Annotated in this window: 57 protein-coding genes, 2 tRNA genes and 1 pseudogene (1 of these 60 cut by a window edge); 32 read left to right on the top strand and 28 right to left on the bottom strand. The window is 54.7% G+C overall.

The genetic code is table 11. The features are described 5' to 3' along the window. The 3 genes from HHI26_RS23775 to HHI26_RS23765 form a co-directional block, all read right to left on the bottom strand. Window positions 1–499, bottom strand: the 5' portion of a protein-coding gene (locus tag HHI26_RS23775) for an RNA polymerase sigma factor FliA (RefSeq protein ID WP_062742546.1). The gene continues 224 nt to the left of window position 1, outside the view; 499 of the gene's 723 nt are visible here — the first part of the coding sequence; it begins with the start codon at window positions 497–499; its stop codon lies off the left edge, out of view. 167 nt (window positions 500–666) lie between these two features. Further along, window positions 667–1,635 (bottom strand): HNH endonuclease signature motif containing protein, encoded by a 969-nt coding sequence (locus HHI26_RS23770; RefSeq protein WP_159336459.1) that lies wholly within the window; start codon window positions 1,633–1,635, stop codon window positions 667–669. 72 nt (window positions 1,636–1,707) lie between these two features. Then, complete coding sequence (locus tag HHI26_RS23765) at window positions 1,708–3,006, bottom strand: FliC/FljB family flagellin (RefSeq protein ID WP_133841720.1); 1,299 nt, start codon at window positions 3,004–3,006, stop codon at window positions 1,708–1,710. A 279-nt stretch (window positions 3,007–3,285) separates the two neighbouring features. Between HHI26_RS23765 and fliD the strand changes: the two genes are divergently transcribed. The 4 genes from fliD to amyA all read left to right on the top strand — a co-directional run bounded on the left by fliD (window position 3,286) and on the right by amyA (window position 7,097). Then, window positions 3,286–4,692: a flagellar filament capping protein FliD gene (gene fliD / locus HHI26_RS23760; RefSeq protein ID WP_171149811.1), complete on the top strand. Its 1,407-nt coding sequence runs from the start codon at window positions 3,286–3,288 to the stop codon at window positions 4,690–4,692. A gap of 9 nt (window positions 4,693–4,701) precedes the next feature. Then, window positions 4,702–5,100 carry a flagellar export chaperone FliS gene (gene fliS, locus HHI26_RS23755; RefSeq protein WP_133841718.1) on the top strand — a complete coding sequence of 133 codons (399 nt, stop codon included), beginning with the start codon at window positions 4,702–4,704 and terminating at the stop codon, window positions 5,098–5,100. A gap of 13 nt (window positions 5,101–5,113) precedes the next feature. Further along, on the top strand, window positions 5,114–5,479 hold the full coding sequence (gene fliT, locus HHI26_RS23750) for a flagella biosynthesis regulatory protein FliT (protein WP_133841717.1): 366 nt from the start codon (window positions 5,114–5,116) through the stop codon (window positions 5,477–5,479). Between the two features lie 139 nt (window positions 5,480–5,618). Beyond that, a complete protein-coding gene (gene amyA / locus HHI26_RS23745; protein WP_133841715.1) occupies window positions 5,619–7,097 on the top strand; it encodes an alpha-amylase in 1,479 nt (492 codons plus the stop codon). A 35-nt stretch (window positions 7,098–7,132) separates the two neighbouring features. On the opposite strand, the gene yedD is transcribed toward amyA, so the two are convergent. After that, the gene (gene yedD, locus HHI26_RS23740; protein WP_133841714.1) at window positions 7,133–7,618 is read right to left on the bottom strand and encodes a lipoprotein YedD; all 486 of its coding nucleotides are present in this window, start codon (window positions 7,616–7,618) and stop codon (window positions 7,133–7,135) included. 254 nt (window positions 7,619–7,872) lie between these two features. On the opposite strand from yedD, the gene HHI26_RS23735 reads away from it, so the two are divergent. The 3 genes from HHI26_RS23735 to HHI26_RS23725 all read left to right on the top strand — a co-directional run bounded on the left by HHI26_RS23735 (window position 7,873) and on the right by HHI26_RS23725 (window position 11,178). Then, complete coding sequence (locus HHI26_RS23735; RefSeq protein WP_171149810.1) at window positions 7,873–9,438, top strand: methyl-accepting chemotaxis protein; 1,566 nt, start codon at window positions 7,873–7,875, stop codon at window positions 9,436–9,438. A gap of 14 nt (window positions 9,439–9,452) precedes the next feature. Next, complete coding sequence (locus tag HHI26_RS23730; protein WP_241008342.1) at window positions 9,453–10,754, top strand: sugar ABC transporter substrate-binding protein; 1,302 nt, start codon at window positions 9,453–9,455, stop codon at window positions 10,752–10,754. A gap of 100 nt (window positions 10,755–10,854) precedes the next feature. Next, the gene (locus tag HHI26_RS23725) at window positions 10,855–11,178 is read left to right on the top strand and encodes a DUF6388 family protein (protein WP_133841712.1); all 324 of its coding nucleotides are present in this window, start codon (window positions 10,855–10,857) and stop codon (window positions 11,176–11,178) included. A 92-nt stretch (window positions 11,179–11,270) separates the two neighbouring features. Here the strand turns inward: HHI26_RS23725 and HHI26_RS23720 are convergent, their stop codons facing one another. The 4 genes from HHI26_RS23720 to HHI26_RS23710 all read right to left on the bottom strand — a co-directional run bounded on the left by HHI26_RS23720 (window position 11,271) and on the right by HHI26_RS23710 (window position 13,010). Then, on the bottom strand, window positions 11,271–11,450 hold the full coding sequence (locus HHI26_RS23720) for a DUF2158 domain-containing protein (RefSeq protein ID WP_133841711.1): 180 nt from the start codon (window positions 11,448–11,450) through the stop codon (window positions 11,271–11,273). A gap of 192 nt (window positions 11,451–11,642) precedes the next feature. Then, on the bottom strand, window positions 11,643–11,777 hold the full coding sequence (locus tag HHI26_RS25645; protein WP_259151748.1) for a hypothetical protein: 135 nt from the start codon (window positions 11,775–11,777) through the stop codon (window positions 11,643–11,645). A gap of 34 nt (window positions 11,778–11,811) precedes the next feature. Next, entirely contained in the window at window positions 11,812–12,723 is a 912-nt protein-coding gene (locus tag HHI26_RS23715; protein ID WP_133841710.1) for a DUF808 family protein, read from the bottom strand. 11 nt (window positions 12,724–12,734) lie between these two features. Further along, window positions 12,735–13,010 (bottom strand): hypothetical protein, encoded by a 276-nt coding sequence (locus HHI26_RS23710; RefSeq protein WP_133841709.1) that lies wholly within the window; start codon window positions 13,008–13,010, stop codon window positions 12,735–12,737. Between the two features lie 166 nt (window positions 13,011–13,176). Here HHI26_RS23710 and yedA point away from each other — a divergent pair, with 166 nt between their 5' ends. Then, complete coding sequence (gene yedA / locus HHI26_RS23705) at window positions 13,177–14,097, top strand: drug/metabolite exporter YedA (RefSeq protein WP_133841708.1); 921 nt, start codon at window positions 13,177–13,179, stop codon at window positions 14,095–14,097. 204 nt (window positions 14,098–14,301) lie between these two features. On the opposite strand, the gene vsr is transcribed toward yedA, so the two are convergent. Both vsr and HHI26_RS23695 read right to left on the bottom strand, forming a co-directional pair. Next, a complete protein-coding gene (gene vsr / locus HHI26_RS23700; protein WP_159336456.1) occupies window positions 14,302–14,772 on the bottom strand; it encodes a DNA mismatch endonuclease Vsr in 471 nt (156 codons plus the stop codon). Between the two features lie 72 nt (window positions 14,773–14,844). Next, window positions 14,845–16,254, bottom strand: coding sequence for a DNA cytosine methyltransferase (locus HHI26_RS23695; RefSeq protein ID WP_171149809.1), 1,410 nt, complete (start codon window positions 16,252–16,254; stop codon window positions 14,845–14,847). A gap of 156 nt (window positions 16,255–16,410) precedes the next feature. Here HHI26_RS23695 and HHI26_RS23690 point away from each other — a divergent pair, with 156 nt between their 5' ends. Next, entirely contained in the window at window positions 16,411–17,067 is a 657-nt protein-coding gene (locus HHI26_RS23690; protein ID WP_133841705.1) for an epoxyqueuosine reductase QueH, read from the top strand. A 126-nt stretch (window positions 17,068–17,193) separates the two neighbouring features. Beyond that, window positions 17,194–18,795 (top strand): methyl-accepting chemotaxis protein, encoded by a 1,602-nt coding sequence (locus tag HHI26_RS23685; protein WP_171149808.1) that lies wholly within the window; start codon window positions 17,194–17,196, stop codon window positions 18,793–18,795. A gap of 49 nt (window positions 18,796–18,844) precedes the next feature. On the opposite strand, the gene HHI26_RS23680 is transcribed toward HHI26_RS23685, so the two are convergent. Together HHI26_RS23680 and HHI26_RS23675 are read right to left on the bottom strand one after the other, a co-directional pair. After that, window positions 18,845–19,093 carry a hypothetical protein gene (locus tag HHI26_RS23680; RefSeq protein ID WP_133841703.1) on the bottom strand — a complete coding sequence of 83 codons (249 nt, stop codon included), beginning with the start codon at window positions 19,091–19,093 and terminating at the stop codon, window positions 18,845–18,847. Window positions 19,094–19,156: 63 nt separating this feature from the next. After that, the gene (locus HHI26_RS23675) at window positions 19,157–19,870 is read right to left on the bottom strand and encodes a phosphohydrolase (protein WP_133841702.1); all 714 of its coding nucleotides are present in this window, start codon (window positions 19,868–19,870) and stop codon (window positions 19,157–19,159) included. Between the two features lie 593 nt (window positions 19,871–20,463). On the opposite strand from HHI26_RS23675, the gene HHI26_RS23670 reads away from it, so the two are divergent. The 3 genes from HHI26_RS23670 (at window position 20,464) to HHI26_RS23660 (ending at window position 22,226) form a co-directional block, all read left to right on the top strand. Then, window positions 20,464–21,120, top strand: a complete 657-nt coding sequence (locus tag HHI26_RS23670) for a hypothetical protein (protein WP_133841701.1) — start codon at window positions 20,464–20,466, stop codon at window positions 21,118–21,120. A gap of 136 nt (window positions 21,121–21,256) precedes the next feature. Beyond that, on the top strand, window positions 21,257–22,051 hold the full coding sequence (gene mtfA, locus HHI26_RS23665; protein ID WP_133841700.1) for a DgsA anti-repressor MtfA: 795 nt from the start codon (window positions 21,257–21,259) through the stop codon (window positions 22,049–22,051). 99 nt (window positions 22,052–22,150) lie between these two features. After that, window positions 22,151–22,226 (top strand) — tRNA-Asn (locus tag HHI26_RS23660). Between the two features lie 425 nt (window positions 22,227–22,651). On the opposite strand, the gene HHI26_RS23655 is transcribed toward HHI26_RS23660, so the two are convergent. Further along, window positions 22,652–23,677 carry an alpha/beta hydrolase gene (locus HHI26_RS23655; RefSeq protein WP_241008344.1) on the bottom strand — a complete coding sequence of 342 codons (1,026 nt, stop codon included), beginning with the start codon at window positions 23,675–23,677 and terminating at the stop codon, window positions 22,652–22,654. A 272-nt stretch (window positions 23,678–23,949) separates the two neighbouring features. Here HHI26_RS23655 and HHI26_RS23650 point away from each other — a divergent pair, with 272 nt between their 5' ends. The 9 genes from HHI26_RS23650 to HHI26_RS23610 all read left to right on the top strand — a co-directional run bounded on the left by HHI26_RS23650 (window position 23,950) and on the right by HHI26_RS23610 (window position 32,439). Beyond that, window positions 23,950–25,116: an aldo/keto reductase gene (locus tag HHI26_RS23650; RefSeq protein WP_171149806.1), complete on the top strand. Its 1,167-nt coding sequence runs from the start codon at window positions 23,950–23,952 to the stop codon at window positions 25,114–25,116. Window positions 25,117–25,131: 15 nt separating this feature from the next. Continuing rightward, on the top strand, window positions 25,132–25,812 hold the full coding sequence (locus HHI26_RS23645; protein WP_133841698.1) for a heavy metal response regulator transcription factor: 681 nt from the start codon (window positions 25,132–25,134) through the stop codon (window positions 25,810–25,812). A 13-nt stretch (window positions 25,813–25,825) separates the two neighbouring features. Next, window positions 25,826–27,283: a heavy metal sensor histidine kinase gene (locus HHI26_RS23640; RefSeq protein ID WP_171149805.1), complete on the top strand. Its 1,458-nt coding sequence runs from the start codon at window positions 25,826–25,828 to the stop codon at window positions 27,281–27,283. 64 nt (window positions 27,284–27,347) lie between these two features. Beyond that, window positions 27,348–27,827, top strand: a complete 480-nt coding sequence (locus HHI26_RS23635) for a cupin domain-containing protein (protein WP_133841696.1) — start codon at window positions 27,348–27,350, stop codon at window positions 27,825–27,827. Further along, window positions 27,805–28,566: a carboxymuconolactone decarboxylase family protein gene (locus tag HHI26_RS23630; RefSeq protein WP_171149804.1), complete on the top strand. Its 762-nt coding sequence runs from the start codon at window positions 27,805–27,807 to the stop codon at window positions 28,564–28,566. The genes HHI26_RS23635 and HHI26_RS23630 overlap by 23 nt, the downstream gene beginning before the upstream one ends. A gap of 9 nt (window positions 28,567–28,575) precedes the next feature. After that, the gene (locus HHI26_RS23625; protein WP_133841694.1) at window positions 28,576–29,160 is read left to right on the top strand and encodes a flavodoxin; all 585 of its coding nucleotides are present in this window, start codon (window positions 28,576–28,578) and stop codon (window positions 29,158–29,160) included. 108 nt (window positions 29,161–29,268) lie between these two features. Beyond that, window positions 29,269–30,333 (top strand): alpha/beta fold hydrolase, encoded by a 1,065-nt coding sequence (locus HHI26_RS23620; RefSeq protein WP_171149803.1) that lies wholly within the window; start codon window positions 29,269–29,271, stop codon window positions 30,331–30,333. A gap of 238 nt (window positions 30,334–30,571) precedes the next feature. Next, on the top strand, window positions 30,572–31,423 hold the full coding sequence (locus tag HHI26_RS23615) for an aldo/keto reductase (protein ID WP_133841692.1): 852 nt from the start codon (window positions 30,572–30,574) through the stop codon (window positions 31,421–31,423). Window positions 31,424–31,449: 26 nt separating this feature from the next. Next, window positions 31,450–32,439 carry an aldo/keto reductase gene (locus tag HHI26_RS23610; RefSeq protein ID WP_171149802.1) on the top strand — a complete coding sequence of 330 codons (990 nt, stop codon included), beginning with the start codon at window positions 31,450–31,452 and terminating at the stop codon, window positions 32,437–32,439. A 34-nt stretch (window positions 32,440–32,473) separates the two neighbouring features. Here HHI26_RS23610 and HHI26_RS23605 read toward each other — a convergent pair whose 3' ends face one another. Beyond that, window positions 32,474–33,367 (bottom strand): LysR family transcriptional regulator, encoded by an 894-nt coding sequence (locus HHI26_RS23605; protein WP_133841690.1) that lies wholly within the window; start codon window positions 33,365–33,367, stop codon window positions 32,474–32,476. Window positions 33,368–33,515: 148 nt separating this feature from the next. Between HHI26_RS23605 and HHI26_RS25565 the strand changes: the two are divergent. Further along, a pseudogene (locus tag HHI26_RS25565) lies at window positions 33,516–33,623 on the top strand (SDR family NAD(P)-dependent oxidoreductase); the annotation flags it as partial. A 72-nt stretch (window positions 33,624–33,695) separates the two neighbouring features. Here the strand turns inward: HHI26_RS25565 and HHI26_RS23600 are convergent. The 4 genes from HHI26_RS23600 to HHI26_RS23585 all read right to left on the bottom strand — a co-directional run bounded on the left by HHI26_RS23600 (window position 33,696) and on the right by HHI26_RS23585 (window position 37,490). Beyond that, window positions 33,696–33,941, bottom strand: coding sequence for a YmjA family protein (locus HHI26_RS23600; RefSeq protein WP_171149801.1), 246 nt, complete (start codon window positions 33,939–33,941; stop codon window positions 33,696–33,698). 147 nt (window positions 33,942–34,088) lie between these two features. Beyond that, entirely contained in the window at window positions 34,089–34,685 is a 597-nt protein-coding gene (locus HHI26_RS23595; RefSeq protein WP_171149800.1) for a hypothetical protein, read from the bottom strand. A 125-nt stretch (window positions 34,686–34,810) separates the two neighbouring features. Continuing rightward, on the bottom strand, window positions 34,811–35,581 hold the full coding sequence (locus tag HHI26_RS23590) for a VOC family protein (protein ID WP_133841687.1): 771 nt from the start codon (window positions 35,579–35,581) through the stop codon (window positions 34,811–34,813). Window positions 35,582–35,867: 286 nt separating this feature from the next. Next, a complete protein-coding gene (locus HHI26_RS23585) occupies window positions 35,868–37,490 on the bottom strand; it encodes a hypothetical protein (RefSeq protein ID WP_171149799.1) in 1,623 nt (540 codons plus the stop codon). A 272-nt stretch (window positions 37,491–37,762) separates the two neighbouring features. Here HHI26_RS23585 and HHI26_RS23580 point away from each other — a divergent pair, with 272 nt between their 5' ends. Together HHI26_RS23580 and HHI26_RS23575 are read left to right on the top strand one after the other, a co-directional pair. After that, entirely contained in the window at window positions 37,763–38,164 is a 402-nt protein-coding gene (locus HHI26_RS23580) for a hypothetical protein (protein WP_171149798.1), read from the top strand. Window positions 38,165–38,187: 23 nt separating this feature from the next. Then, window positions 38,188–38,454, top strand: a complete 267-nt coding sequence (locus HHI26_RS23575; RefSeq protein WP_171149797.1) for a hypothetical protein — start codon at window positions 38,188–38,190, stop codon at window positions 38,452–38,454. Window positions 38,455–38,581: 127 nt separating this feature from the next. Here HHI26_RS23575 and HHI26_RS23570 read toward each other — a convergent pair whose 3' ends face one another. The 7 genes from HHI26_RS23570 to HHI26_RS23540 form a co-directional block, all read right to left on the bottom strand. Beyond that, entirely contained in the window at window positions 38,582–40,042 is a 1,461-nt protein-coding gene (locus tag HHI26_RS23570; protein ID WP_171149796.1) for a methyl-accepting chemotaxis protein, read from the bottom strand. A gap of 559 nt (window positions 40,043–40,601) precedes the next feature. Continuing rightward, entirely contained in the window at window positions 40,602–41,405 is an 804-nt protein-coding gene (locus HHI26_RS23565) for an ABC transporter permease (protein WP_133841685.1), read from the bottom strand. Next, window positions 41,395–42,264 carry an ABC transporter permease gene (locus HHI26_RS23560; protein ID WP_133841684.1) on the bottom strand — a complete coding sequence of 290 codons (870 nt, stop codon included), beginning with the start codon at window positions 42,262–42,264 and terminating at the stop codon, window positions 41,395–41,397. The genes HHI26_RS23565 and HHI26_RS23560 overlap by 11 nt, the downstream gene beginning before the upstream one ends. Continuing rightward, complete coding sequence (locus HHI26_RS23555) at window positions 42,261–43,352, bottom strand: ABC transporter ATP-binding protein (protein ID WP_171149795.1); 1,092 nt, start codon at window positions 43,350–43,352, stop codon at window positions 42,261–42,263. Before HHI26_RS23555 ends, HHI26_RS23560 begins: the two co-directional genes overlap by 4 nt. Next, entirely contained in the window at window positions 43,349–44,434 is a 1,086-nt protein-coding gene (locus HHI26_RS23550) for an ABC transporter substrate-binding protein (protein WP_133841682.1), read from the bottom strand. The genes HHI26_RS23555 and HHI26_RS23550 overlap by 4 nt, the downstream gene beginning before the upstream one ends. Then, window positions 44,421–46,448, bottom strand: a complete 2,028-nt coding sequence (locus tag HHI26_RS23545; protein ID WP_171149794.1) for a hydantoinase B/oxoprolinase family protein — start codon at window positions 46,446–46,448, stop codon at window positions 44,421–44,423. Before HHI26_RS23545 ends, HHI26_RS23550 begins: the two co-directional genes overlap by 14 nt. Continuing rightward, a complete protein-coding gene (locus HHI26_RS23540) occupies window positions 46,445–48,526 on the bottom strand; it encodes a hydantoinase/oxoprolinase family protein (protein ID WP_346775711.1) in 2,082 nt (693 codons plus the stop codon). The genes HHI26_RS23545 and HHI26_RS23540 overlap by 4 nt, the downstream gene beginning before the upstream one ends. Window positions 48,527–49,450: 924 nt before the next feature. On the opposite strand from HHI26_RS23540, the gene HHI26_RS23535 reads away from it, so the two are divergent. The 4 genes from HHI26_RS23535 to HHI26_RS23520 are packed head-to-tail and all read left to right on the top strand — an operon-like array spanning window position 49,451 to window position 52,843. Further along, complete coding sequence (locus tag HHI26_RS23535; RefSeq protein WP_171149793.1) at window positions 49,451–50,362, top strand: metal ABC transporter substrate-binding protein; 912 nt, start codon at window positions 49,451–49,453, stop codon at window positions 50,360–50,362. Next, window positions 50,359–51,153 carry a manganese/iron ABC transporter ATP-binding protein gene (locus HHI26_RS23530; protein WP_171149792.1) on the top strand — a complete coding sequence of 265 codons (795 nt, stop codon included), beginning with the start codon at window positions 50,359–50,361 and terminating at the stop codon, window positions 51,151–51,153. The genes HHI26_RS23535 and HHI26_RS23530 overlap by 4 nt, the downstream gene beginning before the upstream one ends. Further along, window positions 51,153–52,007 carry an iron/manganese ABC transporter permease subunit SitC gene (gene sitC, locus HHI26_RS23525; RefSeq protein WP_133841677.1) on the top strand — a complete coding sequence of 285 codons (855 nt, stop codon included), beginning with the start codon at window positions 51,153–51,155 and terminating at the stop codon, window positions 52,005–52,007. The genes HHI26_RS23530 and sitC overlap by 1 nt, the downstream gene beginning before the upstream one ends. Then, window positions 52,007–52,843 (top strand): metal ABC transporter permease, encoded by an 837-nt coding sequence (locus HHI26_RS23520; RefSeq protein WP_167863850.1) that lies wholly within the window; start codon window positions 52,007–52,009, stop codon window positions 52,841–52,843. The genes sitC and HHI26_RS23520 overlap by 1 nt, the downstream gene beginning before the upstream one ends. A 45-nt stretch (window positions 52,844–52,888) precedes the next feature. Here the strand turns inward: HHI26_RS23520 and HHI26_RS23515 are convergent, their stop codons facing one another. Continuing rightward, complete coding sequence (locus tag HHI26_RS23515; RefSeq protein WP_171149791.1) at window positions 52,889–54,325, bottom strand: glycoside hydrolase family 1 protein; 1,437 nt, start codon at window positions 54,323–54,325, stop codon at window positions 52,889–52,891. Window positions 54,326–54,687: 362 nt separating this feature from the next. Between HHI26_RS23515 and HHI26_RS23510 the strand changes: the two genes are divergently transcribed. After that, window positions 54,688–54,763 (top strand) — tRNA-Asn (locus tag HHI26_RS23510). A gap of 348 nt (window positions 54,764–55,111) precedes the next feature. Here the strand turns inward: HHI26_RS23510 and HHI26_RS23505 are convergent. Then, window positions 55,112–55,363 (bottom strand): hypothetical protein, encoded by a 252-nt coding sequence (locus HHI26_RS23505; RefSeq protein WP_159336428.1) that lies wholly within the window; start codon window positions 55,361–55,363, stop codon window positions 55,112–55,114. 137 nt (window positions 55,364–55,500) lie between these two features. Here HHI26_RS23505 and ccdA point away from each other — a divergent pair, with 137 nt between their 5' ends. Next, window positions 55,501–55,719 (top strand): type II toxin-antitoxin system antitoxin CcdA, encoded by a 219-nt coding sequence (gene ccdA, locus HHI26_RS23500; protein WP_133841674.1) that lies wholly within the window; start codon window positions 55,501–55,503, stop codon window positions 55,717–55,719. 2 nt (window positions 55,720–55,721) lie between these two features. Then, window positions 55,722–56,027 carry a type II toxin-antitoxin system toxin CcdB gene (ccdB, locus tag HHI26_RS23495; RefSeq protein WP_133841673.1) on the top strand — a complete coding sequence of 102 codons (306 nt, stop codon included), beginning with the start codon at window positions 55,722–55,724 and terminating at the stop codon, window positions 56,025–56,027. A gap of 197 nt (window positions 56,028–56,224) precedes the next feature. Here ccdB and HHI26_RS23490 read toward each other — a convergent pair. Further along, the coding region (locus HHI26_RS23490; protein WP_171149790.1) for an integrase core domain-containing protein at window positions 56,225–56,515 on the bottom strand (291 nt) is incomplete at its 5' end.

Genomic DNA, 56,515 nt, shown 5'->3' with positions numbered 1-56,515 from the left:
CTTCTTCATGGCCGTCCGTCACCAGCTCTGCGCTGTCACCGTGCTCTTCACGATACTCATCGTAGGAGAACAACTGGCTATTATTGGTATCCAGCAGGATCTGCCGGTACTCCTCCAGCGAGACATCCAACTGCGAAGCCACTTCCTGCTCGGTGGCTGAGCGCCCCAACGCCTGCTCCACCTGATGCATGGCCCCCGCTACTTCGCGCGCATTGCGGCGCACGCTGCGTGGTGCCCAGTCGCGGCTGCGAAGTTCATCGAGCATCGCCCCACGGATACGCTGTACGGCGTATGTCGTGAACGCAGTGCCTTGTAGCGCGTCGTAACGCTCTACGGCATTCAGTAGCCCGATGCCTCCCGCTTGTAACAGGTCATCCAGTTCAACGCTGGCGGGCAGACGTACCTGCAAGCGCAACGCTTCATGGCGAACCAGCGGTATGTATCGCTGCCACAGAGAATGTTTGTCCATCACGCCATCGGCGGTATATAGATCGTTCACTCTGACCTACCCTGCTGTAATTAAGTTATCGGCACGATTATCTGTTTCTGTAGGGCAGATTGATTGGGGGAATAGCGGTTAAAAAGGCGGGTTATTTCATTTTTGTGGACCTGAACGATCCCCGTGACGCGATTTTTCGACGCGGGGATCCCTCAGCATAGAACGGGTCAAACTTTGCGCAGCAAACGCTGCCGCGTGTTCTCCGGCACCTGCTGCCACAGCGCACACACTTTTCCCTCCAGCTCCTGATAAAACGGCAACAGGGTCTGATCTTCCTGTAACGTGCGGCGAAAATGCACCGTGCCGTTTAACGGGTCGATAGTCATTCTGCGGCTGGTAAACAGACGTTGCAGATCGCTACGCAGGAACAGGCCGTTATCTGCGCTGTTATCCAGCAGGAAGCCCTGTTCGTTCTCACGTATATCGATGTGGCAGGCCTCCACCCACGGCCAGGCATGTTCGTCGGTGAGCAGCGTACCGGTGATGACACAGGCACCATAGCGCTCGCGTACCGCATGGCTGAACTCATGATGGCTGGCCCGATGCCACAGCCGGGCTTTCACGCGTCGCCCGACCTGCGTACCCTGGATGACACCGGCTGGCGGCGGCAACAGCGGTGAGGTCAGCACCACGATAAACTGCAGCTGACGCGAATACTCAAAGCATGGCTGCGACTGGCGGTCATACAGCTGCCAGTATTCGTCATCTTCATCGCTGCGTAACAGCGTCAGGGTGTAACCCCGCTGCTGTAACAGGCTTTGCGCCATGATCGATGCCGGATCCAGCATCGCCAGCACTTTGCTCTCCCCCATCACCTTCCAGGTATTCCACGGTGTGGGTTCCAGCGGGCGACGGAAATAGAGAAAACTCTCCTGGCGCTGCAAATAATGCTCGAAGCGCTGCAGGTAGTTTTTACGTTCGTTATCGTTGGTAATAAACAGCAGATCTTCCAGCGGAATATGGCTGTCTTTGCTGGCAAAGATGGCGCGAATAGTCCAGTTTTTGCTGGAGGTTGACGGGCTCAGCAACCCTCTGGTCGTCAACGATTTATCGTCGGGGTACTTTCTGCTGTAGCGGTCGTTTATCTCCTCAAACGGCAGCAGTTCCCCAGGTAACAAGTCATAATTGAAGCGCATAGCACACTCCAGAGAAAAAAAACCCCGCAAAAGCGGGGTTTTAAAGGGTTCAACGTGGCGTTAAGTCGCCGATTAGCCCTGCAGCAGAGACAGAACCTGCTGTGGAACCTGGTTAGCTTTAGCCAACACTGAGTTACCTGCCTGCTGAACGATCTGAGCTTTAGACAGGTTAGACACTTCAACCGCGTAGTCAGCATCCTGGATACGGGACTGTGCTGAAGACAGGTTGGTGGTGGTGTTGTTCAGGTTAGTTACCGCTGAATCCAGACGGTTCTGTACCGCACCCAGGCTTGAACGGAAGGTATCAACCTGTGCAATCGCTTTGTCCAGCAGCGCCAGTGGGTCAGCAGAAGCTGCGCCAGCGAAGGTAGCTGTTGCAGCAGCGCCGCTCAGTTCTACAGTTGCAGTCACTGAAGTTGCAGTTGCAGTACCGCTGTTTGCCAGGCCGCCAGTGGCTTCGTAGTTTTTACCGTCAACAACAGTGTAAGCCGTGTTCACGCCAGCTGCAGTGGTACCCACTTTGATCAGTGAACCCGTCTGAGTTGCAGCAGCAACACCTTTGTCGTCATCATCGTAAGTTACGTCTACGGTGTTCAGTGTCACGTCACCCGTGGTCGCATCTACAGAAGCGGCATAGTAGTCGCTACCAGATTTAACAACGTAGTTAGCGGTTGCTGCACCAGTGCTGTCCTGCAGGTTGTGCAAAGTCAGGCTGTCAGCGCTGATGGTTTTGCCAGTCGCGGTGCTCAGTGAAGTTGCAGCAGCAGTCAGGTCAACAGTCTGTGGAGCTGCAGTGCCGTCGCCGATTTCAGTCAGTGAAGCACCGGTTTTCACTGCGTTGCCGCCTACTGAGTAGCCGCCCAGGCCCAGAGTAGAAGAGTCAATTTTCTGCAGGTCGATGGAGATAGTCTGGCCATCGTTAGCGCCAACCTGAATTTTCAGGGAGTTGTTGCTGGACAGCACGTTCACGCCGTTGAACTGAGTCTGACCCGATACACGGTCAATTTCAGACAGACGGGAAGTGATTTCGTCCTGGATTGAAGTCAGGTCTGAATCAGAGTTAGTTCCGTTCTGTGCCTGTACAGTCAGTTCACGAACACGCTGTAAGTTGTTGTTGATTTCTGACAGTGCGCCTTCAGTGGTCTGCGCCAGTGAGATGCCGTCGTTGGCGTTACGAGCAGCCTGAGTCAGACCTTTAATGTTAGAGGTGAAGCGGTTGGCAATTGCCTGACCAGCAGCATCGTCTTTCGCGCTGTTGATACGCAGGCCAGAAGACAGGCGCTCAATAGAAGTAGACAGAGCAGACTGGTTCTTGTTGATGTTGTTCTGAGTGATCAGCGAGAGGCTGTTGGTATTGATTACTTGTGCCATGATAAAGTTTCCTGTTAAATCATTTCGGGTTAAGTGGTTGGGCTTGTTTGCCCCCCGGCTTCATCGCCGTCAAAGTTGTTATCGTCTGTCCCCCAATAACCTTTAGAATTTTTTTACCCTCTCCCCCATTTTTTTTCGTTTTGCCCTACTGGCCGAAATACCCCTCTTTATTACCGCTATTCGTTTTATTGCTGTTGCGCAAATAATCGTAAACTTTATGCATCAATCGCCGATAACCTCGGTATTCATACTCCGTCCTGATTAAATAAAGGAAACATCATGGCTAGTATCTCTACCTTAGGTATCGGCTCCGGCCTCGATTTAAGTACTATTCTTGACAGTATGCAGACGGCAGAGAAGGCAGCCTTAACACCTATCTCTACGCAGCAGACGGCTTACACTGCCAAACTTAGTGCCTACAGCACCATGAAGAGCGCACTGGAAACCTTCCAGACAGCGAATACCAAATTGAACAGCGCTGACTTGTTTAGCGCGACGAAAACCGTCAGCAGCTCAACGGCATTCAGTGCGACCACCAGCACCGGCGCCGTGGCGGGTAAATACACCATCGCGGTTTCCCAGCTGGCAACAGCGCAGACCCTGACCACCGCCGTGCAGACCAGTAACAGCACCGCACTGGCCACCGCCGACAGTAAGATTTCGATTAAACTGGCCGGCAGTGACAAAGCGGTAGAAGTGAGCGTCAGCGCAGCGGACTCCTCACTGACCGGTATTCGTGATGCGATCAATAAAGCCGATACCGGTATGACCGCCAGCATTATTAAAACCGGTGACGGCAGCTATCGTCTGTCCCTCTCATCAAATGAGACCGGTGAAGATAATGCGGCCACTATCAGCGTGACTGGCGACAGCGCGATGCAGAGTCTGCTGACCTATGACGGCAGCGGTAGCGGTAATGTCACTCAAAGTGTGACCGCACAGAATGCCCTGCTGAAAGTGAACAACGTTGATATTGAAAACAGCAGCAACACCATCAGTGATGCACTGGAAGGGATCACGCTGAATCTGACCGCCGAAACCACCGGCACCCAGACGCTGACCATTACCAAAGATACCAGCAGCGCATCTAAGACTATTGCCGACTGGGCCACCGCCTATAACACCCTGCAAGATTCGTTAAATGCGATGACCAAATACACGGCTGTGGAGAGCAATACTGATTCCCAGGACAGCAGCAACGGCGCGCTGCTCGGTGACAGCACCCTGCGTTCCATTCAGTCACAGATGAAAAATATGCTGACCAACACCGCCAGCACCTCAACCTTTAAGAGTCTGTCGCAGATTGGCATCACCACTGACCCAACCACCGGTCAGTTGAAAACCGATCAGACTGCACTGGATGCCGCACTGGCGAAAGATCCTGACGGCATTAAAGCGATGTTTATGGGTGACGGTAAAACCACCGGGATCACCACTAAGCTGGCCACTAACCTGACCAGCTGGTTATCCTCCACCGGCGTTATTCAGGCCGCAAAAGACGGTGTCAGTAAGACCCTGAACAGCCTGACCGACCAGTACAACAAGGTGAGCGACCGCATCGATTCCACTATCGCTCGCCTGAAAACCCAGTTTACCGCGCTGGACGTGATGATCAGTAAGCTGAATAACACCAGCAGCTATCTGACGACGCAGTTTGAAACATCAACCAGTAGTACTACCAAGTAAGGAGCCATAATGTATAGCGCAAGCGGTACTCAAGCCTATGCAAAAGTCGGCGTGGAAAGTGCAGTGATGAGTGCCAGCAATGATCAGCTGATCACTTTACTGTTTGATGGGGCACTCAGTGCCCTGGTTCGCGCACGCCTGTTTTTGCAGGATGGCAATACGGTCAAGAAAGGAGAGTCGCTCTCCAAGGCTATTAACATTATCGAAAACGGTCTGAAATTGGGTCTGGATGAGACCAGTGAAGACGAGTTAACGCGCAATCTGGCCTCGCTGTATCGTTATATGGTGCATCGTCTGCTGCGCGCTAACATTGATAACGACCCTGATGGGATCGAAGAAGTCGAAGCGCTGTTGCGCAATATCGCCGATGCCTGGAAAGAGGTTTCTGGCACAACCGCTCTGGTTTAGGACTCTGTAGACAATGAACATTGCCCCACATCTGCTCGCGATTTATCAGGAAATTTTGACTCACAGTCAGTCCATGCTGCGTCTGGCTTGCGAAGGACAGTGGGACGAACTGATTGATATGGAAGTTAATTACCTCAGCGCCGTGGAAAAACTGGCGAAAGTGACCCAGAACGAGCCGGTTCCCACACATACTCAGGAACAGTTGCGTCCGATACTGCGCCACATCCTTGATAATGAGGCGGAACTGAAAAAATTGCTGAAAGCTCGGCAGGATGAAATTTCTGGCCTGATCCAGCAGGCGGGGCGTCAAAAATCAGTCAACAGTGCCTATACCAAAGTATCCGGCGTGGTGTTGTTTCCCTCGGGAGCCAACGGATAAACCAGACAGTTAATTCGCATGACCCCTCACACATTCTCCTGTGGGCCAGAGTGGAATAAATAATTCCCTTCTGGCCCGCACTTTTTCTGCCGCCTCGCTCATACTTCATTTTCCCGTCTGGCGAAAATGGACCCACTACATGCGCAATCCCACACTGTTGCAGTTTTTTCACTGGTATTACCCCACAGGCGGCAAACTCTGGCCAGAAGCGGCAGAACGTGCGCAGTGGCTGGCAGAGGCGGGCATTACTGACGTCTGGCTGCCCCCGGTTTATAAAGGAGAATCCGGCGGCTATTCGGTTGGCTACGACAGCTACGATCTGTTTGACCTCGGTGAATTTGACCAGAAAGGCTCGCGTGCCACTAAATACGGTGACAAAGAGCAGCTGCTGGCCGCCGTTGAAGCGTTAAAATCGCACGGCGTGGGGGTGATCCTCGACGTGGTGCTCAACCATAAAATGGGCGCCGACGAAAAAGAACAGGTGCAGGTCAACCGCGTTAATCCGGACAACCGCGATGAGATCGACCCGGAAGTGCTCACCGCAGAAGCCTGGACGCGCTTTACCTTCCCGGTGCGTGCCGGGCAGTACTCGCAGTTCGTCTGGGACTACAAATGCTTCAGCGGCGTCGACCATATCGAAAATCCCGATGAAAACGGCGTATTCAAAATCGTTAACGACTACACCGGGGAGGGCTGGAACGACCAGGTGGATGACGAGCTGGGCAATTTTGACTATCTGATGGGTGCCAATATCGATTTCCGTAACCACGCGGTGACCGAAGAGCTGAAATACTGGGCGCGCTGGGTCATGGATGAAGTGCATTGCCGCGGTTTTCGTCTGGATGCGGTGAAGCATATTCCCGCCTGGTTCTATAAAGAGTGGATTGAACACGTACAGGAAGTGGCACCCGAACCCCTGTTTATTGTGGCGGAATACTGGTCGCACGAAGTGGATAAGCTGCAACAGTACATCCACCAGGTCGATGGCAAAAGCCTGCTGTTTGACGCCCCGCTGCAAATGAACTTCCACAATGCGTCCAAACAGGGTGCGGGGTACGACCTCAGCCAGATCTTCACCGGTACCCTGGTGGCTGCCGATCCCTGGCATGCGGTCACCCTTGTGGCTAACCATGACACACAGCCGCTACAAGCGCTGGAAGCCCCGGTGGAACCCTGGTTCAAACCGCTGGCCTACGCGCTGATCCTGCTGCGTGAAAACGGCGTGCCGGTGCTGTTCTACCCGGACCTGTTCGGCGCGCGCTATCAAGATGAAGGCGGTGACGGCGAACAGTATGACATTGAGATCCCGGTCATCGCCGAGCTGGAAACCCTGGTACGTGCCCGCCAGCAGTACGCCCACGGAGAACAACGTGAGTGGTTTGATCACCCTAACTGCATTGCCTTTGCACGCAGTGGGACGGAAGAGATGCCAGGCTGCGTGGTGATCATGTCAAACGGTGAAGCCGGTGAGAAAACGCTGGATTTAGGGGAGAACTACGCCGGGAAGCGCTGGCACGATCTGCTGGGGCACATCAGTGAAGAGGTCGGGAGCGACGAACAGGGCAACGCGGTGTTTCGTTGTCCGGCGGGCAGCGTCAGCGTCTGGGTGCTGAACTAAGGAAGATCGTGGCCACGACGGCCACGACAACCTGATTACTTCTCGGTGTAGATCATCTTATTGTGTTTTTTGGGCTGCTCTGTGGCGGCGCTGGCAGGCTGTTCACCCTTCGTTTCCTGGGGTTTCGCCTGATCGGCCAGCGCCTTCTGGCACTCCACGGTGGGTTGCGACACTTTCTGCAGCGTCAGTTTATCGTAGTGCAGCTCGGTGCCTTCCAGCTCCAGCGGCATCACGCGCACCTCGTTGTTTACATTCACCCACTCGCCGTCAAAATGCGTCACTTTACCCGGCTTGGCAATCACGCGCTGCCACTGACGGCAGTCCAGCGTATCGCCTTCGGCGGTGATTATCAGGCTGGCTTTAGCCTCCTTACTAATCAGGCCTTTCTGCGGGCCGAAGGTTTGCCAGTTTCCTACCAGCGCGGCCGGTGGCGGCGTTTTCACCGCACTGGCGTAATCGGTTAACTGCGCACAACCACTTAAGGTCACCACCGCTGCGGCGGCAACAATCCACTTTTTCATTTTTCTCATCCTGATTTTCTCAATTAGGCGATACGTTATAATTTTTCCCTGCCCCGCCGCAAGCCCGGCGCGCCCTGCCGCTGTGCTTTCTGATTTTTCATGTCTTTTCTGATAGTTACTTTGCAGCATAATTAAGCAAATCGTTAAAGTTTGCCTTATGTGCTGCCGATAGCAGTTTAATGAGGGAACCCGCCGCACAGAGAACAACCACCCTCCCGGACTATTGAATTGTCAATTCAGGGGAAACAACTGCTATGCGATTAACCATTCGCGCCCGCTTAATCGGGATCGTGGGCCTGCTGTGCATACTGCTGATTATCGCCGCAGTATGGGGAATTATCGGGCTTCGTGCTGCTGACCAGCGCGCCGCCGCCACCTACCAAACCGAATTGCTCCCGTTACAAAGTTCTTCCCGCCTTTATCGCCTGGCCCAGCTGCAATCCGCCACGCTGTTTGAAGCGCTGCGTTACTGGACCGACGCCGGAGAAGTGGATAAACGTCTTGCCATTATCCAACAGTATGCCAGCCAGATTGAACAGGTTCGCGGACAGTACCAGAGCCTGGCACAGATCCCCGGAACCGAAAACCTCAGTAAACAATTTGTCGCAGACCTCACTCAGTGGCAGCAAGCGTTGAAAGACGCGGGTGCGCTGCTGAAAACCGGCAATCCTTCTGCGGCGTTGGTGATCATCGAAACCCGCCTGCGCACCGGCAGCCTCGCACTGCAACAGGGCATTGACCAGCTTGATCGCCTGATGCGCGAACATGCAGAACATAACTACCAGCAGAGTGCGCAATCTTACCAGCTGGCACGTAACAGCCTGATCGGCATTCTGACGGTTGGCCTGCTGCTGGCACTGGTGGCGGGGATAATGCTGGTGCGCTCCATCAGCCATTCGGTGGGTAAAGCCCGTCGGCTGGCTGAAGCGATCGCCAACGGCAAGCTCGATCACCATATCGAACGTTTCGCCCCTGATGAACTGGGCGAACTGATGCGTGCGCTGGCCAGTATGGACCATCGCCTCTCCGGCATCGTGCGTGAAGTGGGCGACAGCGCCGTGGCATTGAATGATGCCGCCCACCAGATGGCAGAAGGCAATCAGGATCTCTCCGGTCGCACCCATGCCCAGGCCAGCTCGCTGGAGCAAACGGCCGCCAGCATGGAACAGATGACCGCCACCGTAAAACACAACGCGGATAACGCCGCACAGGCGAACGAACTGGCGATGACGGTGCGTGAACAGGCGCTGCGCGGCAGCAAGGTGCTGGAGGATGCCGTCGGTGCGATGCGGGAAATCGAAAGTTCCAGCAAGCAGATTGGCGATATTAACCGGGTGATCGATGAGATTGCTTTCCAGACCAACCTGCTGGCCCTGAATGCGGCAGTGGAAGCCGCGCGTGCGGGCGAAATGGGCCGTGGCTTTGCGGTGGTGGCGTCAGAAGTTCGTCAGCTGGCCCAGCGTTCGGCGCAGGCAGCCCAGCAGATTAAAACCCTGATCCAGGCCAGCGTCAGTAAAGTCGATACCGGCAGCTCGCTGGTGATGCGCTCTGGCGAGATGCTGCAGGAGATCAACGGTGGCGTGGCGCGAGTGGTGGCTATCGTCGGTGAAATCGCCGTGGCCAGCCGTCAGCAATCCAGCGGCATTGAGCAGGTCAACCTGGCGGTGATCCAGATGGACAGCGCCACCCAACAAAATGCCGCACTGGTCCAGCAGGCGAGTAGTGCCAGCCAGACGGTAAATCAGCATGCCGGGTTGCTGGTTGAAAAAATGGCCTTCTTCCGTTTTCGCGGTGACCGCCCCCGTTCCCCTTCGCTGTAATATCAGGAGCGACTATGCGTAGCAAACTGACCGCCGCCCTGCTGCTGATGCTGGCTGCGGGCGCTGCCCGGGCTGACACCACACTCACCATTGCCACCATCGCCAACGGTGACATGACCATTATGCAGCAGCTTTCCGGCACCTTTGAGCAGGCGCACCCCGGCATTCACCTGCGCTGGCAGGTGATGGATGATGCAGAACTGCGTAAACAGGTGCTGGCGGCGATGAACAGCGGCCAGCCGACCTTTGATGTGATTACCGTGGGCACCTATGAAGCACCGCTGTGGGGCAAGCGCGGCTGGTTAACCCCGCTGGATACCCTGCCCGCTGACTATCAGGTAGACGACCTGCTGAAGCCCGTACGTAAAGCCCTCTCCTGGCAGGATAAGCTCTATGCCCTGCCGTTTTACGGCGAAAGCAGCATGACCTATTACCGTAAGGATCTGTTTGCTGCCCGTGGCCTGACGATGCCTGAAGAGGTCAACTGGAGTGATATTAAACGCCTGGCGGCGAAGCTAACGGACAAAGCGAACGGCGTTTATGGCCTGTGCCTGCGCGGCCGTCCGGGCTGGGGGGATAACGTGGCGTTTGTCACCACCATGGCCAACGGCTACGGTGCACAGTGGTTCGATCTCGACTGGAAACCCACGCTGGACAGCCCGGAGTGGCGGGAAGTGCTCAGCGACTATGTGCAGATGGTGCACGACTACGGCCCGCCGGACAGCGCTGAGAACAGTTTTGGTCAAATCCTTAAGCTGTTTGCCGAAGGCAAGTGCGCTATGTGGGTCGACAGCACCGTGGCTGCCGGTCTGCTGATTAACCCGCAGATCTCCCGTGTGGCCGACAAAATTGATTTTGCCCCGGCCCCCGGTGAACTGACGCGCAATGGCTCGAACTGGCTGTGGTCCTGGGCACTGGCCGTCCCCGCCAGTGCGGCGAACAAAGCGGCCGCACAGGAATTTATCAGCTGGGCAACCTCACCCGCCTACATTCAGCAGGTGGCGCAAACGGTCGGCTGGGGGGCCGTGCCGCCAGGCAGCCGCTACTCAACCTACCAGCAGGCCAGCTATCAGCGCCTGGCACCCTATGCAAAACGGGTACAGGCCGCCATGGAAAGCGCCACGGTGGAACAGCCGACCCTCGGCCCGGTGCCGTATCAGGGCGTGCAGTACGTCAGCATTCCCGGCTTCGACCAGATGGGCAATGCCGTGGGTGAGAATATCGCCGCGCTGTTACAGGGCAAACTGACGCTGGACGAAACCCTGACGCGAAACCAGCAGGCCGTGACCGAGATTTACGCCACAACCCCTCCATAAACGGGTGGCGGGCAGCGCTGCTGCCCGGCTTTCCCCGACCAATCCAGCCGTGTACACTAGCGCCAGTGAATTTTCCTGCATCAACCCGGGCATTATCGTTATGAAAACCGTTGAAGAATATTACGCCATCGCCAAAGATCTGTTTCTTGAGGCCCACCCGACGCTGAAAGCCGGTATTGAAAATCTGACGGCAGACCAGGCCGCCACGCTCGGAATGACGGTGGAGCAGCTGCAATCCATGCAGAAAGATCGCGCCTATGCCGCGTATGTACGTGAAAAGAAACTGGACGGCATGCTGTTTGCCATTCAACTGGCTGAGCCGGATAAAGCGGTGATGGTGAATGCGATTGAAGCGTATCTGCACACCCATGCCGAAGCGCTGGGGATGAGCTGGGAAGAGTTTTGTATTAAAAACGAGTTGTAATCGTATTCACGGGCCGATCGGGAAAAATGATCGGCCCATGGGCACAGGGCAAACCTCTTTATCGGCCCACCCCGTCACATAAAACAGTGGAACTACCCCGCTAATCGCGCTGCGGACGATAATGATGACAGCTCTTCTTCGCGGAACGCCTCGCGCTTCACACTGAAACCATCGTACCAACGACACTCGACCATACCGCTGGCCACTCCCGTCACAATCATTGCGGGGCCACCATCCTTATGTTGCACTTCATCACTGACAATAAAGCTCATACAAAGTACCTCCCTATCTGGTTATCACTGGTTATGAAACGTCAAATAGTTATAGCATCTGAATATAAACCGTGCTGTTAACGCCAGGTAAAGTATTTGTTAAATTCAAATAAGCAGTTAAAAACACTAAATATAAAAAAAGCGTGTAGTTTTACTACACGCTTTTTATGTGAAACTCGTCGCATTTTGCGATTAGATTTTGCAGCCTTCGCAGTCGGCTTCATCGCCTAAGTCAGCCGGTACTTCGGCTGCTTTCTTCTGGGCATTGGCTTCTGCCTGCTCAAGTTGAGCATCAATATCAAATTCAAACATATCGTCGTTCATCATTAACCCCTGGATATTTACTGATTTCAGCCCGTCTTTATACTGATGACGGGCGCATTTTGGCAATCAAATTTACCGCGCACAGCACAATCGACCCCACAATAAAGCCGATGATGAGGTTAGCAACATTGCTCAACAGCATCGCCAGCAGACCATGCAGGCCTGCGCTAACGCCTTCAATAAGATGGTGCAGTAATGGCACGCCGTGCACGATAATCCCACCGCCGACCAGGAACATCGCCAGGGTGCCCACCACCGTCAGGATTTTCATCAGCCACGGTGCGGCCACCAGCAGCACGCCGCCCACCGCTTTCGCTGCCGCCGAAGATTTCTGCTGCAGCCACAGGCCGAGATCGTCAATCTTCACGATACCCGCAACAATCCCGTACACACCAACGGTGACCGCAATCGCCACGCCAGCCAGAACGATCACCTGATTCAGCAGCGGTGCTTCAGACACGATACCCAGGGTAATCGCCACAATCTCCGCCGAGAGAATAAAGTCCGTGCGTACCGCCCCTTTTACTTTTTTCTGCTCAAACTCCGCCGGGTTCTGCTCGGCCGCTTTCAGCAAACGCGCTTCACGAGCCTGCGGCGTTTCCTGGCTTTTATCTTTATGCAGACTGTGCAGTACTTTCTCCACGCCCTCAAAGCACAGGTATGCGCCACCCACCATCAGCAGCGGGGTGATCGCCCAGGGGGCAAACGCGCTGATCAGCAGCGCCAGCGGCACCAGAATCAGTTTGTTAAGGAACGACCCTTTCGCCACGCTCCACACCACCGGCAGTTCACGGTTGGCTTTTACCCCGCTGACCTGCTGCGCATTCAGCGACAAATCGTCGCCCAATACACCGGCGGTTTTCTTTGCCGCCACTTTGCCCATCACGGCGACGTCATCCAGCAGTGTGGCAATATCGTCCAGTAAGGTCAGTAAACTACTTCCGGCCAAAATCAGATTCCTTATTCATGTCCATCATGTTGACAACAGGGGCACAGCTCCATTTCGGTCACCGCCATATCGGCAATGCCATCACAGTCCCACTCAACGCGCACTGGCTGCCCCTGCGTTTCCGCATGGTGCAGATACTTACTCACCGGGCTTTCGGTCATCCCGCTGATCTCTTCCGTGGCAATCAGGCGATCGCCCACGAAAATACGCGCCGTCGCCTGAGTATTGACCATGCGCTCGCCGCTGAGTTTATACAGACGTCTTACCGTCAGTTTGACACTGGCCATGGCTCACCCCTGGCTGGCTGTATTAAAGAGGGAACAGATCTAAGCAATTATGGGCATGGAGTGCAAATTTTGTAAAAAAATAACGCCCGCCGGGGATAATTAGTGGCAGAATCGGGTCCTTATAACATTTTCACAACCTGATATAACTTTAGGAAGAGTCTCTGACATGACGTTACGCCGTGCCCCCGCCCTGCTGCCCCTGCTGGCCGCGCTCTTTTCTCTCTACTTTATCTGGGGTTCCACCTACCTGGTGATCCGTATTGGTGTGGAAAGCTGGCCGCCGATGATGCTGGCCGGGTTGCGCTTCTTACTCGCGGGCGTGGTGCTGCTGGCATTCCTCCTGATGCGAGGGGAAAAATTGCCTTCCTGGCGTGAAGCCGGTAACGCGGCGATCATCGGTGTCCTGCTGCTGGCAATGGGTAATGGCGCAGTCACCGTTGCAGAACATCAGCATGTGCCTTCCGGGCTGGCTGCCGTGATGGTGGCGACCGTTCCCCTGTTTGCCATGTGTTTCAGCCGTATGTTCGGCATTACCACGCGCTGGATTGAGTGGCTGGGCATTGGCGTCGGCCTGGTGGGGATTATTTTACTTAACAGCGGCGGCCATCTGGCAGGGAATCCGTGGGGTGCCCTGATGATTTTGGGCGGATCGCTGACCTGGGCCTTTGGCTCGGTGTGGGGGTCACGTATTGCGCTACCGCACGGCATGATGGCCGGAGCTGTCGAGATGCTGGCCGCCGGGGTGGTGTTGCTGACCGCCAGCCAGTTGACGGGTGAACATCTGGTTCAGAAACCCTCACTGGCGGGCTTCTTCTCGCTGGGTTATCTCAGCCTGTTTGGTTCGGTGATTGCCATCAATGCCTATATGTTCCTGATCCGCAACGTCACACCCGCTATCGCCACCAGCTACGCCTATGTCAATCCGGTGGTTGCCGTGCTGCTGGGCATCGCTTTTGCCGGTGAAAGCCTGTCAGGACGTGAATGGCTGGCGCTGGGCATTATTGTGCTGGCAGTGGTGCTGGTCACGCTGGGTAAATACCTCTTCCCGGCAAAACCGGTGGTGAAACCCTGCTCGCCGACTGATTAAATCCTCAGCGTGTGCAGCATGACCTCTAAGGTATACCCACAAAAATGAATGGCTTCCCGTCTGGCGTCAGGTCCGGGGCCAGTTTGAGCACGCCGGAGCGGCAAAAGACGCATCCCTGCGTGCCTCGGCACGCGCAGCGGGAAAGCGAAACGCCCTTGACGTTGACCTGGACCATCGTGCAGGCCAGCGTCGCTGACAGAGGGTTTACGGTAGTACACGAATCCCTTGTTCATCGATCTCGCCGTTGTTTTCCGCGGCGCAAATCCACTCCTCCAGCCGCGTGCGCAATGCCTCTTCCTCCAGTCGCGTTTTCCCGCGTAGCGCACATTCCCATACCAGCAACACACGCCAGCCGCTGGCCGTCAGCTCCTCAACATAACGTTTATCACGCGCCACATTACTGTCTATTTTTCCCTGCCAGAACGCCGTGCGTGTCGCCGGCATCTTGAATAGATGACAGTGATGACGATGCCAGAAACAACCGTGAACAAAGATAATGGCCTGATAGTCTGCCAGAACAAAGTCGGGACGACCGGGCAACGATTTATCCTGCACCCGGTAACTCAGGCCCAGTTCAACCAGCAGTTCTGCCAGCCGCTTTTCGATTGCCGTATCGCGGGTACGAATAGCGCGCATATTCTTACTGCGCACGTCGGAAGAGTGAACGTCGGCCATCTTGATATTCCTTTAACGAAGACCTTAAGTGTAGCTAAAAGCGGCCCTGCCGTGATGGCACCGGGCCACATTTCACTGGCGCTGTTGTACCGCCTGTAGGATCCAGGGGCGCAGGAGTTTGGCAACCGCCGCGAAGGCAGGCACCACCACCGAGTTACCAAACTGGCGATAGGCCTGGGTATCCGATACCGGAATATGGAACGCCTCCTGGCCGGGCTGTTCAAAGCCCATCAGTCGGGCGCACTCGCGTGGCGTCAGACGACGCGGTCGGTTCTGCTGATTGTCCGCGTTATCGAAGTCCTCCTCACCCAGCGCTTTGTCCCAGCCGCGATCGATCAGGATCTCCGAACCATCTTTGTAATAGCGTGCCGACAACGTCCGAACTACTCCCTGCTCAAGCGCCGGATCAACCAGCCCGTAGCCAAAGCCGTTACCGCGAGCCTGGTGCTTCTTCGCATAGAGGTAGAGATACTTCCATAGCGTTGGCGTCAAAATATATTTCGCATCAACGACCGGGTCGAGTAAGGCTTTGAGTGGCGTGCGCTGCGGCGGGTAGAGCGCAGATAACGCGCTCAGGCTGAAAGCGGGCAGCGCCAGATCGCGACGGAACCCTACCAGCACAATGCGTTCACGGTGCTGCGGCAGGAAATGCTTGCCGTCGATAATTTTCGGGTCCGGCGAACCGGTGACCGCCGCATCCGCCACGTCATAGCCCAGCTCGTCCAGTGTCGACATAATAATGCGGAAAGTATTGCCCTTATCGTGGCTTTTCAGGTTTTTGACGTTTTCGAGGACAAAGATCGCCGGTTTTTTGGCCGTGATGATGCGTGCCACATCAAAGAACAGCGTCCCCTGCGCTTCATCTTCAAAACCATGTTTACGGCCCAGGGCATTTTTCTTCGACACACCCGCCAGTGAGAAAGGCTGACAAGGGAATCCCGCCAGCAGCACATCATGGTCCGGCACCTGCTGGCGAATATGCTGATACGCCTGCTCTTCGTCCACCAGGGGATCGCCACTCAGCGTGACATCGCGGATATCCTGATTAAAGCGGTGCTGCTGCTCATCACAGTACCAGTTGGCTTTATAGGTGCGCACCGCATGTTTGTTCCACTCACTGGTAAACACGCACTGTCCACCAATCGCTTCGAAGCCGCTACGTATGCCACCAATACCCGCAAAAAGGTCAATAAAACGAAAAGCATAATCGGGATGATGTGCCGGAGGCGCAGGCAGCATACTGTGCAGCAAACTGACTTCGGCTTCATTCAGCGTTTTGCGGCTGTTGCCCTTCACCCAGCGATTAACAGACTCCCGCGTCCACTCCTGCTGACTGACCTTTCGCAGGGTCGCCGCGACCGTTTTCTGGTCATAAATCTCCAGCACCCGCAGCAGCAGCTCACGATCCTGCTGTTCTTTATGCCGGGCATCTTCTCGTGCCTGTTCAGCCAGTTCTGCGGCCACGCGGTCAAAATCGCTCATATTTACTCAGTTAACAGGGGATAAACGGGTGTCAGTCTATCACTTAGTTGACCCAGCGCCAGGCGGAAATTGGCCGCAGCGAGGGCAATTAATGACAGCGCGTCATGCTGCCTCTACACTGATGCGGTTTTACTGTTAACAATGGAGCTATTACCGATGAACGCCCCCCAACGCGAGCTGCTTAGCCTTCCCGATGGCGCTAAAAAACTGCTGCTGCACTCCTGCTGCGCCCCCTGCTCCGGCGAAGTGATGGAAGCCTTGCAGGCATCAGGCATTGATTACACCATTTTCTTCTACAATCCAAATATTCACCCGCAGAAAGAGTATCTGCTGCGTAAAGAAGAGAATATCCGCTTTGCGGAACAGCACGGCATCCCGTTTGTCGATGCTGACTACGATACCGATAACTGGTTTGCTCGCGCGAAGGGCATGGAGTGGGAGCCAGAGCGTGGCGTGCGCTGCACCATGTGCTTTGATATGCGCTTTGAACGCACCGCACTGTATGCCTATGAAAATGACTTTCCGGTGATTTCCAGCTCTTTGGGTATTTCGCGCTGGAAGAATATGCAGCAGATTAACGACTGTGGCGATCGGGCGGCCGCGCCCTACCCCGGCATCCAGTACTGGGATTATAACTGGCGCAAAAAAGGCGGGTCGGCGCGCATGATTGAGATCAGCAAACGTGAGCGTTTCTATCAGCAGGAATATTGCGGCTGCGTGTATTCGTTGCGCGACAGCAATTTGCATCGCAAAAGTCAGGGCCGACCATTAATCAAGCTCGGCGTACTCTATTACGGTGATGAAGAACAATAACGCTGAAAGATAGCGGGGTAATTTGCCTTATCAGCGGATAATCCCCTGTTTCTTTTTTCTATTTTATCGCGGTAACACAAGTGACATAAAAGCGGCGAATACTCCCTTTTATTTTAAGGGAAGCTTATGTCACTGATCACGATTTTACCCTTACGCGCCCTGCTGCGCCGTCCACGTTTTGCCTTGTTGATGACCGGTTGGGGCTGGCTACGCAGCCTGCGGGGTGGCTTCATCCTGTTTCTGCTGGTCTTCTCGCTGCTGCAGTGTGCCAGCGTGCTGCTACTGACCCGCCTCGTTTCCAGCACGGGTGACAATATTTCCGAGATCCATACCCTGTCTGGCCGCCAGGCGCTGCTGGATAAAGCCCGTATGGAACTGCTCACCGCCAGCGACAACAGCCACCGCGCCGGGATCTACCTGATGCAAGATAACCAGACCGGCTCCGTCGACAGCTGGAAAAGCCTGGCCGAAACGGCTCAGACCTCACTGGATAATGCACGAAAGCTGTTTGATCAATATCCGGTGGCGCAGGACAGTCCGCTGAAACAGAACTTCGATATGCTGGCCGACGGATTGCAGGAGCAGTTAAAAGGGCTGAATGCGAAAGATATTGATGCCTTTTTTATGGTGCCAATGCAGGCCTTTCAGCAGCAGTTTAATGACACCTACTATCAGGTGCTGACGCAGGCCAATCACCAGGCCGACGATCTCAACCTCTCTACGCTCTCATCGCTGACCACCAGCCGCAATCTTTCCCTGGGTATCTCTGCCCTGCTGGGCGGACTGCTGTTACTGAGCGGCGGGTTACTGCTGATGGGGGTGATCCAGCCGATGGAACGCGTGTCGCGCTGGCTGGCACAGATCGCAACGGGCGATATCTCGCAGCAGGCGTATCAGAGCCGTTACCAGTCAACGGAGATCAGCCAGCTGATACAGAATGTGGACGGGATGCAGCAAGGTTTACGGCATATCGTCGGCGAGATTAACGCCATCTCCGGTGCGGTGCGTGGCAGCGCAGACCGCATGGCACAACAAAATGATGAGTTTAGTGCCCACAATCAGCAGCAAAGCAGCGCGTTTGAGCACATCAGCCAGCGTCTGAACCGGGTGGCAGAGGAAGTGGGCCACAGCGTGACGTTTACCCATCATGCGACGCAGCAGGTACAGGCCGCCGATGAACTGACCCGCCGCTGCGGCACCGTGGTGACCGCTGTTGATGCGCAGATGCGCCAGATTGTTGACGCTTCCGGTGAGATCGCCGGGATTGTTACCCTTCTGGAGGGCATTTCGCTGCAAACACGGCTGGTGGCACTGAATGCCGCTATCGAATCAGCCCATGCCGGCGTTTATGGGCGCAGCTTCTCCATTGTGGCAAAAGAGATCGGCCTGCTGTCGGAGAAGAGCAGTGCCTCGACGCGGTTGATTGACGGGCTGATCGGCTCAACTCATCAACATATTGATAGCGGCTTTAGTCAGGTACAGACGCTGGAGAGATTGTATCGGGAAATTACGCATGCCGTATCCGGCGTGGTTACCCTACTGAGCGAGTTGCAACACAATGCGGATGCGCAGAGTAAAAGGGTCAATGCGATAGCGCTGGAGATTACTCGCCTGAATCAGCAGGTCAAAGAGAGCGAGCAACTGACACGTCGCAGCGCAGGGACATCGGAAGCGTTGGTGGATCATGCGCAACGGCTCTCGCACAGCGTGAGTCAGTTTGTTATGTAAGAGGGGTTGAAAGCGTCTCTCAGAACGAGAGACGCTGGATAAGACGGGCTTACTTTTTCTTCTTCGACTTTTTCAGCAGTGCGCGAACTTGTTTCAGTTCTGCCTGGCTCAATTGTTCGGCCGTCTCTTCTTCTGTATGGGTACTATCTACCGCATCAGGTGCCTGAGCAGAAAAACTCTTTACCAGATGCTGGGTAACCAATTCGCTAAGGGAAATCTCACTATCCAGAGCGAGTGTTTTAATCGTTTCTTTTAAGGCGGGATCGATCTTTATTGTTAAGCTAACTTTGTCGGTCATTGCCTGATTCTCCTGAGAATTGTCCCAACAACGTAACCTGTAACGTGCGATTTAACCATACTGTCATAAAAATTTAATATTTGACGATCCCGGGCTGAATTCTTCCAGTACGGTTTGATCCAACGCGCAAAAATCCCCCTTCAATTCAGCGCACAGCTTCGCCATATAGGTCACGAGAAAGCGGGCATTAAATTCAGCCAGGCGTCGCCCTTCTGCCGTTTGCATCGTTTCAGGCAATTTCAGTAACTTTTTCTGGAAATGGTCCAGCGCCCATTCAGCATCATCCAGAGGGCGTTCGCGCCCCAGCGGATCGCGACTGTCAAACAGAGAACGCCCTAATGCGCCAGAGACATAAAACACCCGCGCCAGACCAATAGCGCCCAGTGATTCCAGACGGTCGGCGTCCTGCACGATCTTAGCTTCAAGGGTTTCTGCCGTTACGCCAGCACTGAAGCTGTGCGCGTGAACCGCGTGGGCCACGGCTTCAATTTTATCGCTGGGGAAATCCGTAAAGACCTGTTGTAACGCGCGCCGGGTCTCGTCAGCTGCCTGCGCGGAAGCCAGATGGCGCTCAGGGTGATTTTTAGGCAGGTTGACAATGTCATGGAAGTAGCACCCGGCCAGCACCACCAGCTCATCGGCCCCGGTGCCCACCATAATGCGCTGTGCAGACTGCCAGACGCGCGTCAGGTGCGCCACATCATGGGCTTTATCATCATGTTGCCAGGTGTCGTGCAGCCACTTTTCAAAACGTAATTGCCAGTCAGTCAGAGTCATAGACTTCTCCTTAATTGTTTGAACTTTTTGAGATGTCAGTGGTGGTCACCCACTGCAACGGGTTAACCATTTCTGCTTAAAAATGAGATCCACATCAAACTTATAGCGGCTGTTACGCGCTGGTGACAGCATTTTTCCCATTTTCAGTTTTTTCCGGCTCACTTTTAACTGGCTGTTTTTTGATCTAAATGATAAACAATAGTTATGATCAGATGCAGGTAATGGCCCCTCAAACAACAACACAGGTGCTGTACATGCCCGGTCTGTCAGTGATCATGAGGAACAGGCGATCGCCACGGTTAGAGGGCATCGTCGGTAAGCATTCGTCACACTAACACATTGTAATATGGTAAAATGTCAATTTGGTTACGGCATGACGACCCCGTGATGACGACGCGGGACGCACCAGACGATTGCGTCCGGCAGATGTGCAAATTTGCCCCAAGTCATTTTTTTATTGGTTTTTCTGAAGTTTAGTAAAATAAACGTGCTGAAACGTTTTTTTGAGCTAAGGTTAGGAATTATCTGTATTGTGTTTCTACTTTGCTTATGAACCAGGAACTGGTCAAGAAAGTCATACTAGAGGTTAAACCATGAAAGAACGCCCGATTCTATTTAGCGATCAACGGGTGCGCGCCCTGCTCTCAGGCCAACAAAAACAGACACGGCGCATCATGAAATCCCAACTGTTTGGGCCAGGCCAGGACAATCATGAAGGTTGTTACGGCATTGATGTCCTGAGCAACAATTTGCAAGGTAACCGTGTTCTGGGCATGGAAAACCTGAGTTATCACTGCCCTTACGGCCAGCCGGGCGATCGCTTGTGGGTGCGCGAAACCTGGCGCGGCCCTGTGGTGCCCGCAGAAGAGATGACGAAATATCAGACCTCTCCTGCACAGTTTAAAAATATTGACTACTGTCAGTACCGTGCCGACTCCAGCATCTATACCTCTGACGAAGAAGAGACCAACTTTGGCTGGCAGGCCGGTATTCATATGCCGCGCTGGGCCAGCCGTATCGACCTGACCATCACGGCTATCCGGGTCGAGCGCATCCAGGATATCAGTGACGATGACGTGCTGGCTGAAGGCGTGCAGGTAGACTCTCATTTTCTCAATAACTTTTTCACCCTGCATAGCGAAGCCGTTTCCGCTAAAGATGCTTATCGCAAGCAGTGGGCCATTCAATACGGTGGCACCAGCTGGGAAGTGAACCCCTGGGTCTGGGTGATTGAATTCGCGCGTATCTGACCCTCGCAAATCGACGCGGCGCTGACTTTTTTCAGCGCCGTTTGCGTTTCGTCACAGACAATCTGCATTATAACTGATTGAATCTTCCCCTTATTCAGCGGCATTAACGCCATCATCAGGCAGGAGTGACAACAGCATGATCAAATGGCCGTGGAAAGGCGGTGATGACGCAGTGGAAAGTGGGCTGCCATGGCAACAGGCGCTGGAGATCCCGCTGCTGGCAAGCTTAACGGCTGCTGAACAACAGACGATCTGTCAGCTTGCGACCCGTTTTCTGCGCCAGAAACGTCTGGTGCCTTTACAAGGCTTCGAACTGGACGATGTGAAAAGCTGCCGACTGGCTCTGCTGTTTTGCCTGCCGGTTCTCAGCCTCGGCTACGACTGGCTGGACGGTTTTCATGAAGTGCTGATCTATCCTTCCCCGTTTATGGTCGATGATGAATGGCAGGATGAGTTCGGCCTGGTGCATCGTGAACAAATGGTGCACGCCGGGCAAAGCTGGCAGCAGGGTCCGATTGTCCTGAACTGGCTGGATGTGCAGGACTCATTCGATCTCTCCGGTTATAACCTGGTGATCCATGAGGTCGCGCACAAACTTGATGCGCGCGGCAGCGGTGAAGCTAACGGTGTACCGGCCATTCCCCTGCGCGAAGTGGTGGGCTGGGAGCGCGATCTGCGTGCGGCAATGAGTGCAATACAGGATGAAATTGACCAGGTGGGTGAAAACGCCACCAGCATTGATGCCTACGCCGCCAGCGAACCCGCGGAATGCTTCGCGGTATTGTCAGAGTATTTTTTCAGTGCGCCTGAGCTGCTGATCGCCCGTTTTCCGGCGCTTTATCAACGGTTCCGCCAGTTTTATCGCCAGGATCCCCATCAGCGCCTGGAGCAGCAGCAGTTACACCATAATGCGGGTGGAATTGTTCACTAATCGGGCGGGTTGATTCAAACGCAGCCAGTTGAAAGCTAAAATGTTTTTTGCTGTTGACAGTCTGAGGGCGTATCGCTACTATTCGCCTCGTTCCACAATTCCTCTGTAGTTCAGTCGGTAGAACGGCGGACTGTTAATCCGTATGTCACTGGTTCGAGTCCAGTCAGAGGAGCCAAATTGAGAAAAGCCCGCTTAAGGAAACTTAAGCGGGCTTTTTGCTTTTCTTGCATCGTTGCGATTATTTATATGATTTAGGTTCAACGAATTAGCGTGAAAAACCTTCCCAGAGTCCGACACTACACCGCCCTTCCCCTTGAATGAATACCCCAACGGTTGAATCGCCTTGATGGCTATCATCAAGGAAAGGAATTAACCCGGCTCTCTGTTTCTCTCACGTCAGGCTTATCATTATCATTCCCTGTCCCAGATCAGGTCTATGAATTCCATTCATAGCGCCTATTTAAGTAGCGTAATTATCTTTCACCACAACTTCGATAATCTGGGTTTATAACAGGAGTAAGCGCTGTGAAATGTTGCGGAAAGTGGCTACAGCTCATGGACGTGCCCCAGCCTGCCCGGCCGGGGCATCACCGGGGATGACTAAATATTCTTATCGAAGAAGACGTCTAACTTTTGCAAAGCCTTGTCAACGTATTTGGGCACCCAATACGTCTCGATATGGGTGGCACCCTCGATCAGGAAGAGTTCTTTGTCCTTCGTACCGGTGGCTTTCGCGAACGCATCTTCAGTCATATAGCGCGTATCCGCTTTTGTACCGGCAATCATCAGCAGCGGTTTATTGATGAGATTGATATGGTCCGTCACGTCAAAGTTCATCAAGTCTAACAGACTGCTAGTGGTGTATTTAAACGTTGAGTTCGGGTGTGCGTGGGTTTTCCAGTAGTACTCGTAGCCCTGCCGGTATAAGGCAAAAGGTAGCTTAGCGATCTGTTCATCAGTCAGATTGGCATCACCGGAGTAAAGCACTTCGCCTCCAGATGCTTCCTGAGCGCGGGAGTCAGAAGCCTGCTGAAGACGCTGCTGGATAGTATTCAGCTGTGAATCCTGCATACCATTGCGACGTACAAGCCCGGAGTTAAACATACTGATGGTTGCAATCGATTTGAACCGTTTGTCTGTTTCGGCGGCAACCAGTGAATACCCGCCGCCTCCGCAAATACCCAGCAGACCAAGGCGGGCGGTATCTACACCAGGATACTGGCTGATGTAGTCAGCCATGCCGTGGATATCCTCAATACGATTAGCGGGTTTATCCACGCTGCGAGGCATCCCACCGCTAGCGCCCTGATAAGCCGCATCGGCGGTAATCGTGATGTAGCCCTGTTCGGCGAGACGCTGGGCATACAACCCAGCGACCTGCTCTTTTACGCCACCATTAGGATGTGCAACCACCACCGCAGGATATTTTTTGGCGGGATCGTAGTTAGCAGGGGTATAAACATTCGCCGCAATCTGGATGCCATGCAGATCGTATTTCACCGGATGAATATTGACCTTGCCTTTGACGTTCTCAGTAATGGCACCGTCATAGACGAGTGTGAACGGATTTTTTTTGTAATCAGCCGCATTGACTGAGGTCACTCCAGCCATTGCCGTGATTAGCATTGCACTGATAAGCGTAAATTTCATGGTCTCTCCCGATGAGTGTCGGCCTGGTTATCCAGGCTCGCGGAATCAAATTTGCAGGCTCAGATTAGGGGAAGAAGGCTGTCAGCAGCTTGACAGAGAAATAACATTTTTGTCAGGAAAGGGACTGAGATGGGAAGCGTTTCTGACAACGCTGTCAGGTAACCGTCAGCTTTATGTTGGCAATCAGGAGGCAGAATGATCTCGATTTATGAGATTTATATTCAATTTTTTGAGAAAAGGAGCGATCAATGACAAGCCAAAACAACCCAACAATGCCAGAGCGACGTAAGCTATTAGTCGCCGGAGCAGGCATTGCAGCCGCCTCGCTGATTCCCCACGTATCGGCGGCAAGCCAGTCCTCTCTGGTCGACTCATCCAGAAAAACCAGCCAGCGCACTGCTGCACCGGGTAAACGTAAACTTGGGAAGCTTGAAGTCTCTGCCGTTGGTCTGGGCGTGCAGAACATGAGTCGCAAATACGACACCTCTGTTCCCTGGCGTCCCGAGATGGTCAATGTTATCCGCCAGGCATTTGAAGAAGGGGTGACATTTTTCGATGCAGCTGAAGCCTACGGCCCCCTTGAAGTCGAAAAAATTCTCGGTGAAGGCGTCGCCCCGTTCAGGGACAAAATCGTCATCGCCACTAAGTTTGGCTGGAACATTGATCAACAGACAGGCAAGCGCCTGCCGGGGCTTAACAGCAGGCCGGAGCACATCAGGCAGGTCGTCGAAAATATGCTCAAACGCCTGCGTACCGATCGTATCGATTTACTGTATCAGCACCGGGTTGATCCGCAGATCCCGATTGAAGATGTCGCCGGTGTGGTTAAAGATTTAATGGATCAAGGGAAAGTCCTGCACTGGGGTCTGTCTGAAATGGGCATCAACACGCTGAGACGCGCCCATGCGGCATTACCTGTTTCCGCCGTACAAAGTGAATACTCCATGCTCTGGCGTGGCCCTGAAAAGCAGGTGCTTCCGGTGTGTGAAGCGCTGGGCATTGGCTTTGTGCCATGGAGTCCACTCGGCGTGCAGTTTTTAACGGGCTGGATTGATGAAAATACCCGGTTCGCTCCCGGAGATTTCCGCGCGACAGAAACGCGCTTCTCGCCTGACAACCTTCCACACAACTTACAGCTGGTAGAGCTGCTGAAAACCTGGGCAATGAGAAAAAATGCCGCACCGGGTCAGATTGCGCTGGCATGGCTCCTGGCCCGTAAACCCTGGATAGTTCCCATCCCTGGCACCACCAATAAAGACCATATGCTGCAAAACACAGCGGCTACCGGCGTATCGCTGACTGCCGCAGAGATGACCGAGCTCACCCGCTCACTGGATGCCATCACTATCCAGGGTCAACGTCTGCCGGATGCCGTGCAGGTTTATTCCGATGTTGAAGCACCGTTGAAAAGTTAAGAGGAAGTCCCCCCTATGCGCCTGTTGTTAGTCGAAGATGAAGAAAAAACGTCAACCTATCTCTCCCGTGCGCTGGGTGAATCCGGGTTTACGGTAGATGTCTCTGCAGATGGCGCTGAAGGTCTTCATTACGCGCTGGAGTTCGACTACGACGCGATAATACTGGATGTGATGTTGCCAGGGATGGATGGCTACCGGGTACTTGAGGGTGTGCGGGCAGCCAAACAGACGCCGGTGCTGATGCTCTCGGCTCGTGGATCGGTCGACGAGCGCGTTCAAGGGCTGCGTCTTGGCGCGGATGATTATCTGCCCAAGCCCTTTTCGCTTATTGAACTGGTGGCACGTATTCAAGCACTGGTGCGCCGCCGCTCTACGGATGGCGCAGATATCACTCAGTTGCAAATTCACGATCTGCATCTCGACTTACTGGCTCGCCGGGTATTTCGTGGGGGGACGAGGCTGGAGCTAACCGCAAAAGAGTTTTCCCTGTTGAGCCTTCTGGCCCGGCATCAAAGTGGAATTCTGTCAAAGATGATGATTGCTGAGCAGATATGGGACATGAATTTTGACAGCGATGCCAACGTGGTTGAAGTCGCCATTAAACGTCTGAGAGCCAAAGTCGATGCCCCGTTTGACGTCAAACTGTTACATACCGTTCGTGGCATGGGATACGTCCTCGAAGTCCGGCCAGAATAAAAAGAGGATAAGCATGATTAAGCGTTCCATTTCCGTTCACCTGGCGCTGATGTTTGCCTTATCCGCGCTGCTGATTGTGTCCGTTATCGGTATTCTTCTGCGAAGCTCTTTGCATGATTCTCTGCAAAAGCAGATGCACAACGAGCTGTTGTTCCGGGAATCATTAATGAGTCCGTGGATCACCGCACGAACCTCGGCTGACGGCTGGTCGACGCTGGCCAATAAATTCACTGTGTTAACTAATTCCGAAGGTGAGCGCGTCCGCTACTGGATAGTGAGCGATAACCCACGCTTTAGCATGGGGGGAACGCCGCCAGTGGGTGTTCAATGGTCTGCTTTGCGGGAAGGCTTTAATAAAGTGCCCGGCGCATCGGAAGGTGCATGCTCGCTCTTTCTGTTAGTGAAATCGCTCCCCGCAAACGGCGAAAGGCCTGAGCTGCGCTATGTGGTTGCCATCGACTCCACGCCGTACATGGGCACACTTGATGCATTCACGCACACCCTGCTGATTATTACCGGGCTGGGTGTGCTTATTGTGGCTCTGCTGGGCTATATGGTTTCAAGAATTGGTCTGCGTCCAGTTAGGGCTCTCAGTAAACAGGCCCAGCAACTCGCTCCCAGTGACCATGGACAGCGTCTGAACACCCGCGATTTACCCGAAGAACTGCAGCAACTAGCGTCATCATTTAACGGTGTGTTAGAGCGTCAGGAAATCGCCTGGCGTCAGCTCGAAAGCTTTAACGCCGATGTTGCGCATGAACTCCGTACACCGCTGACTAACCTGATTGGCCAGACGCAGTTAGGGCTATCACGCCGACGCTCGCAGGATGAACGGGAAGAGTTATTGGGTTCTAATCTGGAAGAACTTGAACGCATGACATCCATAGTTAACGACATGCTGTTCCTGTCTCATGCTCACGCGGGTGAGCATGCATCCCAGCTTACCCGGGTGTCCCTGCGGGAAGAATCCCTGAAAACAGCGGAGTATGTTGAACCCTCTTTTGCTGAAAAACACCTCTCTCTGGATGTTCAAGGTGACGTCACCGTGCACATCGACCGGCGACTGTTCCACCGCTCACTGGCTAATTTACTGGAAAATAGCGCAAGACACTCCCCCTCCAACAGCACGGTTACGGTGCGCTTAAGCGAAAAAGGTCATCAAGCCTGTGTTGAAGTTTCTAACCCTGGCGATCCGATAGCACCAGAGCACTTACACCGGCTTTTCGAGCGGTTCTATCGCGTTGACACCTCACGAGCCAGGAGTGATACCCATCATGGGCTGGGATTATCGATAGTCCGTGCCGTCGCCATTATGCACCGGGGAGATGTCTTTGCGCGTAGTGAAGGTGGCATCAATACATTTGGCCTCACCTTTGCTATGCAAACGGATAAAGCGGCGGGCAATGCTCAATCCGGCACTGAGCCGGGACCAGGGTTAACTGACAGAATTGTCAGGGGGGCGTCAGCCTGACGTCATCACCCCCTCGATAAAATCATCGCAGGCAATCCCCTCTTCATTGATAAGGACGCTTTGCATGATCGGACATTTACGTTACCTCGGGCTGTTACTGCCCCTCTTTACGTTTTCATCCTGGGCAGCGGAACACAATCCCGCTACCCATATCGCCCCCGCAGGAAGTCAGAACGCGGTGTACGGGCCAGCCGAGAATTTTACCGGTCGCGTCCGGGTTGATCCTCTCTTCAAACCCGACAATGATATCAGTGTTTCCGGGGCTTATGTCACCTTTGAGCCTGGTGCCCGTTCAGCCTGGCATACACATCCCGCAGGCCAACGGCTGATTGTGACCTCGGGTGTTGGGCTCTCCCAACAGGAAGGCCAGCCAGTGCAGGTCATCCGCGCTGGCGACGTTGTTTCTTGCCCGGCGGGGGTCAAACACTGGCACGGAGCGGCGCCTGGCAGCGCGATGACGCACCTGGCGATAACCGGGATTGTAGATGGCAAAAGCGTTAAATGGATGGAGAAAGTGACAGATGAACAATACCACGCCCATTAAAGCATTAGCGGCAGCGGTACTGCTGACCTTTGGTTTGGGTCTCGCGGCACATGCTGCGCCCGTCAATAAAGGAGCCTCAGAAATGAACCACAAACAAAAGGTTTCAGATACGCTGTCAGCCAGTCAACAGGCCATCCCGTTGATTGCGGCATCGATGGCCAGCAGTCAGATGGATAAGCTGAATGCAGTTCTGAATCAGGGTCTTGACGCAGGACTCACGATAAACGAAACCAAAGAGATTCTCGTCCAGCTTTATGCCTACACAGGCTTTCCCCGTAGCCTGAATGCACTTAGCGAACTGATGAAGGTCGTCGAAGCACGTAAACAACGTGGTATCAAAGACATTGAGGGTAAAAAGCCGGTTGCCCCGCTCCCTGTCGGGGATGAGCTTCGCCGCGTCGGTACCGCAAACCAGACAAAAATCTCAGGCGCTCCCGTCCAGGGTCCGCTGTTTGATTTTGCCCCGGTGATTAACCAGTTCCTGCAAACGCATCTTTTCGGCGACATTTTCGCCCGCGATAACCTCGACTGGCAAAGCCGCGAACTGGCAACGGTTGGCGCATTAGCGGCCACACCAGGCGTTGAAGCCCAGCTGTTATCGCATACACGAGCCAGCATGCGGGTCGGCCTGACGGCAGCGCAGCTGCGCCAGCTGGCACAGGTTCTGCGTGAACATGGCGAAAATGATGCAGCAACGCGAGCTGAAAAGGCGCTGCAGCAGGCGCTCGCAAAAAATTAGGAGTGGGTTATGGAGCATGATCCCAACCGCAGAATGTTAATTACCGCGCTTGCCGGGCTCACGCTGGCGAACATCTCCCTGGCATCAGCTGCGACCGGAACCGCAAACGTGCAGGGTAAAGGCCGAATTCTGGTGGCGTACTTCTCCCGCAGCGGAAATACACGGGTGATTGCGGGCGTCATTCACCGCAGCCTGAATACCGATCTGTTTGAAATCGAACCGGCAACGCCTTATCCGGAAGACTATTTCCAGACCGTTGAACAGGCAAAAAATGAGCGTGAGCGGGGAGTCAAACCCGCATTGAAAAATAGCGTCGCAGATATCTCACGCTATGAGACCGTGTATTTAGGCTTTCCCATCTGGGGGACCAGCGTGCCCCCTGTAGTGCAAGCATTTCTCAGCAGCCACAACCTTGCGGGCAAATTACTGATCCCCTTTATTACTCACGGTGGCTACGGTAAAGGAGACAGCGACGACATTCTTGCCAGTCTCGCCCCAACTGCGCGTCGGGAAAAACCGCTGGTCATTGAATGCGACCAGGAACGAAGAACTACTGAAGCGGTCACCCGTTGGTTAGAGACTATACGCAGTTAATCGTCCGCATTCATGAACCTGCCAAGTTAAGGGCAATCAGGGGTGCTAAATAATTAACGCTGACAACTCAGATATGATTGAACGGCGAACATAACAGAGGATGTAATCTTGAAGACAATCTTAAAAACGCTGGCCAGCTGCGTCATGGCGGGAGGTCTGATGGCTCAGTCGGTATATGCCGAGCCGCTGGTCATTCAGGAACAAGGAAGCTTTTCTGCTGGCGGCACCCTCATCACCGCCCCAGGAACATTTGATGCGAAAAAGCCGCTGGATTCTGCTGGCCAAACCTGGCATGGCGATCATGCGTCTGTGTTCTACCAAATCCCGGAGAATCCGCATAAATACCCTATCGTCATGCTGCACGGCGCAGGTCAGTTCTCCCGAACCTGGGAAAGCACCCCGGATGGTCGCGAAGGGTTCCAGAACATATTCCTGCGTCGTGGATTCTCAACCTATCTTGTCGATCAGCCACGCCGGGGCAGCGCCGGTCGCACGACTGTAGAGGGGACTGTTACGCCTAAACCGGATGAGCAGATGTGGTTCAACCAGTTCCGCGTTGGCGTGTGGCCAGAGTATTTTAAGGGCGTTCAGTTCTCTCACGATAAAGAAGCGCTGAATCAGTATTTCCGTCAGATGACCCCGAATACCGGGCCGTTTGATATCAATGTTATCTCTGATGCGATGTCGGCCGTGGTGGACAAATCCGGCCCGGCTATCCTCTTCACCCACTCTCAGGGTGGCGGGCCAGGCTGGTATACGGCGATGAAAAACGACAAGGTCAAAGCCATTGTCGCCTTTGAGCCAGGCAGCAGCTTTGTCTTCCCGGAGAAAGAACTCCCTGCCCCTATGCCAAGCGCGTTTGACACGCTTAAGGGTGAGCCTGTTCCGATGGAGCAGTTTATGGCACTGACTAAAATCCCGATTCTGATTATTTACGGCGATAACATACCGGATAAGCCTGTCGCCATGCCCGCACAGGACAGCTGGCGCGTACGTCTGGCGATGGCTCGTGAGTGGCGTGACGTGGTGAACAAGCATGGCGGGGATGTCACTGTCACGCATCTGCCTGAAGTGGGAATCAAAGGGAATACCCACTTCCCGTTCTCTGATTTAAATAATGTGCAGATTGCTGATTTGGTGAGTCAATTCCTTAAAGAAAAAAAACTACAGTAGGAAGAGATAATAGCGAGCCTTCATTATTGAAGGCTCAATACAAACATCATCTTTATAAAAAATAAAGTGGCTAAATCATGGCGGAAAAGCGTTAAATGTGACGGTCTGCTTCGCGCACAAAGCCGCCCCCCCTCTAAATTAATGAACACATCTAATAAACCCTAGCTCATTCCCCCGTCTAATCAAATAAATCCCTTTGCGTTATGCTTTTCCTACACAAAAGCTGAAGGATAACGCCATGCAAACTGTAAAACTGAACAACGGTATTGAAATGCCCCTGCTGGGCTTTGGTGTCTTCCAGATGACGGATGCCACAGAATGCGAAAGAGCCGTTATTGATGCTATCGATACAGGATACCGCCTGATCGATACCGCTGCGTCTTATCAGAATGAAACCCAGGTCGGGAACGCACTGAAAAAAAGCGGTATCGTCCGTGACGAACTGTTTGTAACCACCAAGCTGTGGTTACAGGATACAAATTATGAAGGCGCGAAAGCACAGTTCGAGCGCTCTCTGAATCGACTGCAACTTGATTACGTTGACTTGTACCTGATTCACCAGCCTTACGGTGATGTCCATGGGGCCTGGCGTGCCATGGAAGAACTGCAACAGGCAGGCAAAATTCGCGCCATTGGTGTGAGTAACTTCCATCCTGACAGACTGGCCGACCTTATCGCCTTCAACAACGTTGCCCCTGCGGTAAACCAGATTGAAGTTAACCCCTTTAACCAGCAACTGCATGCCGTTCCATGGAATCAGAGCCGTGGCATTCAGCCGGAAGCCTGGGCACCGTTTGCTGAGGGTAGAAATGGTTTGTTCCAGCATCCCGTATTAACGGCAATTGGTCAGAAGTACGGCAAAAGTGTGGGCCAGGTGGTACTGCGGTGGATCTTGCAGCGAGGCATCGTTTCGCTGGCGAAATCGGTGCGCAAAGAACGCATGGAAGAGAACATCAACATTCTCGATTTTGAACTCAGCTCTGAAGATATGCTGCAAATTACCGCGCTCGACACCGCAACCAGCGCCTTCTTCTCTCACCGCGACCCAGCGATGGTGGAATGGCTGACTGGCCGCAAACTTGATGTTTAAGTCGCGATAAAAGAGGTATTTATTCAATGCAAAAACGTTATCTGGGTCAATCTGGACTCGAAGTCTCCGCGCTTGGGCTCGGTTGCATGGGCTTAAGCCACGGCTACGGCCCGGCGACCGATACCCTTCAGGCTATAGAACTTATTCGTACAGCAGTTGAACGTGGAGTTACTTTTTTCGATACAGCTGAATTGTATGGCCCCTTCCTTAATGAAGAGGTTGTAGGCGTTGCCTTAAAACCGTTTCGTGACCGTGTGGTTATCGCCACCAAATTTGGTTTTACCTTTGGTACGGACAATAAGCAGCAGATTTTAAACAGCCGTCCAGAGCATATCCGTGAAGCTGTGGAAGGATCATTACGCCGTCTTAAAACAGACGCTATTGATCTACTGTATCAACATCGTGTCGACCCGGATGTCCCGATTGAAGATGTTGCAGGTACTGTAAAAGACCTGATAGCTGAAGGAAAAGTTAAACATTTCGGTCTGTCCGAAGCAGGTGCACAAACCATTCGTCGTGCGCATGCCGTACAACCTGTCACAGCCCTGCAAAGCGAATACTCCATGTGGTGGCGCGAGCCTGAGCAGGAGATCCTGCCGTTGCTGGAAGAGCTGGGCATTGGTTTCGTTCCCTTCAGCCCATTAGGCAAAGGCTTCCTGACGGGATCGATTAAGCCAGGAACCACTTTTGGCAAGGATGATTACCGTAGCACAGTGCCGCGTTTCGCCGGGCAGGCGATTGAAGCCAATGAAAAGCTGGTCTCATTGCTGGGTGAACTGGCGGCAGAGAAAGGTGTGACGTCTGCACAAATCGCGCTGGTATGGTTACTGGCACAAAAGCCGTGGATTGTTCCTATCCCTGGTACCACGAAACTACACCGGCTGGAAGAAAACCTGGGGGCTGCCGACATCATTCTCTCGCAGGATGACTCACGCCAGATAACCCAGGCGCTTGAAACGATTAAAGTCGTCGGCGAACGTTACTCTCCTGAGCACCAGGCTCGCGTGGGCCGTTAATACCCGGACGGGTCCGCAGCGAATGGCGGACCCGTTATTCCTGGTAGCGAAGGGCATCGATCATCAGCGCAAAAGCGGGCGGATGCTGCTTACGGCTTGGGTAGTAGAGGTAATATCCGGGGAAAGACGAGCACCAGTCCTGCAGAACCTGAATAAGCTCTCCTGACTTTATATAATCCTTAACCCTGTCTTCAGGTATACAGGCGATGCCAAAACCAGATAATGCCGCATCAATCCTTTCCGCCTGCAGATTAAACGTTACCTGCCCTTCCACTCTGACCCGTAACGGTTTCCCATCCTTCTCAAACTCCCAGTGGTAAAGTCCACCGGCTGTTGGCAGGCGCATATTAATGCACCGGTGATTTTGTAGCTCGTGCGGCGTTTCAGGTGCAGGATTTGCAGCGAAATAAGACGGTGCTCCTACTACGGCCATTCTCATGTCCGGCCCAATTCTTACAGCAATCATGTCCTTATCTACGCTTTCGCCCAGTCGGATCCCGGCATCAAAACGCCCCTCAACAATATCGACAAAACCGTTATCAACCACCAGTTCGAGATTAATTTCCGAATATTCCCTGAGGAAGGGTTTTAACTTCGGCCATACCAGACTTCGCGCGGCATGCTCCCCGGCAGATAAACGGATATTGCCGGAGGCAGTGCCGTTCAGCTGAACAAGCGATTCAAGTTCCTGCTCAAGATCGGCAATACGCGGTTCAAGGCAGGCAATAATTCTCTCACCGGCCTCTGTAGGGGCTACGCTTCGGGTCGTACGGGTCAAAAGGCGGATATTCAGCCTGTTCTCTAGTGCCTTGATCGCGTGGCTGAGTGCAGACTGAGAAACTCCCAGTTTTCCCGCTGCTTTGGTAAAACTTCGCTCCCTTGCCACTACAAGAAAGAGTTGCAGTTCGTTGAAGTTTTCTTTAAGCATCGGCGATTTCCTTATGGAGGCATTCCCTTCATCACATACTCATGAAGGGTGTTCATAGACATAACCATTTTAGCCCCATTACTGACAATAATGATAATGGATATCCTGACTCTATCGAAAATAAGGCTGAATTATCAGAAGGATTATCATGAAAATAGTCGTTGCAGGGGCGACAGGAAGTATTGGTCTTCATGTCGTGAATACCGCTATTGAAATGGGCCATCACCCCGTAGTGCCGATCAGAAATAAGCGCAAATTTTCGTGTTTTTTGAGGGACAGGATACCCGGTAGAAAACGTGCCCGGGCATCAAAAACCTATCAGAGGGTGTTACTCATTGCCCCATTGATTCAGAAACGTCGCGATATCATCAATACGTAACGCGTTGATACCGGCTTCAGTGGCCATCTCTTTCTGCTGTTCTTCGCTGATTTCTTCGTTATTGGTTAAATGCGTCATCAGCAGCTCGAAATAACGCGCCAGAGGGCTGCGCTCTGATTCGGTTACCGGCTGTGCGGCTTCCGTCGCATACTCATCTACGAAGTCATAATACTTAAGGGGGATGTCATTGCTCATCAGTCGTTTCCTGAAGGTAGTGCCAGTTTTTTCAGCGGGTGCAGGTTAATCAGGCTTAGCGTCTGATATCGGCCTGATATATCCCGCTTGTCAACCAGTGGATAATGCGGGGGATTATACCTGTAATTTGGCAGGCTGTACCCCTGTTTAACCGAACAGTTTCCCCAGCCGTTCTTTTGCCTCAGCGGGAGGCAGTAACTGAATATGCAGCCCCTGAGCATCCAGCGTAAAAAAGCCTTTGCACTCATCCGGCATCGCATCATATTGCGCATTGAGCTGTTCTGATGCCTGTATAAAACAGGCATAGCCATAGTGCGCCACTAAATAAGGCAGCCCAAATTGAGATCGTAACATCTCATATTCCTGGTAAGGATAGCGTGTATGCGCGGGGAGCTTTTTGATGATATCGGAAAGTTTAGTCATCAGCGGAATCACCTCTTCTTCAGAGGCATAGTGCGTATAACCGCGCAGGGCGACTAATCGCATATCGACATGACGTTCTTTTTTGAATGCCGCCAGGAAAAAATCTTTCAGGTCCCTGTCCGGACAAGTTAAGACCAATGCATACAATATCTGATTACGGCTGAAAACATCTTTTGATGTGAGGTAGTGCGCCTCAAAAAAAGCCACATCGTCATCCGTGAAGGTCTCAAAACGCATCTGTATCATGGCCTCACGATACACAGGGTTATCCTTGTACCCTCTTTTGCCCACTACACCCCTGACTGTGTCGATATTCGTCATACTTTATCCAAATATACCCCTTGAGCGATAATTCTAGCACGATGTGAAATTTGACAGGGCAGATCTGCCGTTCTGCCCTCTCCTCTCTGCCCGGCGCCGATAACATGATCCTGTGTTATCGCCGGTTATCCCTGCGCGAAAACATACTCGCCATGCCCCACCGACCAGCGCTTGCCGTGTAACGCAGGCTCCCCGGCCGTCAACACCAGTTCCACCAGTCGGTTGTCCGCACCGGGGCGGAAAATAAACTGCTGATCGCCCAGATCCAGCCCTTCCTGCGTGGCATCCGCTAATGGGGCAAAGCCAAACAGCGCCTGCCAGTGAGCGCGCACCGCCTGCGGGTCCTGCACGTCAAACACCGCACGCGTCAGCGCCACCTCTCCGGCAGGATGCGGGCTGTCCAGCCCCTGTGCCCGTAACCGCGCCAGGCGGGCATCATCATCTTCCCCCCATTGCAGAACAAAGGGATAAGGCAAACCGTTAACGTCGCCATCAATGGTAAAAATACGCCAGCTGATCACGTTGCCCTGCGGATCGTTGCGCTGGCCGTCCGCAATCGCCGACACCTGTAAGCCTTTGCGGTGCAGGTCCTCGTGCGTCTGCACAATATCGTCGCTGCGCAGGGCCACCCGATACAGTGCCTGGTTTTCCGGCAGTAACTGCGCCGCATCGCGCGACAGCAGGAACCTCTGTGCGGCAGTCTCCAGCTCTGCCTGGTCAGCAATCGCGAGAAACTCGATATAGGTCAGGCCGAAGTAACTCAGCGCATTCCGGGTGCCCCACCCCGGATGGCGCCCGCCCGGTATGGCGTTCAGCTGCTGTGCGGCGAAAATCTGAATCGCCTCTTCGGGATGATTGACAAACTGAACCGCATGATCCCACTTTAGTGTTGCCATCCTGCCTCCTGAATCTGTTGGTAAAGATGGATGGCATCATTATCTTTTGGCCGAATAATGCCTCTTTTGCCTCTATCGCAGCGCGATAGAGGGTTCTCGTGGCAACTATATTGCTGCGACACGTGCAAAAACAAACAATAAAATAATCTATCCAAAGTCGTAAAAATCGCTTTCCTAATGAATGTTAAAACCAATAACTGATTATTGTTACTTAAGTTGCTTTTCGTTGCTAAAGAGAAATTATTTCATAGCGACGCATCAACAATATGGCATCATACACCCGTCACTATTGATCTTCAGCGTATACGCACTTCCCCCAAAGTGGTTTAATCATATGCAGTGATCCACTGTAAGGAAATTGCGCATTTTTATTTCGCTGGTCCTGCAGTACCAAATCAATTTCGGATGTGATAATGGCTTTTACTTTTGAATGATATCGCTGAAGTGAAATATCACTGATAGGAACAGGTAAGCGCAGGCTACTGTCATTTTTCATCTTACTGTAGACACCATCTTTGATGCGCATTCTGTTGCCATCAGGGATCCCCATTTTCAGGTCGTAGCACTTCAATCCCGCCAGTCGCACCGCAACGCTGATTTTCTCGATGCGTTTATCTTTGGCGCTAATCAACAGTACTTTGTTGTTTTCATACCAGTTTTCAAATGATTTAACGATGCCCACCTTCTCCTCAGAGGAGCGCCAGGTTGATCCTGGAAATTTCCAACTGTTTGAATCGTGTACTTCGCATTCTCTCTCGGTAATTTCCGGCGGGATATCTTTATCTTTAGCCCCTTGTGCAGCGGCTTCCTGGTAGATATACACTAAACGGTCCGCTAGCGTAGCGGTGGCGTCATATAGCGTATTCGTCTGAATAAGTGCCAGCAGGTTATCCCGGCTGATTGAAACCTGACAATAGTCGCTATCCCACGCAGTCGTTCCCTTGCTCTGAGCCTCTTCCTTTGCCTGGTTTGTCGTCTGCTTAACCGTTGTGAATTTCCAGCGATAGGGGGTGGATTGCTGCGCTTTTAAATAACACTGGATATCGCCAATCCATTGATAGATATCAGTCGCATAAATCCCGATGTATCGATTGAAAATACGCTGGGCATCATGTTCTGTGCCCTGGGTGATAATTCCCTCAATAAACTGTTGCCGGCCATCTCCTTCAAGCAACTCAACAATTTTCCCGAATTGATGACTGCTGCGCATTTTACCGAAAATTGAGCCCTGGCACGCTTCATCAAATTGAAGAAGCCAGGCAGGGAGCGCGATGTGTTTATGACGAAAATCATTGATAAGATCGCATACAGTTTCAGCAATGATCTGTAATGAATCGATTTTATGATAATCATCTAACCGTTCAAGCAGGAGGTCGCTGCAAGAATGGGCGATGGAGAGATCCTGATGGCAATATCCTCCGCGCGCCTGCGTAGGAAGTGGTATGCAGCGTGTTTTGCTCTCCGTTAAAATGGTGAAGAGATCGCCCCGAATAAAATCATCCTCGCGCTTTTTTTGCTGTTGGAAACGACCATCCCAACCTGCTGGTTGGCGGTTCATTTCTCCCCAAGTCTTCAGGCTAACATTACCCTGATCAAATCCTTCATACAGCGAGTACATAAAAAAAAGCGCACTATTGAGGCTATTCTGCGGCTTCTCTTCAAACCCAACAGCATAAGTATCCCGTGAGTAAATTTCTTTAATTTTATTGTGCTGCGTACGTAGTCTAACGAGTACCTCGTGCTGCTCCGCGAACCAGTCACTGTACTCAGGAACCTGATTAAGCTGTCGTGCTTTAAAAATAAGCAGCAGCAGTTGCTCGCTGACTGCGTCGTATATGTTAGGGAAAGGGGATTCTGTGCCGGACAGAACAGTCCGGAATCGCTGCTTTTGGTACTCGGAAAGTGGCATAACGACTCCATAGTTGTGATCTTAATCACATAATTTGACAATACTTGTTAAGGTTTTCCCTTCGGACATTTTGGACATGTAGCCTATTACGAGCAGCCTATACGCCCCTTTTGCATCAAATCCATCAAGAAATCACTTTAAAAATCATTAAAACAAAATACTCACATAAAAAACAACTTAAACTCATATAAAAAAGTCATTTTATTTTTTATTTAAGTTAGTTTTTACTAAAAACATGAATAAAAATCAAATTAATATCTATTTATGGTAATTTGACCTTTTTACTGGCCCGTGTTTATCATTATCTCAACGAGGCATGGTGCCTCTTACTGCAGAAAATGGTGACAGTTATGCTTGGTTATATCTTTGATTATATTAGTGAAAACCCCATAAAATCTCTCGCAATTGCCGCTGCAACAGTGGCTACCGGTGGTGCCGCTGCAGTCATGGCACCCGCGATTGGCGCGGTAGCAAGTGCAGCAGGGCTCGGCATGGCAGGTGGTACGCTAAGCGGTGCAGCAGCCTCATCTGCAGGGCTTGCTGCATTAGGCGGAGGTAGTCTGGCCTCAGGAGGGTTAGGAATGGCGGGTGGTAAAGTGGTTGTCACTACCGTAGGAGCGTTAGTCGGTGGCAGCACTTCTGGCAGCATGTCGTCACTTTTTTCTAACACCTAACTCACTTTTTGGAGAAGCAAATCATGGGTATTATTGCTGCAGGTTTACGTGAATGGAACTTCCAGAAAATCGCACGACTGACAAAAGCGGGTTTGAGCGACCGTACCATTGCGAGCGCGATTAATGACGATCTTAAAGAGCGAAACATTGAGGCGGGTCCGTTGTTGACCGCAAAAGACATTGGGTCATATAAAAAAATTTCCCATCTGGCTGGCGAGCGCTCATTAATAACAGAACCGAAGGTTCGCGCGCTGATTGATGATCCGGACCCTAATGCCCCAGTGTTGTAATTGTGCCGATATTGCGGGTTACCCCGCAGTAACGAAGCGGATAGGTTCAGGGATCAATACACTACCTACTGCACGCTAACTCAAAGGCCCACTCAGCTTTTCTGAGCGGGCCTTTTTTATTCAGCGATCAAGCTGATGGAACAGGGTCAACCCGGAACACATCCACCATCACCATCAGATCGCGCGCCTGTTCCTGCATCGATGCGGCGGCAGCGGCAGACTGCTCCACTAAGGCGGCATTTTGCTGGGTTGCATCATCAATGTGATTCATGGTGTTGTTGATCTGCGCCAGACCATCGCTCTGCTCATGGCTTGATCCCGCAATATCACTCATCAGGCTCGCCATACTGGTAATATTCTGCACCATATCCTGCATCGCTACATCGGCTTTCCCCACCAGCTCACGACCTTCGTCAATCTGGCCAACAGAACTATCAATCAGCTCACGGATCTCCTTCGCGGCGGTGGCACTGCGCCCTGCCAGCGTGCGCACTTCGCCCGCCACCACCGCAAAACCGCGCCCGGATTCTCCGGCACGGGCTGCTTCGACGGCGGCATTCAGCGCCAGAATGTTGGTCTGAAAAGCGATGCTGTCGATCACCTGAATAATATCGGCCATCCGGGAAGACGAATCATGGATGCCCTGCATACGGTGAGTGACGGAGCGCATCAGCTCCCCGTTATGCCTGACAATCCCGCCCGCTTTGGTAGCCAGCTGATGTGCCTGCCCGGTGTGCCCGGCCGTCTGGCTGAGCGTGCTGGTCAACTGGCTGAGCGTGGCTGCCGTTTGCTCAACGCTGGCCGACTGCTCTTCGGTTCGCGCCGACAGGTTGCTGTTGCCGGAGGAGATTTCATCCGCAGCATTGACGATTTCACTGGTGCGCACCTGGATGCGGTGAACAATCTGGTTAAGCTGCGCCTTCATGCCCGCCATGCTCTGCAATAACTGGCCGATTTCATCCTGACGATCGCTATTCAGCGTGCCTGTCAGGTCACCATGAGTAATACGGTTGGCCTCCTGTAGGGCTTCATTCAGCGGTGGAACGATCTGCCGGTGAATACTGACGGCAACGATCACGCCGACCAGCATCGCGACAATACCGAGAACACCCAGCAGCCAGCGATTCCAGGCCAGCAGCTCAGCGGAGTGCGACTCTTCAGCCCCGTAGATTTTATTGATGTCTTCCAGCAGGCCCGAGATCCGCACCTGGGTGGACTTATCATTGCGGGCAGCGGTGCTTTGCAGATCGGTACGGAGGCCGTCGATATCTTGCTGTATGGTGTCGGCTAAGGGCGCGTACTGGGCTGGCCAGTCGCCTTCGCGGATCAGTGAGTGGATTTTGTCGAGTTCGGTGCTGACCGCAGCCAGCTTCGTCATCGCGACGGCAGGGTTCTCCTGCAAGCCATCCTTGACGGCACCGGCATTATCATACAGTGCGCCGACCACCGATAAACGTGCCGATGAATCTTCCGCAGTGCTGAAACCACTAAAGCCGCAGTAACAAATGGCGGCGACAAAAAAAAGTAATACACCGAAACCTGCCGTCAGTTTTCGGCCAACCTTCATGTTCCTGAGCAGTTGCAGCATCAACATCCTCCGTGAGACAGCATGAGTGGGATTTTTATTTAAGATGACCTGATCAGTTACGGCATGTTGGCGCCGATCTTTATAGTGTTTCTATTTTTCAGGCAGTTAAATATAAAAGAAGAGAGGCATTCACCCGGAGTGGCTGACCATCTGTTCCGGTCAGCCAGCAAAGCTGACCTGATCCCTGGAACACTCCATCAGCACGGCTCGTTCGGAAAAGATGATCGCCCCCTGAGGGATCCCCACAAAAATTAATGGCTTCCCGTCCGGATTCAGGTCCGGGGCCAGTTTGAGCACGCCGGAGCGGCAAAATCCGCATCCCTGCGGGCCTCGTCACGCGACGTCCTGTCGCGTGACGTCCGGCTTACCTCAATCTGGCCCCCTCCCCGCAAGATAGCGCTCGCTGTGGGTTTTAAAACGCTACGACGTGACTGACTTTGCTGATTGATTTGGGTTTTGACCTGGGTTTTGACGTTGAGGCGGCATTCAGCAGCGCTGACGAGGGCATCCACGCAGTGGAGGTTTAAAACCCACCGCGAGCGATTAGACGCCCTGCCTCTTACAAAATCTTCACTAACCCGATGGTGCGTTCAATCGCCAGCAGGATCAGCACCGCAATCACAATAAAGATCACCGAAATGGCATTCACCGTCGGGTCGAAGGTCTGATCAACATAGTTAAAGATCCTCACCGGAACGGTGATGGTATCCGGTGCGCTGAGAAACAGGCTGACGGACACTTCGCCAAACGACGTGACCCCGGCAAACACCGCGCCGGCCAGCATTCCGGGTTTGATCAGCGGCAGCGTCACGTGGCGGAAAGTGTACCAGCGCCCGGCCCCGAGGCTCATGGATACGGCTTCCAGCCTTCTGTCCATCGCCGCCAGACTGACGCTCACCGTACGCACCACATAGGGCAGCGCCACCACGATATGACCTATCACCAGCCCACTGACCAGCCCGGCAATCCCGGCGGCGGTCAGCACATACAGCAGGGCAATCCCCAGCACCACCTGCGGGATCATCAGCGGCGATAAAATAAAGGCCTGCAACGTCTCACGATAACGAAACTCAAGCCGCGCCAGCGCCCAGGCGGCAAAGGTGCCGAGGATCACCGTCAGCGGCGTCACCACCACTAACAGGATAAGGCTGATACTGAGCGACTCCCGCCAGCCCGCATCATCCAGCAATGCGGAGAACCAGCGCAGGGACACACCCTGCGGCGGAAACTGTGGATACGGTTCCGGGCTGAAGGCCGAGAGCACAATCACGCCGACCGGTAAGGCGAGAAACAGATACACCAGAATCCCGGTCAGCGTCACCAGCCCCTGGGTCAGGCGCCGCAGTATACGGTCAGTGACCATGATTTTTCTTCTCCCAGCGTTTGAGGAACAGGCCAACAATACCGGCCACCGCCAGCGTCATCACCAGCAGCGTCAGCGACAGCGCGGCCGCCAGCGGCAGATTCGCCGTCTGCATCGCCTGCTGATAGATGGCAATCGGCAACAAGGGTTGCAGCCGCCCGCCAATCAGCAACGGCGTAATGTAACTGCCTGCCGCCAGTGAAAAGACAATGATAAATCCGGTCAGCATCCCGGGCAGCGTCAGCGGTAACACCACCCGACGGAACGTCTGGCCCGGCGTGGCGCCCAGGCTCATCGCGGCCAGGCGCAACGACGGGGCAATTTCATTTAACGAGGTGATCAGCGGCAGCACGGCAAATGGCAGCATGACCTGCACATAGGCAATCACCACCGCATTCATATTCCACAACAGCGCCAGCGGCTGCGGGATCAGCCCGGTAAACAGCAGGAAGCCGTTAATCAGCCCGTTCTGCGCCAGCAGCACAATCCAGGCAAACGTGCGGATCACCACGCTGGTCAGCAGCGGCGAGATTAAAATCACATACAGCAGCGTACGCCAGTGGCGGCCTTTCACGGTCACCAGCAGCCAGGCGGCGGGCCAGGCCAGCAGCACGGTCATCGCCGCCGTCAGCAACGACACCCACAGCGTGGTCCAGAGCGCATACAGATACTGCGACTCGCCAAACACCGTCAGGTATTGCGCCAGGCTGTGGCCGGGCAGCGGATTCAGCAAACTGTCGACCGCGGTCAGGCTCTGATCGAGCAGCAGCAGCAGCGGCACCAGCAGAAACAGCACCAGGAACACCAGGCACGGCGTCAGCATCAGCCAGGGAAAGGCGTTCTGCCTAAGCCGGTTCATTGCGGCGCTCCCGGCGTGGGCAGCACGATGACATCGTCTTCACGCCACGCCAGGTAGAGCTTATCGCCCGGTGCGGGTAACTGACGGAAGTCCTGTTCCGCAGGCTGCACGCGCAGCTCGCCGCCGCCGGGAAGCTGGCACAGCAGGCGCAACGTCGCCCCGGCAAAGCTCGCCTCTTTTACGCTGGCGAAGGTGCCGTTAACCGCCGGTTCACCGCCGCCGGGCAGAATGCGGATGCGTTCCGGTCGCACAATCAGTAATGCGCTACGGGCATCAAAACGACTGGCTGCCAGCTGTAACGGCTGCCCCGCTGCACTGAAATGTTCGCTGGCCTGATAACGTTCGCTGCCACGGTCGGCCGTCACCTGGAACAGGTTCGCCTGCCCGACAAACTCGGCGACAAAACGGTTCTCCGGCTGACGGTAAAGTTCCGACGGCGTGCCCACCTGCTGCAACTGCCCCTGACCGAGAATACCGATGCGATCGGAGAGCGTCAGCGCCTCTTCCTGATCGTGGGTGACCAGCACCGTGGTGATACCCACCCGTTTTTGCAGCGCACGCAGCTCATCCTGCATCTCCTTGCGCAGCCGGGCATCCAGATTGGACAACGGCTCATCCAGTAACAGCACCTGCGGCTCAATCGCCAGCGCACGGGCAATCGCCACGCGCTGCTGCTGGCCGCCGGAGAGCTGATGCGGCATGCGCGTTCCCAGCCCCTCCAGGCGCACCTGCCTGAGGGCCTCCGCGACCCGGCGGCGCTGCTCATCGCGCGCCACATGGCGCACCTTTAGCCCAAAAGCCACGTTATCCGCCACGCTGAGGTGCGGGAACAGCGCATAGTTCTGGAACACCATGCCGATATTGCGTCGGTAAGGGGGTAACGCGGTCATATCCTGACTGCCAATCAACACCCGCCCGTCATCGGCCGCCAGAAAACCCGCGATGATATTCAGCAGCGTGGTTTTGCCACAGCCGCTGGGGCCGAGCAGGGAGAAAAACTCCCCCTGCTCTATCGTCATGCTGACGCCATCCAGCGCGCGATGCTGCCCAAACTGCCGCTTCACCGCGTCAATCACCACGGAACTCATTTTGTCGCCCCCAGCGACTGGCTCCAGCGGTTGGTCCAGTCGGCCAGCTGCGGCGTGGCCGTGGCGTAATCAATCCAGATCAGTTTGCTGTAGGCTTCTTCACCCACTTTCACCTGTTTTTTCAGGTTGTCGCTGTACTGCACCTCTTTATTGGTCATGCCGTACAGTGATTTATCGGAGAAGGCTTTCTGCACCTGGGCGCTGGAGAGCGCATTCACCACTTTGTAAGCATTCGCCAGATTCGGTGCGCCTTTCGGGATCACCCAGTTGGCCGCGCCAACCACCGCGCCTTCAGACGGGTACACAAAGTCGATTCTCATCCCCTGCTGTTTCAGGGCAAACACGCGACCATCCCAGAACGGCACAATCCACGCATCCCCGCGCTCCAGCAGCGTCTGGATGGCACCCGGGCTGTCCGGGAAGGCCACCGCGTTACCGCGCAGATCTTTCAGTTTGGCAAAGGCTTTATCCACATCAGCCGGGTTGTTCAGCTCACCGCCCAGCGCATGCACCAGCCCGGCAAAGAACTGCAGCCCCGCCGCATAGGTCGGTGACGAAATCGCCACGTGGCCTTTGTATTCCGGCTTCCACAGATCCAGCCAGCTGGTCGGCGGGGTTTTCACCAGGTCGCTGCGGTAGGCGAGGCCTAACTGCCCAAGACTGAACGCGGCAGCATAGGTTTTGTTCTCGCTGACAAAGCGCGTTTGCACACTCTGATAGAGCTTATCGAGGTTAGGAATCTCTTTGGCCTCCAGCGGTTGCAGCAACCCTGCTGCCGTCGCACGCTGCACGGTATCCGGCTGGAAAACCACAATATCGTAAGGCGAACGACGCCCTTTTGCCGCACGCAGTTTGGCAAACCATTCGGCATCGGCACCGGGCACCACGGTCAGTTTGATATGGTTATCTTTAGCAAACTGCTCCAGGCCGGAGGCACGAATATTCTTCTCCCAGTCACCGCCATACACCCCCACCACCACCGAATCCGTGGCTTCCGGCGCGGTTGCTGCCGTGGCTGCACCGCTGATAACAAGGCCGATCAAGGCAGAAAGCAGTGCCCCACTGTTTTTAGTTAAACGCATGTTCATCTCCTGGTGATGACGAGGTAAGGGATAAAAACTGCTGTTCCAGTGCGGCAACAGCGTCGGCAAAACACTGACGGGCAGTGTGAATATCGGCCTGCGTTTCACGCGGGAAGTGAGGCGGTAACTGCGCCAGCGCGGCGGCAAACGCCTGCTGGCGATAACGCTGTCTTTCCGCCGGCGTCAGCGCATAAAGTTGTTGGTTGAGGCGTGATAACAGCGCGGGGGAAAACACGGCCAGCCAGTTATCCCGCGCCGGGCCGGAGGACGAGCCCGGTGTTCTGGCCTGCTGACGCAGAGTGGTTGTCGCCTGCTGATCCACCTCGCCGTTGACGATGATCACGCCATACTGGTCGGCGGCGGACAGAATACCGATCAACTGGTTATCGACATCACGCTTCACCGCTGCCGGGTCGCGCAGGAAGGGATCGCCCCAACCGCCGCCGCCCGGGGTTTGCAGCAGCACCTCATCCCCGGCTTTGACGCTGAGCAGGTCAATTTTGCCCAGCACGGTGCCGCCCGCATCGCCCGGGTTGAGCGTCATGCGCGTGGGTTGCCCGGGCAGCCCGCCGTTGACGCCCCAGGGCTGGAACACCATCCGCTCCATGCCGCGCGCCAGCAGCGTGGTGTCATCGTGCAAAATGCGAATACGGATTTGCTGGCCCATACCACCGCGCCACTGCCCGGCTCCGGCAGACTCTGCGCGCAGGGCATACTGCACGATTTCGATTGAGGTTTCGGCTTCGACCATCTCCACCGGGTTGTTCGCCAGGTTAGAGATGCTGTTGTCACGCCCGTCGATGCCGTCACGGCCAAAACGGCCGCCACCGCCGCCGACCATCGGTTCAATCACCTGTACATTCTGCTCTTTGCCGTGGCGGGCCGTTTCTGCCACCACCAGCGGAATAATGGTGCCGCCGCTGGCCGCGGGCATCACTTCAGGCAGCGCCTGCCCCAGCAAACCGTTTAATAAGTCGTTGACGCGCACGGCCGTGGCATGGCGCACGCCAACGGCGGCCGGGAATTGAGGATTGACCAGCGAACCGACCGGGGCAAACAGGGAAACAGGTTGCAGCAGACCGGCATTCAGTGGCACGGTTTTATCCAGCGTGCAGACCAGCGCCAGAATGCGCAGCGTCAGCCAGGCATGGGGATCGCCGTGGCTCGGGATATTCAGCGCCACGGCCACCTGGGCATCGCTGCCGCTGAAATCCAGATGCACATTGCCATCGTCAAAGGTGGCTTTCAGCGCCAGCCGCACCGGCAGGCCGCTGCCAGCCGCATCATCCAGATAGTCTTCAAATTCGTAGCTGCCCTGCGGGATACGGCGCAGCACCTGACGCGCACGGGCCGCCGCATACTGTTGCAGATCCTGCTGCGCCTGAATCACCTGCGGTGCAGCGTGCTGAGCAACGATTTTTTGCAGGCGCTGTCGCCCGGCCCCCAGTGCGGCGAGCATCGCCTGAATATCCCCGGCGTTGGCATCCGGCGTGCGGCTGTTGGCGGCGAGAATAGTGACCACGTCCTGATTCAGCACCCCCGCCCTGACCAGTTTGACCGGCGGGATTTGCAGCCCTTCCTGGAAGATATCGCTGTTGGTCGGTGAGATGCTGCTGGGCACACGGCCACCGACGTCGGATGCATGGAGGAAGGCCCAGCCCCAGGCGACGATCTCCCCGTCAATAAACCAGGGTTCCAGCACCTGTAAATCCGGCAGGTGCGTTGCCAGCCCGCGCGAACGCCAGGGATCGTTAGTGAGGATCACATCCCCCGGCTGCACCTCGCCCACCGCCTGCATCGTGGTCAGCAGATTCAGCCCGACAAAACCGGACACGCCGATGCCGCGCGGATAGGCGAAGAACTTGCCGTGCCGATCGGCCACCGCGCAGCAGAAATCCGCCGTCTCTTTCACATACAGTGTGCGCCCGGTACGTTGCAGGATGTGGCACATCTCTTCCGTCAGCGCCGTCAGTTTATGGTTGAGGATCTCAAGTGTAATCGCGTCGAGCTTCACAGGGGGCCTCCCGTTTCACGGGTGATCAACAGGTTGCCTGCCGGGTCGAGCTGTGCCGTCCAGCCGGGGAGAATCAGCGTGGTGGTATCGTCCTGTTCCACAATCGCCGGGCCTGTCAGGCGATCGTCAAACTGGATCTGCGCACGCTGCCAGATATCCGCCGGCTGCCAGCGCTGGTTAAGATACAGCGGCCGCCGGGGGCGATGGGTTTCCGGCGCGTGTGGCACAAAGGCTTTCTCTGTCGGGCGCGGCAGCGGTGCCGTCAGCGACAGCCGCAGGGTGGTTAATTCGATATCGGTGCGGGCACCGGTAAAGCCGTAGCGCTGCTGGTGCAGCTGCTGGAAACTCTCCTGCAATCCGTCCAGGGTGAGGGTATCCGCGCTGGCCAGGCTGACGCTCAGCTCATAGGCCTGACCGCTGTAACGCATATCGGCTTCTACCGTATAACGCGGCGCTGCGCGGCTCAGGGCAGCGGCCTGCTCTCCGAACCACTGCTGCGCCAGCAGATGAAGTTCGTCAAGGGTCGTGGTCAGCGTAATGAAGGTGCTGGCATTGACGCGCACGCGCAGGCTGCGCACAAAGTCACGGCGAATATCGGCGGTGATCGCCCCCTGTGCGCAGAAGGTGCCAGGACGTAACGGCACCACAATACGTTCGAGGCCCGCCTCACTGGCAAACAGGTTGGCATGCGTCGGTCCGGCACCGCCGAACGGGATCAGCGTCAGGGCATCGGCCGAGACGCCGCGCTGCGCCACGGCTTTATTCAGCTCCGTCGCCATCTGCGTGGTCGCCACCGCCAGCGCCCCGCTGGCAACCTGCTCTGCCGCATCCTCGCCGCGGATACCGAGTTGCGCCGCCAGCGCGGCAAGCGCCGTTCGCGCCGCCGCAAGGTCGAGGGGAATGGTGCCGCCCAGCCGGGCATCAGCCGGCAGGATGCCGCAGACCAGATAGCAGTCGGTGATGGTCGGGGCCACGCCGCCGCGGCGATAGGCCACCGGGCCGGGATCGGCCCCTGCGCTTTCCGGCCCCACTTTTAAAATGCCGTATTCATCGACATGGATAATCGACCCACCTCCGGCGCCGATGGCAGAGACGCCGACCACCGGTAACATCAGCGGCAGGCCGCCAATATCAGTGCGGTTGACGCGTTCAACATCGCCCTCCGCAGAAAGGGAAATATCGCTGCTGGTGCCGCCCATATCGAAGGAGACATAGCCACCGCTGTGCGTGGTGGCCGCAAGATGTGCCGCCGCCATCACGCCCGATGCCGGGCCGGATAACAGCGTATCGACCGGGCGCTGGCGAGCCGACGCCAGCGGCAATACGCCGCCGTTAGAGGCGGTGATCAGGAGCGGTGCGGTCACCGACTGCGGCTCCAGCAGCCCGGTGAGGCGGCTGAAATAGCGCTGCATCAGCGGCTGAATATAGGCATTCAGCCCGGCCACCAGCGTGCGTTCATATTCCCGGATTTCCGGCCACAGTTCGGCGGATGAGAGCACGGGGACATCATCAAGCTCAGCCTGCAGCCGCTGCGCCAGCTCGCCCTCCTGTTGCGGATTGGCGTAACCATTCAGGGTGACCAGCGCCACGGCGCTGACGTCGAGCCGGGCAATGGCCTGCGCCAGCGTGCTCAGAGCGTGCTCGTCCGGCCACTGCATCACCTCACCTGTCGGACTGAAGCGCGCGCCGATCTCCAGCACCCGCTCACGCGGTAGAAACGGCGGTTCACGGTCGGCATGAAAATCAAAGGAAGACGGCATACGTGCGCGGCCAATTTCCAGCACATCACGAAATCCCTGGGTGATCACCAGGGCAATTTTCGCACCACGACGCTGAATAATGGCGTTCAGGCCCAGCGTGGTGCCGTGCAGCAACAGGGAGAGTGCGCTGGCAGGCTGGCCCGTTTTCTTCAGCGCCGCCTGTAAGCCATCGCTAAAGGCCAGCGCCGGATCGGCCGGGGTACTGGGTTGTTTATGAAAGAAATAGTGCTGACGCTGAGGGTCAAATATCACAAAATCAGTAAAGGTGCCCCCGACATCCACTCCCACTGTCAGCCCGGCATCGGGAATGTTGTTCACCTTTTTCTCCTGATTCACGCGTAAGTCGCGAAATTGATTAATGAAATATTTTGTTAATTTTCCCTGGATACTCCCGTATTACGAATAACAAATAGGACTAACCTTTGCCGGAAAAAGCATGACGGTGTGTAACAGCCTTAATAGATGGTTTTCGTGTAGGCCGTGGAGTACCCATCATGATCTTTTGCAGAGTTCGGCCTCTGAGGGATCCCCAGGCATTTTTTATCGCTGATAGTTTGGCTTCAGGTCTGAGGCCAGTTTGAGCACGCCGGATCGGCAACTGCCACATCCATGCGGGCCTCGGCACGCGGCTTCCCTGCCGCGTGACGTCCGGCTTACCTCAATCTGGCCCCATCCCCGCAAGAGAATGCTCGCTGTGGGTTTTAAAACCGCGACGACATGATGATTTATGTGGATTGATTTGAATTTGGGTTTGACCTGGGTTTTGACGTTGAGGCGGCATTCAGCAGCGCTGAGGAAGCACAGTGAACCAGGACGAACCGCCAGGACGGCGGTGAGAGGGAGAGCCGGCACAAGGATGTGCCGTCACGACCGGTACGTCGGTGAACGACGCTTGCGAGGGCATCCACGCAGTGGACGCAGCGCCAGCCGCAAGCCCGGGTCCCCAGGGTGGGGGCGACTGCCCACCCTGGGTCGCTCAGCCCGCGCAGCGGGAAAGCGAAACGCCCTTGACGTTGACGTTGACCTGGCCCTGGCCCTGGCCCTGAACCATCGTGCAAACCATCCCCAAAGGGTCGACCGGAAAAAGGGTCGCCCCCTTCGGCTCGCCGCCAGTCTCCCCCCTTTAATTGTCAAAGAGTGTAATCCCACACAAAAAACATTCACACGGAGATATAGCCTGTGCTATACCTTATAGCAACTGCTAATTACGTCGTATTTTTAAGCGCTTTCTGGGAGATTTCTATGCGTTTTCAGTTCCGGTTAAAAAGGTGGATCTGCGCCACTCTGCTCGCCACCTTGCCGCTGGCACCCGCGCTGGCACAGGAAAAATTCAAGGTCATCACCACCTTCACAGTGATTGCCGATATGGCCAAAAACGTGGCGGGTGACGCCGCGGACGTGGCCTCCATCACCAAAGCCGGGGCAGAAATCCACGAATATCAACCCACGCCGGGGGATATCAAACGCGCCCAGGGCGCACAGCTGATCCTCGCCAATGGTCTGAACCTGGAGCTGTGGTTCCAGCGTTTTTATCAACACCTTTCCGGCGTGCCGGAAGTGGTGGTGTCTGACGGCATTGTGCCTATGGGCATCAGCGAGGGGCCTTACAGCGGTAAACCCAATCCTCATGCCTGGATGTCACCCAAAAATGCCCTGATCTACGTTGATAACATCCGCGATGCGCTGGTGAAACACGATCCGGCCAATGCCGATATCTATCGTAAAAATGCCGCCGCTTACAAAGAAAAAATCAGCGCCACGGTGGCCCCGGTGCAGCAGGCTCTGGCGAGTATCCCGGCCGATAAGCGCTGGCTGGTGACCAGTGAAGGCGCCTTCTCCTATCTGACGCGTGATTTCGGGATGAAAGAGCTGTACCTGTGGCCGATCAACGCCGACCAGCAGGGCACCCCGCAGCAGGTACGTAAAGTGATCGATAAAGTGAAGCAGGAGAAGATCCCGGCGGTGTTCAGCGAAAGCACGGTTTCCGATAAAGCCGCCCGCCAGGTGGCGCGTGAAACCGGCAGTCATTACGGCGGCGTGCTGTACGTTGACTCCCTCAGCGCCGCCGATGGGCCGGTGCCGACCTATCTTGATTTACTGCGCGTCACCAGCGACACCATCGTTAAAGGCATTCAGCAGGGGCTGACAAAATGAACAACACACCGGACGGTATTCGTGTTAACGATCTGACGGTCACCTACCGTAACGGGCATACCGCCCTGCGCGACGCCACCTTACAGGTGCCCGGCAGCAGCATCGCCGCGCTGGTCGGGATTAACGGTTCGGGTAAGTCCACGCTGTTTAAAGCCATTATGGGCTTTGTGCCGCTCTCGCGTGGATCGATTACCCTGCTGGGCCAGCCCGCACACAAGGCACTGAAGCAGAATATGGTGTCTTATGTGCCGCAGTCTGAAGAGGTTGACTGGTCCTTCCCGGTACTGGTGGAAGATGTGGTGATGATGGGCCGCTACGGCCATATGGGAATGCTGCGCATTGCGCGTGCGGAAGATAAACGTCTGGTGACAGAAGCCCTGGAGCGCGTCGGCATGGCGGAGTTTCGTCAGCGTCAGATTGGCGAGCTTTCCGGCGGGCAGAAGAAACGCGTATTCCTGGCGCGTGCCATCGCCCAGCGCGGCCAGGTGATCCTGCTGGATGAACCCTTTACCGGCGTCGACGTCAACACCGAACGCCAGATCATCAGCCTGCTGCATGAGCTGCGCGAGGAAGGCCGCACCCTGCTGGTCTCCACCCATAATCTGGCCTCGGTCAGTGAATACTGCGACCACACGGTGATTGTGAAAGGCACCGTGCTGGCCTGCGGCCCGACGGCCACCACCTTTACCCGCGCCAATCTTGAAAACGCCTTTAGCGGCGCACTGCGCGACGTGGTGTTCGGCGACGGCGATGCGCGTCCTGCGCTTTCCATGGTGCAGGGGGATCGCTAATGGCGTGGCTGGCGGAACCGTTCCACTATCAATATATGCTGAATGCCATGTGGGTATCGGCGCTGGTGGGCGGCGTGTGTGCGTTTCTCTCCTGCTATCTGATGCTCAAGGGCTGGTCCCTGATTGGTGATGCGCTGTCACACTCCATCGTGCCGGGCGTGGCCGGGGCGTATATGCTCGGGCTGCCTTTCGCCCTGGGCGCGTTTCTCTCCGGCGGGCTGGCGGCGGGCAGTATGCTGTTTTTAAATCAGCGCACCCGGCTGAAAGAGGACGCGATTATCGGGCTGATCTTCTCCTCCTTCTTTGGCCTTGGGCTGTTTATGGTGTCGCTCAACCCCACGTCGGTGAACATTCAGACCATCGTGCTGGGCAACATCCTGGCGATTGCCCCGGAAGATATCATTCAGCTGGCGCTGATTGGCTTTATCTCGCTGCTGATCCTGCTGATCAAATGGAAGGATCTGATGGTGACCTTCTTTGACGAGAACCATGCGCGCTCCGTCGGGCTCAACCCCACGCGGCTGAAACTGCTGTTTTTCACCCTGCTGGCCGCCTGTACCATTGCCGCGTTGCAGACCGTGGGGGCATTCCTGGTCATCTGCCTGGTGGTCACGCCGGGTGCTACCGCCTATCTGCTCACCGACCGTTTCCCGCGCCTGCTGATGATTGCCGTCGCTATCGGCAGCACTACCAGCTTCTTCGGTGCGTGGATCAGCTACTACCTGGATGGCGCCACGGGCGGCATTATTGTCGTGGCACAGACGCTGGTGTTTCTCACCGCCTTTGTGTTTGCCCCTAAACACGGACTGCTGGCCCGCCGTCGTCGCGCAGCCGCCCCGCAGCAGGAGGCATGATGAATCTGACAGAACTGCTGTTAAGCCCGTTTGAATTTGATTTTATGAACACGGCGCTGACCATCTCGGTGATTGTCGCCATCCCCTGCGCCCTGCTCTCCAGCTTTATGGTGATCAAGGGCTGGTCGCTGATGGGTGATGCCATGAGCCATGCGGTGTTCCCCGGTGTGGTGATCGCCTGGATTGTCGGCATTCCGCTCGCCATCGGGGCATTTTGCGCCGGACTGTTCTGTGCGCTGGCCACCGGTTATCTGAAAGAGAACAGCCGCATCAAGCAGGATACGGTGATGGGGATTGTCTTCTCCGGGATGTTTGCCGCAGGGTTGATCCTCTATATCTCGATCCAGTCCGAGGTGCATCTCGACCATATTCTGTTTGGCGATATGCTGGGGATCTCCACCAGCGATCTGCTGCAAAGCGGCGGCATTGCCTGCGTGATTGCGGTGATTATCGGGGTGAAATGGCGCGACCTGGTGCTGCATGCGTTTGACCCGCATCAGGCGAAAGCCAGCGGGCTGAACACCACCCTGCTGCACTACGGCCTGCTGAGTATGATTGCCCTGACGATTGTGGCTACGTTAAAAGCGGTGGGGATTGTGCTGTCGATTGCCCTGCTGATTGCACCGGGTGCGATTGCCATTCTGCTGATGCGTCGCTTCTCCAGCGTGATGATCTGCGCGGTGCTGTTGTCGGTGGTGGTGTGCTTTAGTGGAACCTATCTTTCTTTCTTCCTCGACAGTGCCCCCGGCCCGACCATTGTCGTGCTGTTCGCCCTGCTGTTTATCGCGGCGTTTATCTGGTCAGTGCGCCGCGAGCGCCGGGTGGTGCTCTCCTGACCGATAAGAAAAACGGCGTCTGCACAGGACGCCGTTTCTGTCGGTTTAGCTGATATCCTGGCCGTTGGTGGCGATCACTTTCTGATACCAGTGGAAGGATTTCTTCTTGTAGCGGTTGCCGGTGCCGCTGATCTTGTCGTCCAGATCAACATAGATAAAGCCGTAACGCTTGCTCATCTCCCCCGTCGACATGCTCACCAGATCGATGCACCCCCACGGGGTGTAGCCCATCAGCTCAACGCCATCGTCAATCGCTTCCGCCATCGCATCAATGTGCTTACGCAGGTAGTTAATGCGGTAGTCATCGGCGATGTTGAAGCTCTCATCGGGCTCATCCACCGCGCCCAGACCGTTTTCAACAATAAACAGCGGCTTCTCATAGCGGTCATACAGCTGGTTCAGCGCAATGCGCAGGCCAACCGGATCAATCTCCCAGCCCCAGGCACTGGCTTCGAGGAACGGGTTACGCGCCCCGCCCAGCAGGTTGCCGCTGGCTGCTGCCGCATCCGGGTCGGTGGCATAAGTGGTGGAGGACATGTAGTAGCTGAAACCGATGTAGTCCACGGTGTGCTGCTTAATCAGTTCCAGATCGCCCGGCTGGATATCCAGCGTCACGCCCAGCGACTGCCACAGTTTTTTGGCGTAGTACGGATATTTCCCGCCCGCCTGCACATCAGCACAGTAGAAGTTAAACGACTGGGTTTCTTTCAGTGAGGCCAGCTGGTTGAGCGGATTACAGTCGTACGCGTAGTTGGTGGCAAACAGGATCATGCAGCCCATCTGGATCTGCGCGTTGGTTTCGTGGGCAATTTTCACCGCCAGACTGCTGGCGACAAACTGGTTATGCCAGCCCTGGAATTTCGCCTGCGCTTCCAGCGCGCCGGTTTTCACCGTCAACCCCTGGCTCATCATCGGGAAATGCGCGGCGCTGTTGATCTCGTTAAAGGTCATCCAGTACTTCACTTTGTCGCCGAATCGCTCCAGCACCGTGCGGGCAAAGCGCTCAAAGTGGCCGATCACCTCACGGTTTTTCCAGCCACCGAACACGGTCGCGAGGTGCAGCGGCATTTCGTAGTGGGAAATGGTGATCACTGGTTCAATGCCGTGCGCAATACAGGCATCAATCACCTGGTCGTAATGGCTGAGGCCCGCCTCATTCGGCTGCTGTTCAATACCGTTCGGGTAGATGCGCGTCCAGGCAATCGAGAAGCGGTAGCATTTGAAACCCATCTCAGCAAACAGCGCGATATCTTCGCGGAAGCGATGATAGTGGTCGATGCCTTTGTGGTTGGGATAGGTGTAGCGGGTTTCATCCAGCGTAAAGTCGAACTCTGGTGCGGCCACAATGCTCAGGCGCTGTTTGCCGCCCGGGATGGCATCGACAATCGACAGGCCTTTGCCGTCGACGTCGTATGCTCCTTCAACCTGATTAGCAGCCGTTGCGCCGCCCCACATAAAGCCCTGCGGAAACCTGTCTTTCATGCCACTTTTCCTTAAATGATACGGAGAGTTAGCGGCGCCGCAGCGCGAACGCACTGCCCTGACCCGACGTCAGCACCGCCTGAACGGCAGAAATAGTAGAGCAAAATCGGTGGAGTGAACAGCACCATGAAACCGATTGCAGAAATGAACCATGCGATGAAACTTCCCCTCTCCCGCCCACTGCGCTTTGGCACGAATAACTTTCGCAGCATGCCCTTTGGCTGAGGTTAGTGACGATAAAACACGATAAATGTTGAGTAAATCATCAGGTTGCTGCAAACATCAGCAGTTGGTTTCCCATCGTAACTTTTGCCGTTGACACCCAGGGTCGGGATCATTAATATGCGCCTCGTTCACACGATTCCTCTGTAGTTCAGTCGGTAGAACGGCGGACTGTTAATCCGTATGTCACTGGTTCGAGTCCAGTCAGAGGAGCCAAATTTAGAGAAGCCCGCTCAGGGAAACCTGAGCGGGCTTTTTGTTTTTTGCTGGATGAAACTGGGCGGCAGGTTTGGCCTAGGGGCTGACCATTTTTTCCGGTCAGCCCGCAGGCACAGGTGCTAACTTTTCACTCGAAGCGGCTGAAAGGTTGGTGACAGGCCCGGGGCCAGTTCGGGCACACCGGATCGGCAAAATCCGCTTCCCTGCGGGCCTCGGCACGCGACGTCCTGTCGCGTGACGTCCGGCTTACCCCGAACTGGCCCCCTGCCCGCAAGAATAGTGCTCGCTGTCGGTTCTAACACCCGCAACAGCATCACGATCTGGCATGGGGGTTTACCTGACGTTTTAACCATTCTGCTTTTGTTTCAAATATCCTAACAACCATTGCAAAAATTCAATCGCTGATGGATGGAGAAAAGACAGATCGCCAACTTCCATCCTGGTTATGTCATTCAGAGAGCAAGCCGCAGATTCATTGTCTGGATACTCTTCAATGAAAATAGAAAGTTCATCAACAAGGTCATCCACCAAACCAGAAAGAAGCGTTGTTGCTGTATCGACAATTTCACTATAGCTGTCGCTGTAAGTATCCATCACTAACAGACTCGACCAACCAACTCGAGAGCGCTGTTTTTGTGCAGCAGGCTACGAATCCTTACACCTGTTGCAGGATTGATTGATGAATAATTACGCAAAGTATATACTTCAGGTATGCACACAAGAGGAGCACGGCCATGAAACACAGAGTCAGCGTGACTGTAGACAAAGAGAACTATCTGGTTCTGAATGCTGCGGGCGTCAATATTTCTGGTCTGGTGAATGATGTCATCGGCAAGGAAGCTCGTCGTATAAAGGCAGAAGAGTGGAAAGACCAGAACCGTGAAGGGATGGAGGAAGTCGCCAGCTTTATCGCAAAGAATGGCTCTTTCGCCGATGAAAACAGGAACTGGTGATTATGCAATTTATTGTTTACCAATATAAACGCACCAGCCATTACAAAATTTTTGTCGATGTGCAAAGTGATATTGTCGATACCCCTGGGCGACGCATGGTTATCCCGCTCATTGAATCGCACCATCTTTCTGAGAAAGTGAATAAAACCTTGTTCCCGCTGATCCTCATCGAGGGAAAAAATCACCGATTGATGACCACGGAACTTTCTAGTGTCCCTGTCGAGGTTATCGGTGATGCAGTAGTGGATATCACCCGGTGTCAGGATGATATCAAAAATGCCATCAACCTCATGTTTTGGGGTATTTGAAAAAGCATTCACGGTGCGTGCCGTACGGCTCACCCCAAACTGGCCCCTCCCCACAACACTGTGCTGGCTGTCGGTTCTAACACCCGCAGCAGCATCACGATGCTGGCATGGGGATTATCTAATCCTGGGGGAACGTCAGTATGGCTAAGTGTCACACTAGCAGGCTCTATCGCCGTCAGTCTGTAAGTAGACCCGTTTTAGTTCCACACATTTTTTGAGGTTTCCGGTTTTTCAGCCATCAGCCGGTATTCTTCCGGTGTCAGGTTATTCAGGGATTCATGAGGCCGCTCGCTGTTGTATTCCGTCAGCCAGCGCTCTGTAATTTCCCGTGCTTCATTCAGCGTTCTGAACAGATAAAAATCCAGGATTTCTGTCCGGTACGTCCGGTTAAAGCGTTCGATAAAGGCATTCTGGGTCGGCTTACCCGGTTTGATAAAGTCCAGCATCACCCCGTGTTCTTCCGCCCACTGCGCCAGTGCCAGTGAGAC

Origin of the sequence: Erwinia sp. JH02, assembly GCF_013074405.1 — a bacterium.
Taxonomy (GTDB): domain Bacteria; phylum Pseudomonadota; class Gammaproteobacteria; order Enterobacterales; family Enterobacteriaceae; genus Erwinia; species Erwinia rhapontici.
This window is presented reverse-complemented; position numbering and strand designations above follow the sequence as displayed.

Coding starts and splice junctions, on each gene's coding strand:
- HHI26_RS23770 (WP_159336459.1), bottom strand. CDS start 1,635: ATGCGCTTCAATTATGACTTGTTACCTGGGGAACTGCTGCCGTTTGAG.
- HHI26_RS23765 (WP_133841720.1), bottom strand. CDS start 3,006: ATGGCACAAGTAATCAATACCAACAGCCTCTCGCTGATCACTCAGAAC.
- fliD (WP_171149811.1), top strand. CDS start 3,286: ATGGCTAGTATCTCTACCTTAGGTATCGGCTCCGGCCTCGATTTAAGT.
- fliS (WP_133841718.1), top strand. CDS start 4,702: ATGTATAGCGCAAGCGGTACTCAAGCCTATGCAAAAGTCGGCGTGGAA.
- fliT (WP_133841717.1), top strand. CDS start 5,114: ATGAACATTGCCCCACATCTGCTCGCGATTTATCAGGAAATTTTGACT.
- amyA (WP_133841715.1), top strand. CDS start 5,619: ATGCGCAATCCCACACTGTTGCAGTTTTTTCACTGGTATTACCCCACA.
- yedD (WP_133841714.1), bottom strand. CDS start 7,618: ATGAAAAAGTGGATTGTTGCCGCCGCAGCGGTGGTGACCTTAAGTGGT.
- HHI26_RS23735 (WP_171149810.1), top strand. CDS start 7,873: ATGCGATTAACCATTCGCGCCCGCTTAATCGGGATCGTGGGCCTGCTG.
- HHI26_RS23730 (WP_241008342.1), top strand. CDS start 9,453: ATGCGTAGCAAACTGACCGCCGCCCTGCTGCTGATGCTGGCTGCGGGC.
- HHI26_RS23725 (WP_133841712.1), top strand. CDS start 10,855: ATGAAAACCGTTGAAGAATATTACGCCATCGCCAAAGATCTGTTTCTT.
- HHI26_RS23720 (WP_133841711.1), bottom strand. CDS start 11,450: ATGAGCTTTATTGTCAGTGATGAAGTGCAACATAAGGATGGTGGCCCC.
- HHI26_RS25645 (WP_259151748.1), bottom strand. CDS start 11,777: ATGATGAACGACGATATGTTTGAATTTGATATTGATGCTCAACTTGAG.
- HHI26_RS23710 (WP_133841709.1), bottom strand. CDS start 13,010: ATGGCCAGTGTCAAACTGACGGTAAGACGTCTGTATAAACTCAGCGGC.
- yedA (WP_133841708.1), top strand. CDS start 13,177: ATGACGTTACGCCGTGCCCCCGCCCTGCTGCCCCTGCTGGCCGCGCTC.
- vsr (WP_159336456.1), bottom strand. CDS start 14,772: ATGGCCGACGTTCACTCTTCCGACGTGCGCAGTAAGAATATGCGCGCT.
- HHI26_RS23695 (WP_171149809.1), bottom strand. CDS start 16,254: ATGAGCGATTTTGACCGCGTGGCCGCAGAACTGGCTGAACAGGCACGA.
- HHI26_RS23690 (WP_133841705.1), top strand. CDS start 16,411: ATGAACGCCCCCCAACGCGAGCTGCTTAGCCTTCCCGATGGCGCTAAA.
- HHI26_RS23685 (WP_171149808.1), top strand. CDS start 17,194: ATGTCACTGATCACGATTTTACCCTTACGCGCCCTGCTGCGCCGTCCA.
- HHI26_RS23680 (WP_133841703.1), bottom strand. CDS start 19,093: ATGACCGACAAAGTTAGCTTAACAATAAAGATCGATCCCGCCTTAAAA.
- HHI26_RS23675 (WP_133841702.1), bottom strand. CDS start 19,870: ATGACTCTGACTGACTGGCAATTACGTTTTGAAAAGTGGCTGCACGAC.
- HHI26_RS23670 (WP_133841701.1), top strand. CDS start 20,464: ATGAAAGAACGCCCGATTCTATTTAGCGATCAACGGGTGCGCGCCCTG.
- mtfA (WP_133841700.1), top strand. CDS start 21,257: ATGATCAAATGGCCGTGGAAAGGCGGTGATGACGCAGTGGAAAGTGGG.
- HHI26_RS23655 (WP_241008344.1), bottom strand. CDS start 23,677: ATGCTAATCACGGCAATGGCTGGAGTGACCTCAGTCAATGCGGCTGAT.
- HHI26_RS23650 (WP_171149806.1), top strand. CDS start 23,950: ATGACAAGCCAAAACAACCCAACAATGCCAGAGCGACGTAAGCTATTA.
- HHI26_RS23645 (WP_133841698.1), top strand. CDS start 25,132: ATGCGCCTGTTGTTAGTCGAAGATGAAGAAAAAACGTCAACCTATCTC.
- HHI26_RS23640 (WP_171149805.1), top strand. CDS start 25,826: ATGATTAAGCGTTCCATTTCCGTTCACCTGGCGCTGATGTTTGCCTTA.
- HHI26_RS23635 (WP_133841696.1), top strand. CDS start 27,348: ATGATCGGACATTTACGTTACCTCGGGCTGTTACTGCCCCTCTTTACG.
- HHI26_RS23630 (WP_171149804.1), top strand. CDS start 27,805: ATGAACAATACCACGCCCATTAAAGCATTAGCGGCAGCGGTACTGCTG.
- HHI26_RS23625 (WP_133841694.1), top strand. CDS start 28,576: ATGGAGCATGATCCCAACCGCAGAATGTTAATTACCGCGCTTGCCGGG.
- HHI26_RS23615 (WP_133841692.1), top strand. CDS start 30,572: ATGCAAACTGTAAAACTGAACAACGGTATTGAAATGCCCCTGCTGGGC.
- HHI26_RS23610 (WP_171149802.1), top strand. CDS start 31,450: ATGCAAAAACGTTATCTGGGTCAATCTGGACTCGAAGTCTCCGCGCTT.
- HHI26_RS23605 (WP_133841690.1), bottom strand. CDS start 33,367: ATGCTTAAAGAAAACTTCAACGAACTGCAACTCTTTCTTGTAGTGGCA.
- HHI26_RS23600 (WP_171149801.1), bottom strand. CDS start 33,941: ATGAGCAATGACATCCCCCTTAAGTATTATGACTTCGTAGATGAGTAT.
- HHI26_RS23595 (WP_171149800.1), bottom strand. CDS start 34,685: ATGACGAATATCGACACAGTCAGGGGTGTAGTGGGCAAAAGAGGGTAC.
- HHI26_RS23590 (WP_133841687.1), bottom strand. CDS start 35,581: ATGGCAACACTAAAGTGGGATCATGCGGTTCAGTTTGTCAATCATCCC.
- HHI26_RS23585 (WP_171149799.1), bottom strand. CDS start 37,490: ATGCCACTTTCCGAGTACCAAAAGCAGCGATTCCGGACTGTTCTGTCC.
- HHI26_RS23575 (WP_171149797.1), top strand. CDS start 38,188: ATGGGTATTATTGCTGCAGGTTTACGTGAATGGAACTTCCAGAAAATC.
- HHI26_RS23570 (WP_171149796.1), bottom strand. CDS start 40,042: ATGCTGCAACTGCTCAGGAACATGAAGGTTGGCCGAAAACTGACGGCA.
- HHI26_RS23565 (WP_133841685.1), bottom strand. CDS start 41,405: ATGGTCACTGACCGTATACTGCGGCGCCTGACCCAGGGGCTGGTGACG.
- HHI26_RS23560 (WP_133841684.1), bottom strand. CDS start 42,264: ATGAACCGGCTTAGGCAGAACGCCTTTCCCTGGCTGATGCTGACGCCG.
- HHI26_RS23555 (WP_171149795.1), bottom strand. CDS start 43,352: ATGAGTTCCGTGGTGATTGACGCGGTGAAGCGGCAGTTTGGGCAGCAT.
- HHI26_RS23550 (WP_133841682.1), bottom strand. CDS start 44,434: ATGCGTTTAACTAAAAACAGTGGGGCACTGCTTTCTGCCTTGATCGGC.
- HHI26_RS23535 (WP_171149793.1), top strand. CDS start 49,451: ATGCGTTTTCAGTTCCGGTTAAAAAGGTGGATCTGCGCCACTCTGCTC.
- HHI26_RS23530 (WP_171149792.1), top strand. CDS start 50,359: ATGAACAACACACCGGACGGTATTCGTGTTAACGATCTGACGGTCACC.
- sitC (WP_133841677.1), top strand. CDS start 51,153: ATGGCGTGGCTGGCGGAACCGTTCCACTATCAATATATGCTGAATGCC.
- HHI26_RS23520 (WP_167863850.1), top strand. CDS start 52,007: ATGAATCTGACAGAACTGCTGTTAAGCCCGTTTGAATTTGATTTTATG.
- HHI26_RS23515 (WP_171149791.1), bottom strand. CDS start 54,325: ATGAAAGACAGGTTTCCGCAGGGCTTTATGTGGGGCGGCGCAACGGCT.
- ccdA (WP_133841674.1), top strand. CDS start 55,501: ATGAAACACAGAGTCAGCGTGACTGTAGACAAAGAGAACTATCTGGTT.
- ccdB (WP_133841673.1), top strand. CDS start 55,722: ATGCAATTTATTGTTTACCAATATAAACGCACCAGCCATTACAAAATT.